Here is a 56727-nt window from a genome sequence, read left to right as displayed (position 1 = left end):
GCCCCGCGCCCACCAGCACCAGCGTCAGCACCGAGGCCCGGGTGACATCCGAGGCCACCTCGGGCGCATGCATGCCGCCCAGCACCCGCAGCGCCGAGCCCAGGCTGTCCGCGCGGAACAGCACCCACCCGAGCACCACCAGGTAGAACGTCCCCGCCCGCTTCACCCACTGGAGCGCCGGGGGCGTGGCCGCTCCGGACCACCGGGGCAGGCGCGCCGCCAGCACATGCGAGGCCACCAGCAGCAGCCCGTGGTACGCGCCCCAGAGCACGAACGTCCAGCTCGCCCCGTGCCACAGCCCGCCCAGCACCATGGTGAGCATCAGGTTGCGGTAGCGCCCGTTCCGGTTGCCGCCCAGCGGAATGTACAGGTAGTCCCGCAGCCACGTGGACAGCGACAGGTGCCAGCGCCTCCAGAAGTCCACCGGCGAGGTGGCCAGGTACGGCAGATCGAAGTTCGGCGGCAGCACGAAGCCCAACAGCAGCGCCACCCCGATGGCGATGTCCGTGTAGCCCGAGAAGTCCGCGTAGATCTGCCCCGTGAAGGCCAACGCGCCCGTCCAGCTCTCCAGCGCGCCCACCGGCCCCGTGGCCCCGAAGAGGCCGTCCGCCACCGGCGCCAGCAGGTCCGCCAGCGTCTTCTTGAAGAGCCCCACCGCGATGAGCAGGTAGCCGCGCTGCACCTGCTCCCACCGGGGTGTCTCCATCCGCTCGAACTGGGGCAGCAGCACCGACGCCCGGATGATGGGCCCGGCCACCAGGTGCGGGAAGAAGGACACCGCCGCGACGAACTCCTCCGGCCGCTCCCGCGCCTTCAGCTCACCCCGGTACACGTCGATGGTGTAGCTCATGCTCTGGAACGTGTAGAAGGAGATGCCCGCGGGCAGCACCAGCGAGAACGTGGGCTCCGGCGCCGCCACCCCGAGCAGTGCCAGCAGCCCGTGCGCCGAGTCCGCGAAGAACCGCGCGTACTTGAAGAGCGCCAGTACTCCCAGGTTGGCGGTCAGGCTCACTACGAGTAACAGCCGCCTGCGCCGCTCGTCCTCCGAGCGGCCGATCTCCCTGGCCAGCCAGAAGTCCAGCAGCGCCGTGCCCAGCAGCAGCGGCACGAAGCGCACGTCCCAGGCCCCGTAGAAGACGAGGCTCCCCCCCGTGACGAGCCACAGCTTCGCCCCGCGCGAGCGGGCCACGAAGTGGAAGGCCACGAAGAAGACCAGGAAGAAGACGCCGAACAGGGCCGTGTTGAAGAGCATCCGCGGGACCCCCATCCTACCTGGGTTGTCCGCTTCCAGCACACCCGGGCGATCCACCCGCCCGCTCCATGCGTATACTCGCCCCCCCTATGGAAGGCCGCCTGGTCCTCAAGAATTGCTCCATCTTCCGCGCCGACGGCCGTGGACGTGCCGGCATGGCCGTCGTCATCGAGGATGGCCTCATCCGCCGCGTCGCCCCCGACGCCGAGGTCCCCGTGCTCCCCGGGGACTGGGAGGTCTCCTGCCGCGGCCGGCTGGTGATGCCGGGCCTCGTGGACTGCCATGCCCACCTCGTGGGGGACCTGCTCGTCCCCACCTCGGGCGAGGTCCTCCTGCACCCGCCCCAGGTCCGGCTGGAGCACGAGCGGCGCCTGGCCGCCCTGCTCACCGCCGCGGACGTGGAGATCCTCTCCCTCTACGCCATGGCCCGCGCGCTGCGCTCGGGCGTCACCCTGGTGGTGGACCACCTCGCCTGCCCGGGGGACGTGACGGGGGCCCTCGATGCCCAGGCCCGTGCCGCGGAGCAGCTCGGCCTGCGGCTGGTGGCGAGCCATGCCACCACGAGCCTCGAGGGGACCACCGAGTCCCAGGCCCAGGCGGAGGCCAATGCCGACTTCGTGCGCCGCCGCGGCTCCCATCCCCTGGTGCGGGGGGCGCTCGGGTTCCACGCCTCGTGGACGTGCGCCAATCCCCTGTTGCAGCGGCTCAGCCGCCTGCGGGAGTCCTCCGGAGCGCCCGTCGTGTTCCACCTCTCCGAGGGGGACCACGACCTGGCCACCACCTGGGAGCAGCACTTCCAGCGGGTGGTGCCCCGGCTGGAGACCTTCGGGCTGCTGGGGCCCCTGTCGGTGGCCGCGTACGCGCGCGCCGTGGACGACACCGAGTCCGTGCGGCTGGCGGAGTCGGGGACGTGCGTGGCGCTCGGCCCCGGGTCGGCGCTCCTCATCGAGCCCAGTGGCCGGGCCCTGGAGACGCTGCATGGGCGCCAGAACCTGATGGGCCTGGGCAGCGCCGGACACGGCAACCTCTGGGACGCCATCACGGCCGCGCTCGTCACGGCGATGGGCGCCGCACGGGGCGCGCGGCTGGTGGACCCCGACGGCGTGCTGGTGCAGCTCTTCGCGGACGGTCCGGCCGAGCTGTGCTCCCGGCTCTACGGCGTGCCCTCCGGCGCGGTGGAGGAGGGGCGGCTGGCGGACGTGGTGGTGTTCGACTTCGTGCCCGCGTTGGATCCCGACAGCGGGCAGGCCCCGTTCCTCCTCGGCCAGCTCGGGCGCTCCCGGGTGGCGTGGAACATCGTGGACGGCCGCGTCACCGTGCGCGAGGGACAGTTGCTCGGCACGGACGAGGTGGCGCTGGCGCGCGAGGCCTCGCTCGTCCTCTCGCGGATGTGGGCGCGGACGCGTATCCCGGAGGCCGCGGCCCACTTCTGGCCGGTGCGCCAGGGATGAGCCCTGGTACCGCCTCCCTGGCGGAGCTGTTGCGCCAGGCCCGCGAGCGCCGTGCCCCGCTGCGCGAGGACCCGCGCACCACGGCCTTCCGGCTCATCAACGGCGAGCCCGATGGTGTCCCAGACGTGACGGTGGACGTCTTCGAGTACCTCCACGTGGTGAGCCTCTACCGCGACTTCTCTCCGGCGGAGGAGCAGGTGCTGCTGGAGGGCGTGGAGGCCGCCTGGGCGCCGCGCAGCGTGTACCTCAAGCGTCGGCCGAAGGAGGCGCGCCACCTGGCCAACGTGGCGAAGGAGCAGCTCGCCCCCGAGCAGGCCGAGCGAGGTGAGCCGGTGGAGTCGCTGGTGGCGCTGGAGAACGGGCTGCGCTTCCTCATCCGTCCGGCGCAGGGGCTCTCGGTGGGCCTCTACCTGGACATGCGCGACACGCGGGCGTGGCTGGCGGGAGAGGTGCGGGGCCTCACCGTGCTCAACCTCTTCTCGTACACGTGTGGTTTCGGCGTGGCGGCCACGGCGGGCGGGGCGAAGCGGGTGCTCAACATCGACGCCAGCCGCCGCGTGCTGGAGTGGGGCGAGGAGAACGCCCGCCTCAACGGCCAGGCGGTGGACCGGTACGACTACGTGGCCGGGGATGTCTTCGACTGGCTCGGCCGGCTGGCGCGCAAGGGGGAGACGTTCGATGTGGTGGTGGCGGATCCGCCCTCGTTCGCCACCACGCGCACCAGCCGCTTCTCCGCCGCGAAGGACTACGCGCAACTGGCCGAGGCCGCCGCCCGGGTGGTGGCGCCCGGAGGCCGGTTGGTGGCGTGCTGCAACCTCGCCACGCTGGAGCCCCGCCGCTTCGAGACGATGGTGACGGAGGGCGTGTCCCGGGCGAAGCGCAAGGGGAGGGGAATGCAGTCCCTGGGCCCCTCGCCGGTGGACTTCCCCACGTCCCCCGCGCACCCGGCCGCGCTCAAGGTGCGGGTGCTCGAGCTGCCGTGAGCGCCTTCAGGACGCCGCCAGGCGCTTGAGCAGCGACTCCAGCACGTCGAGATCCAGCGGCTTGACGAGGTGGGCATCGAAGCCGGCCTCCTTGGATTGCTGCCGGTCCGAGGCCTGGCCGTAACCCGTCACCGCGATGAGCCGGAGGCCCCGGTCCGCGTGCCGCTGACGCAGCAGGCGCGCCAGCTCGTAGCCATCCATGACGGGCAGGCCGATGTCCAGCAAGGCCACCTCGGGCTGGAACGTCTCCGCCATCTTCAAGGCGCTCGGGCCGTCATAGGCCACCTGCGTCTCGCACCCCAGTACCTCGAGCGACTCGGAGAGGATGTCGGCGGCGTCCCGGTTGTCGTCGACGACGAGGATGCGGCCGGGCACGGCGTTGCGCGCGGGCGGTCCCGCTTCGGCCTGGACGGGAGCGGCCGCGGCCTGGACCTCTCCGGCCTCCATCAGCGGCAGCCGGACCGTGAACTCACTGCCTCGCCCCCGTCCCTCGCTGTGCACGTCCACGCTGCCCCCGTGCAGCGAGACCATGCTCTTGACGATGGCGAGCCCGAGCCCGAGCCCCCCCTGCGACCGGTCCAGGGCCTGGCGCTCCTGGACGAAGAGCTCGAACACCCGGGGCAGCGTCTCGGGATCGATCCCCGTGCCGTTGTCGCGCACCCGGACGACGGCCTCACCGCCTTCCCGCACCGCCGTCACCGAGACCCGGCCTCCGGGCTCGGTGTACTTCGCGGCGTTCGTCAGCAGGTTGGAGAAGACCTGCGCGAGCCGTGTCGGGTCCGCGTCCAGCCGCAGGCCCTGCCGGGGCACCTCCACCGTCAGCGTGTGCCCGCGCTGTTCGATCAACGGGCTGGCCTGCTCGATGGCCTTCGCCACCACCGTGGCCAGCTCCACCTTCTCCCGCTTGAGCTCGACCTTGCCTCGCGTCACGCGCGACACGTCGAGCAGGTCATCCACCAGCCGCACGAGGTGCTGGACCTGGCGCTCGATGAGGGTGCGCTCCCGCTCCGTCTCCTCGGTGCCTCGCAGTTGCATGAGCTGCAGCGCCGTCAGGATGGGCGCGAGCGGATTGCGCAGCTCATGGCCCAGCATCGCGAGGAACTCGTCCTTGGCGCGGTTGGCCGACTCCGCTCCCCCCCGGGCGTTCGCCAGCTCGGTGACATCGAAGGCCACGGACACGATGCCTTCCACCCGGCCCGCCTCGTCGAGCATCGGCTGATAGACGAAATCGAAGAAGCACTCCTCCGGCGCTCCTCCGGCGCCGCGGTTGAGCAGCATGCGCACGGACCTGCCGATGAACGGCTCGCCCGACGTGAACACCGTGTCCAGCAGCTCGTAGACGCCCTGGTTGGCCAGCTCGGGGAGGGCCTCGCGAACGCCCTGGCCCAGCACCGGGCGGTTCGAGATGAGCTGGAGGTAGTTCGCGTTCATGTACTCCACGACATGCTCCGGGCCTCGGAGGATCGCGACTCCCACCGGGGCGTGCTGGAAGACCCGGGCGAGCCGCCGGTGGTGCTCCTCCTCCAGGGTTCGCACCCGGGCCCGCGCGAGCTGGGACTCGACCCGCGCCACCAGCTCCCGGGCCGAGAACGGCTTCACCAGGTAGTCATCGGCCCCCGCACGGAGTCCCTCGACATGCGCCTCCTCGCCCGCGCGCGCCGACAGGATGATGACGGGCACGTTCCGGGTGCGCTCCCCGGCCCGCAGCTCCCGCAGCAGGCCGAAGCCGTCCAGGTTGGGCATCATCACATCCGTGAGCACCAGGTCCGGAAGCCGCTCGCGTGCGGCCTCGAGCGCGGCCGCGCCGTCCGCCACCAGCTCCACCGTCCAGCGCTCGGCGAGCAGCCGGCCCACGTACTCCCGCATGTCCGCGTTATCGTCGGCGAGCAGGATGCGGGCACCGGCCACGATGTCCATGACCGGGTGCACCGGAGCGCTCCACCGCGAGGGCTCCACCGACGGCACCTCGGGTGCGCCGGGCAGCCAGCGCAACGCCTCGTTCACGTAGGTGGCGGCTCCGAGCGCCGTGGACTCCCGCGAGCGGCCGGCGGCCACCTGCTCCTTCGGCAGGTGCGCCGTCCCGGCCGGGATGCGGACGGTGAACGCCGTCCCCTGGCCGGGGGTGCTCTCCGCGGTGATGGTGCCGCCATGCAGGCGCACCAGCTCGTGCACCAGGGCCAGGCCGATGCCGGAGCCTTCATGTGTGCGCGAGCGGGCTCCCTGCACGCGGTGGAAGCGCTCGAAGAGGTGGGGCAGCTCGCTCTCGGGAATGCCCGTCCCCGTGTCGCTGATCCGCAGCTCGACGCGATCGCCCAGCCACCGCTGCGACACGTGGATGGCGCCCTCGAACGTGAACTTCAGCGCGTTGGAGAGCAGGTTCAGGACGATCTTCTCCCACAGGTCCTGATCCACGTAGAGCGGCTCCGGGAGCGGAGGACAGCGGACCTCGAACGTGAGTCCCGCGCGCTCGATGGCCGAGCGGAAGGCGCTCGCGAGGCCGGCCGTCAGCTCCGCCAGGTCCACCGGCGCATAGGAAGCCTGGACGCGGCCGGCCTCGATGCGCGCGAAGTCCAGCAGCGAGTTGACGAGCTTCAGCAACCGGAGCGCGTTGCGGTGGACGGTCTCCAGGTTCTCGCCGGTGAGTGCTCGCGTGGGGGAGGCGAGGGCGTCCTCCGCCGGTCCGAGCATCAGCGTCAGGGGCGTGCGGAACTCGTGGCTGACGTTGCTGAAGAAGGCCGTCTTCGCCCGGTCGAGCTCCGCCAGTGCCTCGGCGCGCTGGCGCTCCTCCTCGTAGGCGCGCGCGTTGGCGATCGCGGTCACCACCTGATCCGCCGTCAGCCGGAAGAGTCCCAGGTAGCGGCCGTCCAGCGCGCGGCGAGGGCTGACGCCGGAGACGAGGAACCCGTACGGGTGGGGCTGGCCGGGCCGCGACAAGGGGAGGACCACCGCCCGCTCCGAGGGAATTCCCCAGCGGCCTCCCGGCATGGGCCCGAAGCGCTTCGGGAGCTCCTCGACGACGGCCTCCCGTCCGGTGCGAGCCGCCTCGGCGAACGGCCATCCCCCGGTGTCGCCGGACCTGGCGTCGAACGGCACGCGGGCCGGTCTGCCCGGGCCCTCGTAGCCGTCCAACCCGCTGGCGCTGACGAGCTGGAGCTCCCGGGCGCCCGCATCCAGCAGATAGAGGAGCGAGAAGGGCAGGTCGGCGTCATTCTCCGAGAGGATGTCCATGGCCGTGCGGCACGCCTGCTCCGCGGACTTCGCCTCGGCGGCCCGCGCCGCCAGCGCTCCCAGCATCCGGAGCTGGCGGTCGTCCTGGACCTGCTCGGTCGTCTCGTTCACCGTGACGAGGACGCCGCCCACGTGGCCCCCCTCGGCGGGGACGGGGCTGTACGAGAAGGTGTGGTAGGTCTCCTCGGGGGAACCGCGCCGGTTGATGAGGAGCAGCAGGGACTCGTTCCACGTCCCCTGGCCTCCGTCGAGCACGCTCCGGGCCATGGGCCCGATGACGTCCCAGATCTCGCTCCAGACCTGGAGGGCGGGGGCGCCCAGGGAGGTGGGGTGCTTCTCGCCGAGAATGGGCCGGTAGCCGTCGTTGTAGATCTGGATGAGCTCGGGTCCCCACCACAGCAGCATGGGGAAGCGGTTGCGGAGCACGACGCCCACCATGGTCTTGAGACTCGTGGGCCATCCGGCAACGGGGCCCAGGGGCGTCTTCGACCAGTCCACCGCGCGCACCAGCCTGCCCAGCTCACCGCCTTCCGCGAGACAGCTCTCCTGCGAGTCGGGAACGCGAGGCGGGGAGGGGGAGGGCTGGGTCATTCCGGGTCTCGATACGGCAGGGGGCGCTCTCTGTCCCAGGGGGCCACCGGACGGGAGCGTGTCCAACGTTCCAACGTCCGGTGCCTCGACAGCTTGGGTCCAGGCCGGAGCACTGGCCTGGAGTCCAACCTACCTTCCTCGCCCCGGCACCTTGTTGGAGAGGTCCGGGAACACCTTGCGCCACTCGGGGATGTCGTCCTGGGCCGCCGGCGCGCTGCTCTGCGAGGACCGGGAGCCCTTGGGCGGAGGTGCCGCCGCGGCCTGCCCCTTGGGGCCCTGGCCCGCCGCCCTGGCGGCTTCCCGGAGCTGCTCCACTCCGAACAGGCGCTGGAGGGCGCCAGCGGACCGGCCCAGCTCCTCCATCGTCTCCCTCACGTCCCTCAACTGGTCGGTGCTCGCCTTCAGCCTTCGTTCCAGCAGCTCAAAGGGATGTGCGGCCCCTTCAGCGTTCTTCATGGAATGGTCATCCTCTCGAGAATGCCGCCCCCCCTTCCCGCGGCTCGCGGGTCCGTTCCATGGCAGGGACTTCGGGGGGGCGTCCTACGTGATTTCCCTCAACGTGCTTGTAAATCCCGGCGGGTGCAACAGTTCCGTGCGTCAGAGAGGGCCGCCGGGAGGAGCATGCGGCCTCCATGGCGGCCGGTGTGTTGCCTGCTGGTGAAATCCGCCCGCTTGACTTCGTCAGGCCACGCCCCGGTGATTCCAGGGGTCCGGCGCCGTTGGCCTTGGCCAGGAAGGCCCCCGGGGCGCTATCGTGGCGGCACTGATGTCGCCAGCCGCCCCCCGCGCACCCGTGCAGTTCGGCCAGTACAAGCTCCTGGATCGCCTCGCCGTGGGCGGCATGGCGGAGCTGTTCCTCGCCCAGCAGTCCGGCCCGGATGGCTTCGAGAAGCCCGTCGTCATCAAGCGCATCCGCCCGCACCTGTCGCGGCAGTCGCCCTTCGTGCGCATGTTCCTCAACGAGGCCCGGCTCGCCGCCCAGCTCAACCACCCCAACATCGTGCAGATCCACGACCTGGGGAAGGTGGGCGACAGCTACTACATCGGCATGGAGTACCTCTTCGGCCGGGACATGCGGCGCGTGGTGCCCAAGGCCGAGTCGCTGGGGATTCCCTTCCCCATGGTGTACGCGCTGAAGATCGCCTCGTCCGTGTGCGAGGGCCTCTACTACGCGCACCAGAAGGTGGACCTGTACGGCTCGCCGCTGAACATCGTCCACCGGGACGTGACGCCGGAGAACATCTTCGTGTGCTTCGACGGCACGGTGAAGGTGCTGGACTTCGGCATCGCCAAGGCGGCCAACCGGGTGGAGCAGACGCGCGCCGGTGAGCTGCGCGGCAAGCTCAGCTACCTCAGCCCCGAGCAGTGTCTGGGCAAGCCCCTGGACCACCGCAGCGACATCTTCTCGCTGGGCTCCGTGCTCTACGAGTGGCTCACCGGCTTCAAGCTCTTCACCGGCGAGTCGGACGTGTCCGTCATGCGCAGCATCGTCGATGGCAAGGTGTATGCGCCCTCGTACTTCCGCGCGGACATCCCCGAGCCCGTGGAGACCATCCTCATGAAGGCCCTGGAGCGGGACCGCGACAAGCGCTACCCCACGGCCTGGCACTTCCAGCAGGACCTGGACCGCTTCCTCAACGCGTACGAGTTCACCCCCTCCAACCTCCACCTCTCCAACTTCCTCAAGCAGCTCTTCCTCGACGAGCTGGAGCAGGAGCAGCAGCGCCTGCGGCCCAAGGAAGCGCCGTTCTCCGCGCCCCCGCCCACCACGCAGCCGGAGCTGGAGTCCGTGCTGCCCGTGGAGGAGCCCTCGGGCAGCGAGCGCATCGTCGCGGTGCCCGTCACCGCCGCGCAGCTCGAGTCGCTGGAGTCCCTGGCCCGCAAGCACGGCGTCCCCGTGGGCAGGATGGTGGGCGAGCTCCTCTCGGTCTGGCTCAAGTACCGCTGACATGCCCCGCCTCAAGCTGACGCTCGAATACGACGGCACCCGCTACGTGGGCTGGCAGGTGCAGCCCAATGGCGTCTCCATCCAGGCGCGGATCGTCCAGGCGCTCGAGCAGTTGCTCGGTGAGCGGGTGGACGTGGTGGTGGCCGGCCGGACGGACTCGGGGGTGCATGCCACCGGGCAGGTGGTGTGCTTCGACACGCCGCGCACGCTGCCCCTCAAGGCCTACGCGAGGGGGCTCAACGGGTTGCTGCCCGAGGACATCGCCGTCGTGCGCGCCGAGGAGGTGCCGCCCGAGTTCGATCCGCGCCGCTGGTCCCGCGGCAAGCGCTACCGGTACCGGGTGAGCAACAGGCCCTCGCGCTCGCCCCTGCGCCGCCTCACCCACTGGGAGGTGTTCGCCCCCCTGGACGTGGAGGCCATGCGGCGCGGTGCGGCACACCTGCTGGGCCGGCACGACTTCTCCGCCTTCCGGGCCGCGGACTGCCAGGCCGCCCATGCCCTGCGCGAGGTGCGCCGGGTGGACCTCCAGGGCACCTCGGGCGACGAGCTCTCCATCACGGTGGAGGGCACCGCCTTCCTCAAGCACATGGTGCGCAACCTCGTGGGCACCCTGGTGGAGGTGGGCAAGGGGCGCCGTCCCGACGCCTGGGTGGCCGAGGTCCTCGCCTCGCGCGACCGCAAGCGCGCCGGCCCCACCGCTCCGCCCCAGGGGCTCGTCCTGGAGGAGGTCTTCTATGGAGACGGCCCGCCTGCTCGCACCCCGGGCGTCATGGCGGACGGGGAAGACGACGAGTGAGGACTCCCAGTGCGTGCCGGGGCCGCGCTTGAGCTAGGCTGCCGTTCCCGTGAGCACCCAGAAGAAGACCGTCCTCGAGCCGCTGCGCCTCCGCCTCCGCCGTATCCAGTTCACCGTGGGGCTCGGTTTCCTCGCGTTGGTGGCGGGCACCGTGCTGACCTCGGCCGTGTCCCTGCGGCTGGCCGGCCGTGTCGGGGCGCTGCCTTCGTGGGCCATCGAGTTCCTGCTCGCCCCGGTGCTGCGGCACCTGTGGGTGCTCGCCGCGCTGCCGGTGCTCTGCTACGGCGCCGCCCGCATCATCGAGCTGAGTCCGTGGAGCACCGCGATCGGGGCCGCGGCCACCGGCCTGTGCTTCACCCTCGCCATCGAGTTCACGAGCAATGGCGTCGACGGGTGGATGGCCTCGGGCGGCCTGTCCCTTCTGGCGGAGCTGGCGGTGGTCGCCGGAGGCGTGGTGATCACCAGGCGAGCCGTGGTCCGGGGCCGGGCCGACGCGGGCAAGCAGCAGACGCAGGCGCAGGAGAAGGCCAGCGCGCGCCAGGACGAGTACGCCGAGTTCCTCCGGGATGCCGAGCTTCGCGGGCGAGAAGATCGCCCAGCGCGAGGCCGCGAAGGCCGAGGGGCAGGGGGCTCCCGTGCAGTCGCTGCCGTTGCCGGAGCAGCCCGTGGCGCCGGCCGCGCCCACCGAGGAGGGCGCCGGGCAGAAGCCCCAGGGCGAACCGAAGGCCCCCGCGGCCTGAGGGGGCGTGGCTATCCCGGGTCCAGGGCTCAGGTGCCTTCCTCCCACCGCTTCAGCCGGATTGGTTGGAGGACGTAGCCATGCGTTTCAGAGCGTGCATCGCGCTTCTGCTCTTTATCTCGGCCTGTGCCACGTCAGCGCCGAGCCCAGGAGAGCCAGCGGCCCGGGACCCGAGGCTCGCCCACCTCCAGCGAGCGGCGAAGCTGCCCTGGACGGACGGGGGGCAGTGCGCTGTCCGCGAAGCTTCTGAGCCCTGGCCCGTGCTGGTGGAGCAGTGCTTTCATACCCTCGACCATGACCGGCTCGAGTTTCACGACCCCACGGGACGATGTGCGGTCGCCTCAGCGGATGCCGCTGCCGTGGGAATCGGGTTCTGCGTCCTGGCGGCACCGGAGATCATCGCGGGGGCGGTGATCATCACGGGCATGGTGGTGGTGGGCTTCGCCATCAAAGAGGCCCTGGATGCGTATGAGCTGAAAAGGGGCCGCCCCGAGGTACGACCCGCGCCCGAAACGCGGCCCGTGCCTGAAACAAAGCCCGCTCCGCAGGAACCCTCACCTCAAAAAAGGCCCGAGCCGGAGCCAAAAGGGCCGGATTTCCCCCCTCTGGGGCCCATCGAAGTCACGGAGCGAGACCGCCGCGCCAGGTGCGAGCCCATCCCCGTGCCGCACCGAGGCGGACATGACGAGCACAACAAGTGTGCCGACAGGATTCCGAACAACAGCTTCCCCGGTTGGGATGTGCTCGTGAATGGGAAGAACTTCGACGCGCTGCAACTGGACACGCGTACGCTGTGGGACGTCAAAACGGATGTTTTTGACAAGCACGATTCTCGATCCCAGGATTTCTTTATCAAAGTGAAGCTGCCGGAGATAAGGCGCGAGAAAAAGCTCGCCGAAGCATGCGGATATAAATTTTCCGTCGGCGTGCGTAGCAAAGCACATCTGACCGCTCTGCGCGCGGCGGAACCTTCCCTCACGGTCGTTCTCATGGATTGGTGTTGAGATGTCAGCCACACAAGACTACCTCCGCCTCATTGTCTATGCGCCCGCGCTCGTGGGAGGCGATGGGCGCCCGCTCTCCATTGTTCGCGGAATGGAGCGTGCGCTTCCCGGCTTGCGGCTGGAATGGACGACTTCTGAAAAAGGAGACCTCATTGCATTGCCTGACCGTGATGAATGGGTCGCGGCAGATACGACAGATGGCGGGTTTCCATTCCTTTGCAATGACGATGACGACAACCTCATGACGCTCACCGGTCTGGAAAATCCGGGAGACCCCTGCGATCAGCCACAGTTTGAAGTCTTCGCGAGGCTGCCGCTCAATGCGGCGGCGACCTCGGCGGCAGTGGATGTATTGGAGGCGGTAGCGGAGGGCGCACGCGCTCGGTGGGGGCATCTGACACCTTTCCTCGCGGCGGTAGACATTGCCGAGCAGACGGCGCCTACATTGGCCGGTCCGCCGTCTCCCCCACGGGGATTGCCAGCGCTCAAGCTCTCCAACAAGATCCGCTCTCCTGAGATTCCGCATCGCCTGGGGTGGTTGAACTACTGGTCTGCCGATGCCGCACGGGCCATCGGTTTCCCGGACCCAGCCCGCGACGCGGACTTGCTTTCGCGCTCACGGCGTACCGCGACGGGCGGGTGGGTTGTCTGGCTCACCGATGCGCCGCTCGACTTGGACAACTCCGCGCACCTGGATGCGCTCAAACAGGCCTACGAGCGATTCCCGAAGATTGGCGGGCGCGCCACCCCTTGAGGCCCGGCACGGCTCGCAGTGACCGTGCTCATGGTCCCGTCTTCGGGCTCACCGGGATGGAGACCCCAGGCGTCAACGACCCTGACACATGGGGCGGTGATCCACGCATCCTCGTTAGGAGTGGTTTTAACTCAAGGCGGCGGGCAACCTCTGTTGGAGGCGGCGGGAATCGAACCCGCCGCTGGAGGCTCCCGGCGAACTTGCTCCAGCGGATGTCCAGGCGCGCGGGCGGTACCACACCCGGCCCGAAGCACCATCAACACGGCCGTGCAGCGACCCTCGGCACGCCCCCGCGGGTTCAGAATCCAGCCAGTAGGCTAGCCATGGACCACGCGCTGCACTCCCCGGCGTAGCAGGAGATCCGGCAGCTTGAAGCGCTGATCTTCCCGCAGCACCAGCCGCTCACCCTCCACCGCGCCGGTACACGCCAGCCCCCGCTGCAAGGCCTGGAGCCACTCCTGCAACCCCGCCGCGGGCAGGCTCAGCCCCTCCACCACCGTCACCTCCTGGCCCGCGCGGTCCGTCTCGAGCCGCACCACCACGCGCTCGGGTCCTCCCGGTGGAGGCGTCTCGGGGAAGTCCTCCCGGCGCAACTGGGGCCTGGTGGAAGGCAGGGTGTCTCGCAGCGCCTCGAGCCGGGCGAACGGGTTGTTGAAGCCCTTCTCCTTCGGGTCCTGCTTCGCCATGGTCACCTCCCGCGTGCGTGCTTCAACGTGTCAGGTGGGCAGCTCGAGTGTCCGGGACGAGCCCACGTGCCGGAATCCGAGGCGCTCATAGACCCGCCGTGCCGGGTTGCCGTCGCTCACCACGAGGCTCAGGGCGGGCAACTTCGCCTGGGTCGCGAGCCACAGGGCTCGGCGCAGCAGCGCGGCCCCGGCCCCGGCATACCGGGACGCGCGATGCCGGTACACCTCGATGACCCATGGGCCTCCATGGGGAGGGCTCCCCTCACGAAGGGTGATGAGGCAGACCCCGGCCACCGCTTCTCCATCGAGCGCCAGCCCACTGCACGGCAGGAGTGGACCCAGCACCTCCCCAGCGAGAATCCGGGCGATCTCCTGCCGTGCCTCCTCGGGGGTCCACCCGAAGTGGTCCGGGTGCCCGGGTGGATAGGCCGCGAGCAACAGGGGGGCCAACGCCTCGGCGTTGTTCCGTTCCACACCGGTCAGCCGGAGGCCCGCCGGTACTTCCGGGGTAGCCCAGGAGGAGGGCGCGGGTGCGGCCCGCAGGTCACGGGAGTACCCATGCGCATGCCGCAGGACCCGGGCGCCCCGGCCGATGAGCTCCCGTGCCCAGGGCCTCATCCTCCGTGGCGAGGACCCAGCCTCGCAGGGTGGAGCGCAGCACGTCGGAACACCGGGCCGTGTCCACGTCCGGCATGCGCCAGGCGAGATCCGCACAGGGCCGGCCCTCGCGGGTGACGGGCGTATGGGTGAGGACGATGCTTCCCCTCTCGTCCCGGACGGTCTCGCGTGGGAGTCCCGCGTGGGCCCAGGGGTCTCCGGGCACTGTCCTGTTGTTCGCGCTCGAGGTGCCCGCTGCCGGAGGAGGGTCCGAGCCCTCGCTTCGCTCCACTCCCCGTGCACCTGGCTCGTGACTTCCCGCTTGTGTCTGTCTTGCCATCCGAGTCCCCGCCGAGCGCCATCACAACCGTGCCGATCGTGCTCCTTCCCCATGGACGGTTCAACCTTCAGGGGGCCAGCGTGTCGCGAGGGCGTATCTATTACGGTATCGGTGTCTTCTTCGGGCTGCTGCTCCTGTCCTGGGTGTTCTTCTTCCTGTCCTTCCTCCGCAAGGCCCGCTTCTTCCACCCCACGGGGGTGGTCTATTCGGCCAGGGCCTATCCGGCCCCCGGGCTCGCCTCCGTCGCGGGCGTGGAGGTGGCCGAGCGGCTGTCCGGTTGCGCCCTGGTCCGCTTCTCGGGCGGCATCTTCAAGCAGAAGGGCAAGGACGTGAGGACGGACTCGCTCGGGATGGGGCTGCGCTTCCATGGCCAGCCCGGGCCGTGCTCCACCAATGCTCCCGGCGGGCAGGATCTCTTCCTCGTCTCCTTCCACTCCTTCGGCGCGATGGCTCAGGACATCAAGGCCACCAATCCCCATGACTACCTGGCCAATACCTACTGGGCCATCACTCCCTATGAGGTGAAGGGGCTCGGCCGGGTCTCGCTGCGCATCACCGCTTCCGGCGCGGGCGGGTTGGGCGAGGGGCGGGGCGAGCGGCTCGAGGACGCGGTGCGGGCCGGTGCGGCCAGTCTGCGGCTCGAGATGGCTCCGTGGGGGACCAACGACTACCAGCCGCTCGCGGATGTCCGCCTCGACAGCCGGGTGGAGCTGGAGGACGAGCTGCGCCTCACGCCTCATGCCGCGGGGCGCGGGCTGAGTCCGATCGGCTTCCTGCAGGGGCTGCGGGTGTTCCCCTATGCCGCGAGCCATCTGGCGCGGCGGCTCCGCCAGGGGGCGCCCCGGCGCGCCAGCGCTCCGGACACCCGGATCGCCCTTCCAGACCTGGGGGCGAGCCCACGCGCGAACGTGGACACATCATCTGTCTTCTCGTCCCGGGACGTGCGCCGGGAGCGCCGGGTGAGCTGAGAGGACACGTCGACCCTCCTGCCTGCTTCGTTGCCCGGTGCCCACCGGGTCCATAGCTTTCCAAGGCGGGCAGGCAGGGTGCCGGAGAGGGATCCGTCGAGGGGGGCGCGGGAGAGTGCCATGCAAGGTGGCGATGAAACTGCTGACAGGCCCATCGGCTGGCAGCCGGAGGCGTCCCGGCCCGATGAGTTCCTGAGTGGGCTGTCCGGGGAATCGGACCTGGACGACTCCTTTCTACGGGAAGTGGCCCATGTGCCGGTGCCCCTGCGCAGGCCCATGCCGGGGGAGCGGCTGGGAGGCCAGGACGGCCACCGTTTCAAGCTCCTCGAGGAAGCTGGGGCGGGAGCCATGGGTTGGGTCCTGAGTGCCTGGGACGAGCAGTTGCGGCGGGAGGTGGCCCTCAAGTTCCTCGTGCCGCGCGAGGAGCTGGCGGGCCTGGCGCTGGCGGAGGCCCGGGCCATCGCCCGGCTGGATCACGAGAACATCGTCCGCATCTTCGATGTCGCCGAGTGGGCCGGGCGCCCGGATGAGCCTCGCATCCCCTACCTGGTGATGGAGCGCTTGGAGGGTGAGTCGCTCGCCCTCGTGATGCAGCGGGAGCGGCCCGGGCCGCGGCGCACGCTGGAGATCATGATGGCCGTGGCCGCGGGGCTGGCGCACGCCCACGAGCACCACATCGTCCACCGCGATCTCAAGCCCAGCAACGTCATCATCACCCGCAGGGGCGTGGTGAAGCTGCTCGACTTCGGGCTGGCGTACCTCCTGGACCCGACCACCGCGCTGGCGCCGCGCCTGCCCATGGCGGGCACGCCGCCCTACATGGCGCCGGAGCAGTGGCGGGGCGAAGCGTTGGACGAGCGCACCGACCTCTGGGCCACGGGCGTGTTGCTCTACGAGATGCTCACCGGGGAGCTGCCCTACCTGACGGCGAACCTGGAAGAGCTGCGGGCCCGGGTGCTGTCCCCCGAGCCCGTGCCCCTGTTGCGCGAGCGCCACCCGGAGCTGCCCTGGGAGCTGGAGTCGCTGCTGGCCGTGATGTTGGCGAAGGATCCCTCCCGGCGGCTGCTCTCCGCGGCCGAGCTGCAGGACGAGCTGCGCGAGCTGGAGGAGCACCTGCGTCCCGGGCGCAAGCAACCGCGCCACGTGGCACCCCAGCGGCGTCAGGTGACGCTGGTGGCGTGCAAGCTCCAGGGGCTCGCCAGCCTCGCGGGAGGAATGGACGCCGAGGACTTCGGCGAGTGGGAGGCGGCCTTCCATCGCGGTTTCTCCAAGGTCATCCAGCAGCATGGCGGTTTCGTCACCCTGTGCATGGGCGACGAGGCGTTGGCGTGCTTCGGCTATCCGGTGGCGCGCGAGGGGGACTCGGAGCGCGCCGTGCACGCGGGCATGATGCTGGTGCCCTCCATCCGCGAGGCGCTCGCGGAGCGGATGCCGAGGCAGGAGCGGCTGGAGTTGAATGTGCAGGTGGGCATCCACACCAGCATGGTGATGCTGGACGACCTGCCCCAGGAGCTGCGGGGGCGCACGCCGGGCATCCAGGGTGAAGCGCCGAAGGTGGCCTCCTGGTTGGCGCTCCAGGCCGGGCCCGACGAGGTGGTGCTCAGCCACGAGGCCCACGCGCTGGTGCAGCGCGCCTTCGAGACGCAACCGCTCGGTGCCCGCGTCCACGAGGGCGCACGCAGCCTCCGGGTGTACCGCGTGGCGGGCGTGCGCCGGACGGTGTCCCGGTTCGACCGGACGCTGGCCGTGGGCGGAGCGCTCACCCCGCTGGTGGGGCGGGAGCGGGAGGTGGAGGAATTGCTCGCGCTGTGGACGCGGGCCCGGGCGGGGGAGGGGCGCTTCGTGCTGCTCTCGGGCGAGGCGGGCATGGGCAAGTCCCGGCTCATCCAGGCGCTGCGAGAGCGGCTCGGCCGGGAGCAGGCGCTGACGCTGCGGTTGCAGTGCTGGTCCCAGTTCTCCACCAGCGCCTTCCATCCCCTCATCGAGGCGTTGCAGCGGCTGTGGCTCTCTCCGGAGCGCGCCCCGCGGGAGAACCTGCGCCTGCTGGAGGAGTGGCTGGCCCCCTGGGAGCTGAAGCCCGTGCAGGTGCACCTGCTGGGCTCGCTGCTGTCGCTGCCGGTGGAGGAGATGCCTCCGCACCTGCGGCTCACGCCGGAGCGGCAGATGGAGGAGTTGCTGGATGCGCTGGGCACGCTGCTGCTGCGCGTGGCCGCGGTGCACCCGGTGCTCCTGGTGGTGGAGGATCTGCATTGGGCCGACCCCTCCACGCTGCGGATGCTGGGCTCGCTGATGGAGCGGCTGGGGAAGGCGCGGGTGCTCGGGGTCCTCAGCGCCCGGCCCGAGTTCCGCCCACCCTGGCCCGCGCGGTCGGGGCTCCACCGGCTCTCGCTGGAGCGGATGCCGGCGGAGAGCACGGCGCGGCTGGTGAAGGAGGTGGCGCGGGGCCGGGCGTTGCCCGAGGCGGTGCTGGAGCAGCTCGTGGCCCGCACGGACGGCATTCCCCTCTTCGCCGAGGAGATGACGCGCATGCTGCTGGAGGGCGGGGCGGCGGCCTCCATCCCCGTCACGCTGCAGGAGTTGCTGCTGGCCCGGCTGGACACGCTGCCTCGCCGCCAGAAGGAGCTGGCCTGGTGGTGCGCCGTGCTGGGCCGTGGCTTCACGCGCGAGCTGCTCGTCACCGTGACGGGCCTGCGCGAGGCCGAGCTTCCGCAGGGACCTGGCCGGGCTGGTGGCGGCGGGGTTGTTGCAGCGCTACGACGAGGGCTCCGGGCCCAGCTACCAGTTCCGCCACGCCCTCATCCAGGAGGCGGCGTACCAGTCCCAGACGCGCGGCGTGCGGCGTGAGCACCACCGGCGCATCGCGCTCGCCCTGGTGGAGCACTTCCCCGCGATGGTGGAGGGCCGGCCCGAGCTGCTCGCCCATCATTATATGGAGGCCGGAGAGGTGAAGCCGGCCATCCGCGCCTGGAAGCAGGCGGGGCTCCAGGCCAGCCGGCGCTATGCGAACCAGGAGGCGGTGAGCCACCTCACCCAGGCGCTGAAGCTGCTGCGAGGCCTGCCGGATGCCGCGTCCCTCCTTCCCGAGGAGCTGGAGTTGCTGATCGCCCTGGGCCTACCGTTGGTGCAGTTGCAGGGCTACCACTCGCCCGAGGTGGCGCGGGTGTATGCGCGCGTGCGCGAGCTCTTCCACCAGGTGGGCGAGGGCGTGGCCCGGAGGGAGCTGTCCTACTGGGGCGCCTACTCCTACTTCTTCACCCAGATGAAGTTCCAGGAGGCGCAGGAGATCGCCGAGCTGCTGGTGGACCTGGGCCAGCGCCAGTCCAACCGGGAGCTGCTGGTGATGGGGCACCGGATGATGGCCACCGACTTCTTCACCTGGGGCGACATGCCCAGCGCCCTGGCCCACATCGAGCAGGCCCTGGAGCAGTCCGAGGAGCCCACGCTCGAGCACCACCGGACCCTCGCCCTGAAGCAGGTGATGAACCCGCGGGCGATGGCCCTGGTGTTCAGCTCCGTGATCCACTCGGTGCTCGACGAGCAGGACGTGGCCCGGCGCCATGCACACGAGGCGCTGGTGTTGGCCGGCAAGCTCGCCCATCCCCACACGTGTGCGGGCGTGTTCACCTACGCGGCCGTCGGCGCGCAGATCCGCCGCGAGCCCCGGCGCACCCTGGAGTGGGCGGAGCAGGGCATCGCGCTCGCGGGCGAGCACCGGTTCCGGCTCTGGTTGTGGTGGTCCACCCTCTTGAAGAGCTGGGCCCTGGCCGAGCTGGGGCAGGCCGAGGAAGGACTGGCGCTCATGCACCGGGCCCTCGAGGAGTGGAAGCGCTCGGGCTTCGTGATCGGCACCCTGCACAACTCCGCCATGCTCGCGGACATCTACCTGAAGCTGGGGCGGGCGGAGGAGGGACTGGCCGCCATCGAGCACGCGCTGGCGCCCGAGAAGCTGCGCGCGGGCGAGACGAGCTTCGAGTCCTATGCACACCTGGTCCGCGCCCAGCTCCTGGTCCTGCGCGGCCGGGCGCCGGAAGCCCGCGAGGCGTTCCTCCGGGTCCTCCAGGTGGCGCGCAGGCAGGGCGCGCGCATCTACGCGCGGCGCGTCCTGACGGAGTGGGGAAGGTGGCTCGAGCGGCCGGAGCCGCGGCCCGACGAGTCCCTCCCGTACTCCTGAGCCCCGGCGCTCACGGCACGCGGCGTCCTACCAGCCGCGTGACGATGTCCTGGAACTCATCGGGGCCGATGTCGAGGCGCTCCACCACGTACCCGTAGAGCATGGCCGTCGGCACCGAGCGGCCCCCGCGCTCGCGCTCGAGCTGGTGCAGCGTGTGGAGGATGATGCGCTCGGCCCGGGTGAGGCCGTCTCGCACGTCGGGGATGTGGTCGCGTGGATCTCCAGGCACTCGCGTCGTCTCCGGGCCTCCAGCCTACGTCAGCTCCCCAGGTGGGCGAGCCAGCTCCTTCTCCGCACGGGGCTGGCCCGTCTTCCCCCGTTTCCGGGGTAGCCAATCCTCCACACCTCGGGTGAGAATGCGGGGGCACATAGGGGAAAGCCCATGGCTGACAGCCCGATCGACGACAGCATCTGCCCCGAGGAAGGCTCCGTACGCGAGGCCTTGTCGGGACGGTTCCCCGAGGTGGAGGTGGCGCGGCTGCTCGCGCACGCGGAGAAGTGTCCCTCGTGCAGCCGGCTGCTGGTGCGCAGTGGCACCCTCGCCTCGTCGGAGGATGTGCCCACCAACGTGGTGGCCTCGCCGGCTCCGCTGGCCGAAACCCCTCCCGAGGAGCTGCTCCCGCGCGGCGCCACCGTGGGCCGTTACATGGTGCTCGAGAAGCTCGGCGCCGGCGGCATGGGCGTGGTGTACGCCGCGTATGACCCCGAGCTGGATCGCAAGCTCGCCCTCAAGCTGCTCCACCCGGGCTCGGATCAGGTGGAGAAGAGCGGCGGCCAGGCCCGGCTGATGCGCGAGGCCCAGGCCCTGGCGCGGCTGGCCCACCCCCACGTCATCTCCCTCTTCGACGTGGGGACGTGGGGCGAGCGCGTCTTCCTCGCCATGGAGCTGGTGGAGGGGCCCTCGCTGCGCGACTGGCTCAAGCAGGGGCCGCGTCCCTGGCGCGAGGTGGTCGAGGTCTTCATCGCCGCCGGACGGGGGCTCGCGGCGGCGCACGCGGCGGGACTGGTGCACCGCGACTTCAAGCCGGACAACGTGCTGCTGGGCAAGGACGGGCGGGTGCGCGTGCTGGACTTCGGCCTGGCCCGGCAGGCCTCGGCCACCCTGGAGCCCATGCCACCGCTCCCGGAGCTGCCCCCGGAGATGCCCCTGCCCGAGCGGAGCGGCTCGCCGCTGGACACGCCCCTCACCCGGGTGGGCCTCGTCATCGGCACGCCGGCCTACATGGCGCCGGAGCTCTACAGCGGGGGCATCCTCGACGCGCGCTCGGACCAGTTCAGCTACTGCGTGTCCCTCTACGAGGCCCTCTACGGCGAGCGGCCCCATGGCCGGACTCCAGGCCCGCCTTCCACCTGGCGAACCCCGGAGCCACCCCGAGACGCACGGGTGCCCGCCAGCCTGCGGCGGCTCGTGCTGCGCGGGTTGGACCCCAAGCCCGAGCAGCGCTTCCCCTCCATGGAGGCGCTGCTCGAGGCGCTCGGCCAGACGCTGCCCATGCGCCAGCGCCACTGGCTGGTGGCCGGTGGCCTCCTGTTGCTCTCCCTGGGCGTGGGGCTGCCGCTGCAGATGCACAACGCGGCCGAGCAGCCCTGCCGGGGTGGCGCCCGCCATCTGGAGGGGCTGTGGGACACCTCGCGCAAGGAAGCGCTCGGCCAGGCCTTCCGCGCCACCGGCAAGCCCAACGCGGACGAGTCCTGGACGCGCACGGCGCAGGTGCTGGACACGTACTCCCAGGGCTGGGTGTCCATGCACGCCGAGGCCTGCGAGGCCACCCGCGTCCGCGGCGAGCAGTCCGACGAGGTGCTCTCGCTGCGCATGGCCTGTCTGGAGCGGCGGCTGCACGCGCTCCAGGCCCTCACGGACGTGTACTCCCGCGCCGACGCCCCCCTGGTGGATCAGGCCGCGAAGGCCGCCCACGCGCTGCCCCCGCTGGATGGGTGCGCCAACGTCGAGGCCCTGCGCGCCACCGTCCGCCCGCCGGAGGACCCGGCCACCCGCGAGAAGGTGGCGCGACTGCGGCTGCGGCTCGCCGAGGCGCGGGCCCTCTTCGACAGCGGCCAGTTCAAGCCCGCCCTGGAGCGCATCCGGACGCTCGCCCAGGAGGCCGAGGCCCCGCGCTACCGCCCCCTGCAGGCCGAGGTGCTCGAGCTGCGCGGCGCCCTGGAGGAGAAGGCCGGGGAGTTCGTGGCTTCCGAGGCCTCGCTGCGGCAGGCGGTGTGGGCCGCGGAGGCCGGCCGCCATGACGAGGTCATCGCCTCGGCGTCGGCGCGGCTGGTGCGCTCGGGGATGCTCCAGGCGGAGTTCGAGCAGGGCCGCGAGTGGGCCGAGCACACCCGCGCGGTGCTCGAGCGCATGGGCGGGGATGACCGCATCGAGGCCTTCGTCACCAACGCGCTGGGGGCCATCCTCCTGCGCGAGGACAGGATGGACGACTCCCTGGAGCACTTCCGCCGGGTGGTGGCCCTGCGCCAGAAGGTCTACCCGGCCGAGCACCCGGAGGTGGCGGCGGGCTTCAACAACCTGGGCGCCGCGCTCATCAAGCTGAACCGGTACGAGGAGGCGCGCCAGCAGCTCGTCCAGTCGCAGGCCATCTACGAGAAGGCGCTGGGCCCCACGCATCCGGAGACGGGCAACGCGCTGCACAACCTGGGGCGCCTGTCCCAGAACCTCGCGGAGGACGCGGCGGCGCTGCGCTACTTCCAGGGCGCCCTGACGGCACGCGAGGCGGGCCTGGGGCCGGAGCACCCGGAGGCGGCCTCGACGGTCAATTCCATGGCCGACAGCTACTGCGATCTGCGCCAGTACGCCGAGTGCCTCGCCGCCGCCGAGCGGGGCCTGGCCATCCGCACGAAGGTCTTCGGGCCCAAGCACACGGAGCTTCCGGCCAGCCTGCTGCGGGTAGGGGAGGCGCTGGAGGGCCTGGGCAGGAAGGCCGAGGCCCTGGAACGCTTGCAGCAGTCGCTGAAGTTGGCGGAGTCGCTCCAGCCGCCCTATGTCCCCGACGTCGTCTACGCCCTGACCCACCTCGCCGAGGCCCTGCGGGCGCGAGGCCGCCGCGCCGAGGCCCTTCCGCACCTCCAGCGCGCGCTCGCCCTGGCGGAGAAGGAGATGGGCCCGGAGTCCTTCGAGACCGCTTCCGCGCTGGAGGGACTGGCCGCCTGGCACCTGGAGGGCGGGCAGCACAAGCAGGCCCTCTCGCACTACCAGCGGGCCCTGGCCCTGCGGGAGAAGGACAGCCCGCTGGGGCACCCGGATCTGTTCGAGCCGCTGGCGGGCCTGGGCAGGTGCCACCTGGCGCTGAACGCTCCGGCCCAGGCAGTGGCCGCGCTGGAGCGGGCGGTGGCGCTGGCGGGCTCCCCGCGCATCGCCCCGGAGACGGCGGCGGACGTCCGCTTCCTCCTGGCCCGGGCCCTCTGGGACGCGGGCACGGGCCACGAGCGCGCGCGGGAGCTGGCCACCCAGGCCCACGGCGCCTTCCTCCAGGCGCACAAGGCCCCCGAGGCTTCCCAGGTGACGGCCTGGCTGGCCTCGCACGGCGGCCGCTGAGCGCGGAGGACCCGGGAGGCGCTCCAGGCGCTCGCCAGGCCTGGCTGGCCTCCCGGCGGGGCATGGCATTGACAGGACGTCCGTTAAAACGGATATTGCGTTCGTCCGTTCCTACGGACATGGTTCCGCTATCGGAGAAACCATCTGTCATGAGCTCGGCTGCCGAAGTGATCAATCTCGATGAGTTCCGGAAGCGGCGTGAGTCCAGGCCTTCGTCGACTCGGTCGCCCGCCCCCATGAGCCTCTGGACGCCGGTGTGGGTGTGGGTCATGGTCTGGCCCACGTGAAATCGGTCCGGGAAAACACCCCTCCCACGGCGGAGGACACAGAAGCGACGGCCCCCGCCGCGAAGGGCAGGGGCAAGAAGAAGGAGCAGGGGGCCAGGAAGGTGGAGGCTCCCCCGCCCGAGGCCCCGCCCTCCGAGGAGGAGTGGGCCTACGAGGTGGCGCACGCGGATGCGTCGACGGACCTGGCGCCCATCGTCGGCCGCAACCTGCGCCGGCTGCGCACCCAGCGGGGCCTGTCCCTGGAGCGGCTCGCCAAGGCGTCCGGGGTGAGCCGGGCCATGCTGGGGCAGATCGAGCTGGGCCAGAGCGCGCCCACCATCAACGTCATCTGGAAGATCGCCCGGGCGTTGGGCATCCCGTTCTCGGCGTTGATCAGCACCACGGCCCAGAGCGGCACGCGGTTGATGCGCACCGCGCAGTCCAAGCGGCTGGCGTCCCATGATGGGAGCTTCAGCTCGCGGGCGCTCTTCCCGTTCGACGAGCCCCGGCGCGTGGAGTTCTACGAGCTGCGGCTGGCCGCGCACGCGGAGGAGCGGGCGGACGCGCACCCGCCGGGGACGCTGGAGAACCTGGTGGTGACGGCGGGGACGGTGGAGATCGACCGCGACGACGAGCACCACGTGCTGACCACGGGAGACGCCATCCTCTTCGAGGCGGACGTGGCGCACGTCTACCGCAACCCGGGCAACACGGAAGCGGTGATGTACCTGGTGATGACGTACGCGGAGACGGTCGGCTAGGCGCTTGCGTGCCTAGGCACCGAGCAGTTCCGACAGGGGTCCTGGAGCGATCCGCGTCGGTCCTTCCGCCCCGAAGGTGTTGAAGCCGGTATCGCCCGAGGCGTGGCCCAGGGTGTTGAACAGGTTGGACACCTGGCGATTCCGTGCCTTGCCTTCGGCCGGATACACCACGGTCCGGCCATCCGTCTTCAGCCCCAGCGCATTGCCTCCGAGGACGAGCTTGGGCCACTCCCGCGCCTCCGAGTGGTGCTGCTCGCCGTTGTCGGACATGAAGACGATGACCGTGTGATCCAGCATCGAGCCGGACGCGTGGAAGCTTCCGGCGACGCCGCCAGCGCGCGGGCGAGCTTCGCCACCAGGGCCACGTGCTGACGGGTGACCGCCGCGATGCCGGTCCAGTTGGCCGCGGTGTCGATGCCGTGCTGGAGGTCGTGCCGCCCGGCGTTCGCGATACTCGAGTCATAGGCCACGTCGAAGCCCGAGGTCCCCGCCGCCAGCACCACCAGGTTCGTCAGTCCGCCCAGCAGGGCGGTGGTGGCGATCTCGAATTGCGCCTCGAGCCACTTGAGGGAGTCGGGTGGGGTGCTGCCTCCCACGAGCAACGGGTTCACGGACGGGTGGGGGGGCAGCAGCGGCATCACCTGTGCCGCCATTCCCTGCAACTGCGTCTCCCTGGAACGGAGCGTCTCGAGCGAGGCCAGGTACCGCTCCAGCTTCGTGCGCTCGTGGGAGTTGCCCTTGAAGGTCCCGAGCGCGGCCTTCACGTCCTCGCGTGCGAAATCGAAGAGCATCCGGCGCTCCTGACCCACCGCCGTGCCGGCCGAGAGCGAGCCGAAGATGGTGTTGTACGCGAGCATCGGGTTCACCAGGATGCCGGCGGGCCTGCGCGGACCGTACGCACACGTCTCGTAGACGATCGGCGTGCGCGCGGAGCTGGTGCCGAGCCGGATGGCGTCGAAGGGCGCGGTGCGCTTGAGCTTCGGCGCCAGCACCGCATCCAGGGTGGCGGCCGAGCCATGCACCGCACAGCTCAGTGCCCCCGTTCCCGACGAGTGCCCCCCTCCGGCGATCAGCGACGACAGCCCGAGCAACACCGCCGCCCGGTTCTCGAGGGACAGCTTTCCGCTGCCTCCGGCGAGGGGCCCCAGGCACAGCGCGCTGGAGAGGTCATCGCCCGTGCGCAGCAGGGGCGTCTCCGGATACACGTCGAGGAAGTTGTGCCGCCTGCCGATCCTCGGACCGAGGGCCGTGCGGGTCCCGCTGGACAGGAACGCCTCGGGGTAGATGCCGTTGCACTCCAGCACCAGCACCAGCCGCATGGGCTTCACCGTCTGGGCGAGCGCCTCGCGGTAGAACGGCGCGAACAATCCCGTGGCCACGGCGGACTTGAGCAACGCGCGTCGGGTCAGCATGGTCACTCTCCCTGCGCCGGCTCGCGGCGCGTCGTCCAGGTGTTGCTGGTCATCAGGGCCGACAGCAGCGCCTTGAACGAGCCGTTGTGTTGGTCGTAGGCCTGCTCCATCTTCACCAGCGTGCAGGCGTCGCTCCGGTTCTCGTCGCGGCCCATGTAGTAGCGGAAGACGTGCCGGACGAAGCAGCGCTTCACGTACCCCGAGGTGGCGAGCTTCTCGCTGAGCTCCACCGCATCCCGCACAGGTCCGTTCAAGCCCGGGTCCGGCAGGTTGCTCAACGTCACCTGTCCGGTGGGCGCCATCCATCCCCCGTCGGGCGCGTGGTCCCTCGTCCGCAGGTAGCCGGCATGGTTGTAGATTTCGAACGGGTAGCCGAGAGGGTTCATCAGCGCGTGACAGCCCTGGCACTCGCTCTTGCCGGTGGCGGCCTCGAGCCGTGCCCGCGCGTTCTGGTCCGGCGCGTGAGGCCCCACCTGCGCCATCACCCGCACCTCGCTGAGCGGTGGCACATAGCCGCAGAGCAGGTTCTCCCGCACCCACTTGCCCCGGTGCACCGCCGAGGGGTCGTCCTCGAAGTTTCCGCCATGCGAGGCCAGCCACGCCGGGTGGGTGAGCACTCCGGCGCGCTCCTTGTCCGGGAGCATCCGCCAGCGCGCCTCGGGGGTGGCGGCGATCTCCGCGGTGGTTCCGTAGGGCTGGCCCGTGTAGCGCGTGGCGTTGCCGTCGAAACCCGAGTCCCGGGTCGCGGCGAGGAAGAATTGCCGGGAGGTCAGCAGGGTCTCGAGCACCTCGGTGTCATTCACCACCGCGCGCGCGACGAAGCCGTCCATCTGCTGGATGAGCGTCGACTCGTAGCCGTAGTAGCCGGAGAGCAGATTCTCCCAGGCCGAGGCCTGCGCGCGGTAGCCGCTCAGCTCCCCATCATCGAAGGCGCTGGTCGCCTCCGGACGCTCCTTGAAGATGGCCTCCACCTCCGTGTAGCCCAGCCATTGGCGGAAGAAGTTCGCCGTGCCATCGGAGAGCCAGTACTGGCCCCGGCGGGGACGATCCTCCTCTCCGAAGTCCTGGACCAGATCGAAGCGCGTGGCATCGACGCCGCCGGTGTGCTGCGCGATCAGCGAGCCCACCACCGCTGGCGAGCGAATCCCTCCATCGCGTGCCGCGTTCGCGATGTCTCCGTAGTGGCCGATGGAGGGGGCGGAGGTCTCGGGCCACCTCCAGGTGGGAACCGCGCCCGGGCCACGGTCTCCCAGCGCATAGGCGAGCTGCTGCGCGAGCTCCCAGTCACCCAGTTCGACCCGGCCGTTGCCGGACGGCGTGCCCAGCTCCTCGCGGAACAACGCGCCGCTCATCAATGACGCCGCGGTGACGACGCGCGAGAGGCTGTGGGTGCGTGCGTCCCCGCCTCCATCGCTGGCCTCCTGCGCGAGCACCGACTGGGTGAAAGCGGCCAACCGGTCCAGCTCATCCGCGCGTGCTGGCCGGTACAACACGCCCCGCTCCAGCAGCGTGGCGAGGTAGTTGCGGATGCAGGCGGCGCTCGGCTGGGCCTGCTCCCACATGCAACGCAACGACCGGTCCTCGCGGAGCAGCTCGAGTCTGTTCGAGCCGGTGTAGGGCCCGGCCCACGTCGCGCCGTACTCGTCCACGATGGGGAGGATGATCTCGACCATGGACTCGTCGACCGTGTCGTCGGCGGCGTAGGTGCCGTAGGGAGAGCGCGGATTCGGATCGAGCGGGTTGTCATAGAAGCTGAAGCCGGTCCATCCACGCGTCACGGAGCCGCCGACGTTGCGGGTCCACTGCCACCGGTTGATGCGGCGGAGGCGGGTGGGGGCGTCGGAAAGGGCCCCGCTGCAGGCGAAGAGCTCCTCCTGGGGAATCAGGTTCGGCGAGCGCTCGGTGCCACCGCCACCGCCACCGCCGGAAGAATCTCCACCATCCGCGGCGTCCGGCCCCTTCGGGGAATCCGTGCACGCGCCGAGCACCATCAGGATTCCGGTGACGCACGCTCGCACCAGGTTGCGACGAACACTCATCCCACTGCCCTCCTGGTGACGGAGACTAGCACCAGAATGGCGTGGTTTGCAGCTTAAACTTGTATTGCCCCAGGGCGTCCATGAGCTCGACAAGGGGAACTACGAGCAGGCCACCATCTCCTGTGAGCTGGGACTGGAGTTCGCGCCCCGGTACGCGGACCTGTGGAACAACAAGGGGCTCATCTCCCCCGGGCAAATGGCTCGACATGCGGCGTCCGGCGACGGAATGTGGGGGCCATGAAGTTCCTGTCCTCCGAGCTCGCGTACTTCCTGCGGGATGCGAAGGCGCGGCAGAACGTCCGCGCCCTGTTGCGGCTGCTGCTGGTCCTGCTGCTGCTGGTGGTGGTCTTCACCGTGCTGTTCCACGTGCTGATGGCGCGCGAGGGGCAGCAGCACTCGTGGCTCACCGGGCTGTACTGGACGCTCACGGTGATGAGCACGCTGGGCTTCGGGGACATCACCTTCCAGTCGGACCTGGGCCGGGCCTTCTCCGTCGTCGTCCTGGTCTCCGGCATCATCTTCCTGCTGGTGTTGCTGCCCTTCACCTTCATCCAGTTCTTCTACGCCCCGTGGATGGAGGCGCAGCGGCAGAGCCGGGCGCCCAGGTCGCTGCCGGAGGACGCCGCGGGGCACGTCATCCTCACCCACTACGACGCGGTGACGATGTCCCTCATCCCCCGGCTCGAGTTCTACGGGCGGCCGTACGTGGTCCTGGAGGACGACGTCGCACGGGCGCTCGAGCTGCACGACCGGGGCATTCGGGTGATGGTGGGGCCGCGCGACGACCAGGAGACGTACCGCCGGCTGCGGGTGCGGGAGGCGGCGTTGCTGGTCGCCACCGGCGACGACTTCCTCAACACCAACATCGCCTTCACCGTGCGCGAGCTGACCGAGACGGTCCCCATCGCGAGCCTGGCGCGCAAGCCGGAGTCGGTGGACGTGCTCGAGCTGGCCGGCTCCACCCACGTCATCCAGCTCCCGGACATGCTGGGCCGCTCGCTGGCGCGGCGCACGCTGGCTGGCGAGGTGCGCGCCAACGTCATCGGGCGCTTCGGCCAGCTGGTCATCGCCGAGGCCCCGGTCATCGGCACTCCCTTCGTGGGCAAGACGCTCGCGGAGTCGCGCCTGCGCGAGGTGACGGGAGTGAACGTGGTGGGCGTGTGGCAGCGCGGGCAGTTCTCCATTCCTCATCCCGACACCCGCATCGAGTCCAGCACCGTGCTGGTGCTCGCGGGCACCGACGCGCAGCTGGAGCACTTCGACAGCCTGGTGGTCATCTACAACGTGTTCGACCGCCCGGTGCTCATCCTCGGCGGCGGGCGCGTGGGCCAGGCGGTGGCGGCCTCCCTTCGCGAGCGGGAGGTGCCCTACCGCATCGTCGAGCAGAAGCCGGAGACCGCGCACGGGCTCGAGCACATGGTGGTGGGGTCCGCCGCGGATCTCGAGGTGCTCAAGCGGGCCGGCATTGACGAGGCCCCCACCACGCTCGTCACCACCAGCGACGACGCCATCAACATCTACCTCACCATCTACTGCCGGCGGTTGCGGCCGGACATGCAGATCATCAGCCGCGCCACGCTGGAGCGGAACGTCTCCACGCTGCACCGGGCGGGCGCCGACTTCGTCATGTCCTACGCATCCATGGGGGCCAACACCATCCTCAACGTGCTGGAGAAGGGCGACGTGGTGATGCTGGCCGAGGGACTGGACGTGTTCCGCTACCCCGCTTCGGACAGGGTGCTGGGCCGCTCGCTGCGCGAGACCCGCATCCGCGAGGAGACGGGCTGCAGCGTCATCGCGCTGGAGACGCCCGGCGGCACCGTCGTGAATCCCGACCCTGCCCGGCCCATCGACGACGGAAGCGAGCTCATCCTCATCGGGACCGCGGAGGGAGAGCGGCGCTTCAAGGAGCGCTTCTCCTGATGGCCTGTGCCGGACTAGAACGACAGCCGGAAGTGGATGGACTTCGGCCGGGTGAGCTGGTCGAACCCGAGCGCGCTCAGGCTGTGCCCGCGCCCCGAGTTCTTCACGCCCACCCACGGCAGCGCCGGATCCACCGAGTCGCAGCGGTTCATGTAGACGGTGCCGCACTCGAGCTGGGCCGCGAAGCGGGCAGCGCGCTCGCGGTCCTTCGTCCACACGCTGGCCGTCAAGCCCAGCTCCGAGTCGTTCATCTTCGCGAGCGCCTCCTCGTCCGAATCCACCGGCGCGATGGGCAGCAGGGGCCCGAAGGACTCCTGCTTCATCAGCCGCATCGAGTGGTCCATGTCGGCGAGCAGCGTGGCCTCGAAGAAGCGGCCCCGGCCGTCCACTTGCGTCCGCTTGCCGCCGGCCACCACGCGGGCGCCCTTGCGCCGGGCATCCTCCACCAGTTGCTCCAGCTCGGCCGGGTGGTTCGGTTGGGCGATGGGCCCCAGCGTCGTCTTGTCATTGAGCGGATCGCCCAGCACATGACCCCGCACCAGCACCTCACAGGCCTCGAGGAAGCGCTTGTAGAGGGAGCGGTGCACGTAGACGCGCTCCACCGCGCAGCAGCTCTGCCCGGCGTTGTACATGGCGCCGTCCACCACGTTCTCCACCGTCTTGTCGAAGTCGCAGTCCGGCGCCACGTAGGCCGGGTCATTCCCGCCCAGCTCCAGGCCCATGTGGAGGAAGCGCTGGGAGGCCGCCTGGACGAGCCGCTGGCCGCCGTACACCGAGCCGGTGAACACGACATGGTCCACGCGCGCATCTCCCATCATGCGCTCACTGGTGGGGTGGTCGCAGTGCATCGCCTGGACGAGGTGCGGGGGCGCACCGGCCTCGGCGAAGGCCCGGGCGAAGTGCTCCCCGCACAGCGGCGAGCGCGGCGAGTGCTTCACCACCACCGCGTTGCCCGCCAGCACCGCCGGGACCACCACGTTCACCGCCGTGAGCAGCGGGTAGTTCCAGGCGGGAAGGTCCAGCACCACCCCCAGCGGCTCCTTGACGATGCGCCGCTCGAAGCCCGCCTTGTCCGGCAGCACGAGGTCCGCCAGCGCCGTGTCCGCGATGGAGATCATGTAGCGGGCGCGCTCGGCCATTCCGCGAATCTCGCCGCGTGCCTGCCCGAGCGGCTTGCCCATCATCCGGGAGATATCGAGGGCGATGTCGTTGGCGCGCGCCTCCATGGCGGCGACCATGCGCTCGCACCACACCTTGCGCTCGGAGAGGCGGGTCGCGCGGGCGGCCTTGGCGGCGGCGCGGGCCTGATCGAGGACGGTGTTGACGGTTGCCTCGTCCGCGAGCGGGACGGAGCAGGCGACGTCTCCAGTGTACGGATTGTCGACAGTAAGGGTGGTCATGGCCGCCAAGGTAAGGATGCTGGCAAGGCCCCGCCCAAGCCACGGGACGGCTCTCGTTCGCCGGGTGACGCGCCAACCGGCGGCGGGGGCCGGCCTCTCCCCCGGAGCGCGGCTCCTTCTGTTGACTGGTGAAGAGCCGGCTCGCACGCGATGGCGCCGGGCAGCCGGGCCCTCCCCCCCTCCCTTCGGTCACCCAGCTCAGGGGGGGTCTAACTTCTGGACATGTCCGACGCGTTCACCCACCTGGAGGTCGCGGGTCGTCCCGTGCGCATCAGCCGGCCGGAGAAGGTCTTCTTCTCCGCGCGCGGCGAGACGAAGCTCGACCTCATCGAGTACTACCTGGCCGTTGGTGAAGGCCTGCTTCGCGGCGTCCGCGAGCGCCCGTGTGCCCTCAAGCGCTACCCGGACGGCGCCGAAGGCGCATTCTTCTTCCAGAAGCGGGTACCGGCCGGCGCGCCCGAGTGGCTCCAAACCGCCGAGGTGACTTTTCCCAGCGGCCGGAGCGCGGACGAGCTCTGCCCGGTGGACCTGGCGCACGTCGTCTGGGCGGTGAACCTCGGCTGTCTGGACTTCAACCCGCATCCGGTACGCCGGAGCGATCTCTCGCATCCGGACGAGCTTCGCATCGACCTCGATCCGCAGCCGGGCGTGCGCTTCTCCACCGTGCGCGAGGTCGCCCTGTGCGTGCACGAGGTGCTCGAGGAGCACGGGCTGGTGGGATACCCGAAGACGTCCGGGTCGCGCGGCATGCACGTTTATGTCCGGATCGCCCCGCTCTGGGACTTCACCCAGGTCCGCCACGCCGCGCTCGCGCTCGCGCGGGAGGTGGAGCGGCGCATGCCTCGCCAGGCGACGAGCGCCTGGTGGAAGAAGGAGCGCGGCCGGCGGGTGTTCGTGGACTTCAACCAGAATGCGAAGGACAGGACCATCGCGTTCGTCTATTCCGTGCGGGCCAACCCCGAAGCGCGTGTGTCCTGCCCGCTGCGCTGGGACGAGGTCGCGGACGTGGAGCCCGAGGCGCTCACACTCGCCACGGTGCCCCGGCGCTACAAGAAGCTCGGCGACGTCTGGGAAAAGATGGATGCGCGGGCCTTCACGCTCGACAGCCTTCTCGAGCTCTCCGAGCGGCAGAAGGCCGAGGGGCTCGGTGAAGCCCCATTCCCTCCGCACTTCGAGAAGCAGAAGGACGAACCGCTCCGTGCACCGCCCCGCGAGGGCGCTCTCCGCGCGAAGCCGGCGCTCGCGGCCCGTGCGAAGCGGCAGCCGCGCCGCGGCGGAAGCCGTTGAGCGGACTCGTTGAGCGGACTCAAGGGGCCGTGGCGGCGTCGGACTCGGAGGCGAAGACCTTGGCGAGCTCGGCCGGGACCGAGCGCTCCAATTGCGCGTAGGTGCACGAGCGCGGCGTCCGGTCCGGGCGCCACCTTCGGAAGTGCGTGGCGTGACGGAACCGCATGCCTTGCAGGTGGTCGTACGCCACCTCGACGACGAGCTCTCCGGGCGCACGGGCTCCCAACTCAGGTCGCGCTGCCCGCTCCAGCGGCTCGGGGCCCCCGGCATCCGGACGGCGTCGCCCTCCACCTCCGCCCACTCGCGCCAGGGGTGCGTCTCCATCGCCCGCTTCCGGTACGGCTCGAGCTTCTTGGCGAGCTTCACCCGTTGCTTCGCGGCGAAACTCGTGGCGACGCCCGCGTGCTGCAGTGTGCCCTGCTCATCGTAGAGGCCGAGCACCAACGAGCCGATGCCCTTGCCGTCCTTGTGCCAGCGGAAGCCACCGACGACGCAGTCCGCGGTGCGCTCGTGCTTCACCTTGTACATCTCGCGCTTGCCTTCGAGGTACGGCAGGGCGAGCGGCTTGACGACGACGCCATCGAGCCCGGCGCCCTCGAAACGGCGGAACCAGGCCTCGGCCACCTCGCGGCTGCGCGTGGCGGGCGTGAGGTGAATCGGCGCCCGGACCCCCGCGAAGGCTTTCTGGAGCAACGTCCTGCGCTCGTGGAAGGGCCGTGGCCGCAAGTCCCGCTTGTCGAGCGCGAGCAGGTCGAAAGCCACGAACGAGGCGGGCGTCTCCACGGAGAGCTTCCGGATGCGGGAAGCCGCCGGGTGGATGCGCTGCAACAGCGCGTCGAAATCGAGCCCGCCGTCCTCGCCCACGATGACGATTTCACCGTCGACGACGCAGCGGCGCGGCAGATGCGTGCGGATCGACTCGACGAGTTCGGGGAAGTAGCGCGTCATCGGCCGCTCGTTGCGGCTGCCGAGGATGACCTCGTCCCCGTCGCGATAGACGATGGCGCGGAATCCATCCCATTTCGGCTCGTAGAGCACCTCGCCTTCCCCCGGGAGCTTCTCGTTCCAGCCTGGCGAGCATGGGCGACACCGGAGGCATGACGGGCAGTTCCATGAAGGAAAGCTGGGCCCTACCCAGGGGGTGAGCAACCCGGCACAGGACGTCCCCGCCGCTGATGCCTGCTCGCTCAGCGGCCGGGTCCATCCCACGGCCAGTCCCCGGCCGAGCCAGCGGCTTCACCCCTGACGCGCGAGCTGGATGTCGTTGCGCGCCGCCCAGGCGCCGATGTTCTGCCGTTGGAGGGCCGCCGCCATCAGCTCCGGGAACTGGTCCGGCGTGCAGGCGAAGGTGGGGATGCCCAGGGCCGCGAACTGCGCGGCGTGGTGGCCGTCATAGGACGGTGTTCCCTGGTCGCTCAGGGACAGCAGGCAGATGACCACCACGCCGCTGCGCACCAGCTCCGCGGCCCGCTGGAGCATCCGCTGCGCGTTGCCTCCCTCGTACAGGTCCGTGACGAGCACGAGGATCGTCTGCGCCGGCCGGGTGACGAGCTGCTGGCAGTACGCGAGCGCCCGGTCGATGTCCGTGCCGCCTCCCAATTGCGTGCCGAACAGCAGATCCACCGGATCCGACAGCTCCGCGCTCAGGTCCACCACCGCGGTGTCGAAGAGCACCATCCGCGTGGACACCGCGCGCAGAGACGCCAGCACCGCCCCGAAGATGCTCGAGTAGACGACCGAGGGCGCCATGGAGCCGCTCTGGTCGATGCACAGCACCACGTCTCGCAGGCTCGAGCGTCTGCGCCCGTGCCCCACCAGCTTGTCCACCACCACCGACTTGCGCTCCGGCTGGTAGTTGCCCAGGTTGGCCCGCAGCGTCCGGTTCCAGTCGATCTCCGCGGCCCTCGGCCGGCGCGTGCGCGAGGATCTCGACAGCGCGCCCCTCACGGCCCGCTCCGTCGGGGCCCGCAGGCGCTGCTCCAGCTCCTCGACCACCTTGCGCACCACCTTGCGCGCCGTCTCCTTCGTCTTCTGGGGAATCACCTTGCGCAGCGACAGCAGCGTCGCCACGAGCTGCACGTCCGGCTCCACCGCCTCCAGCATCTCCGGCTGGAGCAGCATCTCCGTGAGCCCGAGCCGCGTCATCGCGTCGCCCTGCATGACGCGCACGACCGAGGCGGGGAAGTACTCGCGGATGTCTCCCAGCCAGCGCGTCACGTGCGGCGACGAGCCTCCCAGGCCCCCCTTGCGCTCGGAGTCGTACAGCGCCGACAGGGCCCGGTCCATGCGCAGCTCGGTCTCCCCGAGTGACACGCCCAGCGCCGGCTGCGCGGGCTCGCCCAGGACGAGCCGCCAGCGCTCCAGCCGCTCCTCTTCAACCGGCTTCGCCAAGTTGCACCCCCAGGATGGTGGACAGCACCGGCAGCACACGCGCCACCCGCTGTGGATCCAGCTCCTCCATGAGCTCCTTCGCGCCTCCTCGCGCCGTGGCGGAGGAGAGGTGCTTCACCCGCTCTCCCATGGCGCGCCGCTCGGAGGTGCTGAAGTCGGCGAACGCCCGCCGCACCAGGGGCAGGTGCTCGACGAAGGACTCCCGCGTGAGGCCCGAGAGCCACCCGTCCAGCGCCGCCCAGAGCTCCTGCCGGTGGAGCAGGAGCAGCGCGCTCCCCGACACGAGCCCCTCCAGCCACGCCGCCGCCTCGGCGGGAGGCACGGCCGGGGACAGCGCCCTCCGGGAGAGGGTGCCCAGCTCCTCGTCCTGGACCTTCCCGAGCTTCCACTCGCAGCCGGAGCGCCGCCCCGCGCACGAGCCCGTGAACGGCATCCCGGTGCACGAGCTGCCCCAGGGCCTCCGCCCATGCCTCGCCGCGCTCCGCACCCTCCAACAGCGCCACCGCGGCATACATGGCTCGCAACTGATCGCGGCGCTGGTGCGCGGCCTCGTCATCCAGCGAGACGCACGCGCCGGGCAGCCCGATGAGGATTCGCTCGAACAGCCCGTCGGCGATGGCGATGATGGGTCCGGTCGGGGTCTCGCGCACGCTGCCGTAGCGGACCGCGTGTGCCAGCGCCGGAAACGCCTCCATCAGCTTCGGAACATCCGCCGAGCGCGTCGAGAGCGCCTGCACGTGGCGCAGCACGGTGTCGATGGCGCCGGGCAGCTCCGCGAGCAGGGACGCATCGAGAAGGGCGGTCAGCGTGCCGAGCTCGGCCGCCTCGGAGGCCCGCGCCACCACACGCCCCGAGGCCGCCGACTCCACGGTGTTCCCGAAGAGACTCGCCTCGACGACGCGCACCGCCAGCTCGGGCTCCCACTTCAGGCGCCACGTCTCCCGGAAGGTGCCCGTCGAGCTTCCGGGGGTCCTCCTCCGGCGTGCCCCAGGCGATGTCCAGCAGCCGCAGGCGGTGCAACAGGCGGCTGCGCTCCCTGTCCAGGTCCTTGCGCAGATCCAACTCCTGGAGCTTGCTCTCGGAGGAGGGCGGCAGGCGCAGCGACTTCTGCCGCGCGGCGAGGTCTCTCGCGAGCGGGACCGAGGGCACCTCGGAGGGGACCTCGCCCAGCCCGGTGCCCACCTCGAGCTTCTGGTGGACGAGCGCCAGCGGGGCCGGGTCTCCCCCACACAGCACGGCCAGCGAGGCGTCGCGCAGCTCCGAGAGTCCCGGGGAGGTCAGGCCCCGCAGGGCCGCGAGCGCCTCGGCGAGCCGCACCGTTTCGATGACGTTGGCAGAGGAGGCGTCCAGCCCCTCGCCGCGGAGCAGGTGCGCGATGCGCGTCGCCCAGGTAGACACGGGGCGATGGGGCGTGAGCCACAGGTGCGCGTACCACCCCGGGGACTCCACGCCCGCGCCGTACCCGCTGCGCCAGCCGAGCCGGTCATACGTCCAGGGAATCCACGTGGCGGCCACCTTCGCCTTCGGCAGTCCGCGCAGCAGGGCGTCGTCCTCGCGCGCGGGCCGCTGTTGCACGAGCGCCGGGGCGTGCCACGCGCCACACACGACGGCGATCCGCTGGAAGCCGTCCTTCTTCGCCTGACGGATGCTCCGCCGCATGTGGGCCTCGCGCCGGGCCTCGTGCGGGGACAGCTCGCCCTCGCCCTCGCGCAGGGCGGTCATGGCTTCCAACACCGCTTCGAACACGCCCTCGGCTTCCCGGCGCCGCTCGATGAGGTGGTCCCACCACAGCTCCCCGTCTTCGTAGCCCGCCGCTTGTGCGAGCGCCCCGAGCGGATCTCCCCGGTGCGGGGGCGCGTCCTCCTGGGCGTCCTCGCCTTCCGGCGCCTCCTCCTTCTCCTCGGGCGCCAGCCGGTGGCTCTGCGGGAGGTCGATGAACCGCACCGGGAGGGTGCGTTGCACGGCGTACTGGATCGCCTGCCACTCCGGAGAGAAGACGGCGAAGGGGTAGAAGACGGCCTGGGCCGGCTTGTCCACGGCGTAGACGAGAAGCGCCACGGGCGGCTTCATCTCCGCATGGGCCGCCAGCGGGAGGAGCCCGTCCGCTTCGGGAGGGCCCTCGATGAGCACGACGTCCGGCCGCAGCCGCTCCAGGGCGTCCCGGACGCTGCGTGCGCTGCCAGGGCCGTGGTGCCGCACACCGAGCACGTGCAACGACGCGCCCATCTCCGCGCTCACAGCACCTCCATGCAGGCGCGGTAGAGGTCCTTCCAGCCCTCGCGCTCCTTCACCACCGTCTTCAGGTACTCCAGCCACACCACCCGGTCCTGCACCGGATCCTTCACGATGGCGCCCGTCAGCCCCGCCGCCATGTCCGGCGCCCGCAGCACGCCGTCACCGTAGTAGCCCGCCATGGCCAGGCCGCCGTTCACCACCGAGATGATCTCCGCCGTGGACAGCGAGCCCGAGGGTGTCTTGAGCTTCGTCGCGCCGTCCACCGTCGCGCCGCCCCGCAGCTCGCGGAAGAGGGTGACCACCCGGCGGATCTCCTCCAGCGCGGGCTTCTCCGCGGGCAGCGCGAGCGTCCGGCCCAGCTCGGCCACGCGCTTCTCGACGATCTCCACCTCCTGCTCCAGCGTGTCGGGCACGGGCAGCACCACCGTGTTGAAGCGGCGCAGCAGGGCGCTCGACAGCTCGTTGACCCCCCGGTCCCGGTTGTTCGCCGTGGCGATGACGTTGAATCCGGCGTGGGCCTGGACCTCGGAGGACAGCTCCGGCACGGGCAGCGTCTTCTCGCTGAGCAGCGTGATGAGGGCGTCCTGCACTTCGCCCGGCATGCGCGTCAGCTCCTCCAGCCGCGCCAGCTTGCCCTCGCGCATGGCGCGCATCACCGGGCTCGGCACCAGCGCCTTCTCCGAGGGGCCCTCGGCCAGCAGCCGCGCGTAGTTCCACCCGTAGCGCAGGGCGGCCTCGTCCGTGCCGGCGGTGCCCTGCACCAGCAGCGTCGAGTCCCCGCAGATGGCCGCCGCGAGGTGCTCGCTCAGCCAGGACTTCGCGGTGCCGGGGACGCCGTAGAGCAGCAGGGCCCGGTCGGTGGCGAGCGTCGCCACGGCGATCTCCACCAGCCGCGCGTTGCCGATGTACTTGGCGCCCACCTTGAAGCCGCTCGGGAGCTGGCCGCCGAGCAGGTAGAGGCGCACGGCCCAGGGCGAGAGCTTCCAACCCTCGGGCTTCGGACGGTCGTCGGCCTTGGCGAGCTCGGCCAGCTCCTCGGCGTATTGCTGTTCGGCGTGCTGGCGGAGAAGGGCAGTGGCGGTCACGGTTTCAGCTCCTCGTACAGGATGCGGCGCAGCGAGACGGTCTGCTGGAAGCGGTGCATCTCCTGGCTCCAGCGGTACAGCGGTGGGGGCAGCTCGTAGGGGTCGGTGGCGTTCGCCAGACACTCGGGGGGCAGGGCGATGGCGGCCTGCCGGAGGGCTCCGAGGAGGGCCGTGGCCCGGGTGCTCGGGTCATACAGCTCGCGGATCGCCTGGAGCCACACGTAGCCGAGCTTCGCGGGCCACGGCGCGGGCACCAGCGGGAGCGCCCGATCGAGCGAGGGCAGGGACTCGGCACGGGCCAGGATGCGCAGGGTGCGTGCGGCGCGCTCGTCGGGCGGGAGCTGCTCGAGCACGGAGACGGCCAGCATCTGGGCCCGCTCGGCGTCGAGCACCTTGGACTCGCAGCGGGACCAGAAGGCGAGCAGGGCCGAGGCCCAGGGCGAGGAGGTGCCCAGCCGGAGCGCGAGGGCCCAGCCCTCGGAGAGCGCCACCCCGTGGTCCGTTCGCGCGGCGGCGGCGAGGAGCTGCTCCGGGGTGGCCTCGAACCAGCCCTCCCAGTCGCGAAGGGGCACGGCCTCCAGGAGCCGGATGAGCCAGTGCTCGCTCTGGCCGACGCCAGCGGGGGGCTTGTCCAGACCGTCGCGCTCGGCTTCGGCGTCCCACTTGTCCGGGAGGTGGACGCGCAGCGTGCCGGGCTTCTCCCAGACGAGCACGGCTCGCGCCCGCTCGGCCATGCGCCGCGCGAAGGCCGAGCCGGGCAGCCGGGCCAACAGGTAGCGAGCCACCTCGCGCACCGCCGCCGCCCGATCCTTCCGGCCGAGCTCCAGCAGGGCCTCGTCCTCCGGGGAAAGCCCCACGTCGAGGCAGGCCAGGAACCGGGCCCGGTGCTCGGCCTTCTCCTGCGCCCAGGTGCTCTGCAACCACGTCCGGGCGCGCGCCGGATCGCCGCTCCGGGCCTGGGTGAGCACCGCGCGCCGCTCCTCGGGGCCTCCCTCGGCCCATACGCGCTCGGCCTCGGCGGTGTCGTCGGCGGCCGGGGCGGTGGCGAGGCCCCACTCGGGATTCTGACGGGCGAGCCATGGGCCCCGCTCACCGAGCACCGGCTCCGCGGCCGCGCGCACCGCCCGGTCCTTGAGTCCGAACACGCGCGGGAGCAGCTCGGGCGGGATGCGGCGGCGGGCGCGGGTCATCCGCTCGAAGGCCTCGCGCAGCACGTCCCCATCGTTGGAAACGAGCAGCTCCGTGAGGACGGCGCTCACGCGGGGCGGGCACACCTCCAGCGTGTCGGCCGGGGCCACGTCACCGCGGAGCCTCGAGCACGGGAAGCATCCGCCCCGCGGCCCGGCCTACCGCGCGCACTCCGGCCGCGAGCAGGAGGCGCTTCTCCGCCGGCATTCCCTCCAGCGCGCGGAGCACCTGGCCCTCGAGACCGGGCAGGGCCTCGGGCTCCGGCGAGCGGGCGGTCCCGAGCGTGGCGAGGCGTGTCAGCGTGTCGAGTTCGTTCACGACGGGCCTCCCAGCGGGTGCAGGCGTCCCTCCACGCGGGCGCTCAGGGGCCGGAGCTCGTCTCCGTCCCACTCACCGAAGAGGTCGATGGGCCGGCCTCCCGAGAGCGCGAGCAGCCGCCACCGGTCGCACGCACCGAGGCGGATCGCCGCGCCCGTGGCATCCCGGAGCCACCAGCGCCGCCCACCGTCCACCACCGGCACCACCGCGCCGAGCATCGCCGCCGTGCGCTCCCGGAAGGGGTTCCGGGCCAGCTCGCCGGCGAACAGTTGGCAGAGCCCCTCGAGGGTGACGGAGGGCAGGGGCTCCACATGGGGGCGGATCTCGCCCTTGCGCTCGTGGACCAGGGCCCGCTGGGGTGCGGCGCTCGGCCAGTACACCAGCTCCGCGGGGAACGCGGTGCCGGGCAGGAAGGACTCGGCGAAGCGCGCGCCCGGGCCGGCCGCGAACTGGAGGACGAGCGCCGTGCGTCCGGAGGTGGCGCCCAGGAGATATGTCCGCTGGGTGCGGACGCGCTCCGTGTCCTCGAGCTCCTGGCCGACGGTGACCCAGGAGTCCGTGACGCGCTCGCCCTGAGCGAGGACGTCCTCCTCGCGCAGGGAGATGCCCACCAGGGAGCGGAGGTCCGCCGCGAGGAGGGGAGGGAGCTCGTCCAGCTTCTTCCAGGCCTCGGTGACGAGCGCGAGCCGCCCGAGCCGGTCCAGCATCCGCCGGGGCCAGTCGGGGCCGCTGCCCGGGAGCGCCGCGAGCTGACGCACCTGGGAGGCGAGCCCCGGGGCCTGTGCGTCCACCAGCCGCGCCGCCTGGGTGTTCCACAGGGCGGTCTCCGCCTCCAGCCCGCCGAGGCCGTTGCGCACGAGGTCCTCCAGCCACAGGGACAGGCCCTCCAGGCCCCGCTGGACGCGGGTGTGGCGCTCGTTGGTGCGCTTCGCCTTGGCCTCCGGGTCGGCGGGAGCGGCGCCCTCGGGACCGGCGGCCTCGCGCTTCGCCTTGCGCTCGGCGGTGGCGGAGCGCTTGCCGAGCCACTCGGCCACCCACTCCGGGGGAGTGCCCGAGGGGAGCCGTTCCGCGGAGACGAGCAGGAGGAGCCCGACGGCGTGTTTGCAGGGGAACTTGCGGCTGGGGCAGGTGCACTTCGTGGCGAGGTCGGAGAGGTCGACGCGCACCTGGTACAGGGCGCTGCCCTTGCACTCGCCCCAGGCCGCGCGCTCGTCCCGGCCGAGTCCCTGCCACGAGCGCTCGGTGGCCAGCTTCTGACCGGCGGACGCCACCGAGGTGTCCGGTGCGAGGGCGAGGGCCTGCTCTGCGGTGAGGGGTGAGGCGGACATGGTGTCGGGGCGTGGGAGCATAGCGTCTCCGTTCCCCAGGTGGAGACGGGAATGCTCCGCGAGCCGTCAGCGCCCTCGACGCGCTACCCCTCGGAAGCGAGCTTCTTGCGCCGGGCAAGCTCCGACGAACGGCCCGAGCTATCGCGCTGCCTCATCGAGGAAGGGGAGCGCGGTGGTGACGATTCGGGGATCCGCGAAGATGTTGTAGTGCGTGAGCCCGGGGAGGATCGCGAGCGCCGATTTCGGCCGGCCCGCGCCGTCCCACCCGCCGTCACGCTTGCCGCCGCCGAGCAGGCCGAACATCTCCACCGCGTGAGAGGGCGGGAAGAGATCCGAGTCCGCCGCCATCACCAGGACCGGCATCTGGAGCTGAGCGAGCTGTTTCGAGAAGTCGAAGTCCTGCTTCATCGCCTCGCCGATCTTGGCCAGCAGCCGCCCGAAGTCCTGCGGACGCGGCGCGCTCTCGACGTAGCTCTGGTACATCGGCGTCTGCTTCATCATCTCGAGAGCGCCCTCGTTGACCTGGGCCTGCTGCGCCAGAATCTCCGGGTGGTACGCGCTTCGCCGGACCGCCGCCGAGATCGCGACGACCTTGTTCACCACCGCCGGGTGACGAATCGCGGTGTGGAGCGCCACTCCGCCCCCGAGCGAGTAGCCCATCAGGTCGACCCGCCCGAGCTTGAGGTGCTTGATGAGCGCGGCGATGTCATCCGCCATCAGCTCCACGCTCAGCGGACGATCGATGTCCGCGGTGCGGCCATGGCCCTGCAGGTCAACGGCGATCACCTGCCGGTGTTTGGCGAGCGCACGGAGGTTCTCTCCGAACATCCCGCTGGAGCCGAGGCCCCCATGCAGCAGGATGAGCGGCCGGCCCGAGCCGTGGATCTCGTAATAGAGCTCGAGGCCGTTCACCTTCGCGTACTGGCCGGGGGCGTTGGGTTTGCCCGCCTTCGGGGCAGCGACGGCACCGGCGGCGACGACGAGCAACAGGGTGGCGATGAGCTTCGCGGACACGGGGTTCCTCCAGGAAACGATGTTTTGCCTCATGGACTGCCCCCGGCCGCGAAACTCATCGGTCGGTCCTTCGAAATCCCGCGGTATGGGGCAGGGGGCGGCGTAAGTGGCCGGAATCCCAGGAGAACTGGCAGGCACTCCTCCGGAGAGCGTCCGTGGCGGCGTTGACGCCGTCCGCTTCACAACGTCGCCGCTGGTGCGTCCCAAGAGGAGTGTGCCGCCTCCCTCACGAGGTCCGCACTTCCAAAAAGGCCCATGCGCCAAGGCAACGAGGTGTTTCACGTCTCACCCGTGAATCCTCTCACAACCCTTGCACGGAAACGTGGGTCTGCTTCCCATCGATTGAGGAGCAGCATGCACAACGGCAAGGTCGCGACACTGAGTCAGGAACTCAAGTGCTTTGATCAACCGAATACAGACTCGGAGGTATGCGGCCTGCTGAAGCCGATGCAGTTCAACGTGCTCGAAGATCGCCAGGGTTTCCCCTCGAACGACACCGATTTCCTGCTCCTGTCTACGCCAGGGATTGGCACCGGACAGGCATGGATCTGCTCACGCTGGAAGAACCAGCGTTATGCTTTGGTGACGGAGAGCTGCCCCCCGGCGTCCGCGGACGCCAGTGTCGCCCGGGACGGAATGACCATCGCCGAGTCCTTCCTCGTGGCGCGGCTGAAGGACTTCCGCGGCTACGGGTACGATTTGACCAAGAACATCAGCTACCCGTGGCCGCTGCCCGGTGTCACCCTGCCCACCGGGCGGACGGAGCCGAAGATCAATTGCTGCACGTTCGTCGAGGCGCTGCTCGTCAAGGCCTGGGAGGATGCCATGCCCGGACGCTTCAAATGGAGCCTGGAGCGCCACGAGCAGATGATGATCCTCGGAAAGGATCTCTTCTCTCCGGTCACGGCGGTCCTCGAGGCGGGCATGGCCACGCCGATCCAGGATTTGAGCGCGCCACCGCCGCCCTGGACGATCGTCCAGGGCTGGAAACGCCTGCAACCCAACGAGGGCGGCCACACCTACCTCATCGTGGCACAGCGCAATGGCGTCGTGCTCACCCTCGAAGCCAATGCGGCTTACGAGCTGAACGGCGTCGGCTTCCGCGGCCTGGGCAATGCCGAGAAGTTCGGCTTCAAGCCGCCTCCGGGCTGGTGGCAGAACCCAGAGCTGTGGAAGGGCAAGAAGATGTGGACCTGGCAGCAGCTCCGCCAGGCCTACTCGGGCATCAAGCTGGCGCGGCTCAAGGTCAGCGACCCGCGGTGGGCCGCGTAAGGGCCTCGCAACGTCCCCGGAAACACGAAGAGCCGGCGGGCCCGTGGGGCTCTCGCCGGCTCTCGTGCTTCAGGCCCTGGGGGCCCGTACTACTTCGCGGTGGCCATCATCATGGGCATGCCGTTGCACATCATCATCATCGGCATTCCCATGGCCATCATGGAGTTCATCGCGTCACAGCACTCCTTCATCATCTCCATCTGGCCGGCGTCCATGGGCATCATCCGGCACATCATGCCGTCCTTGCCCATCTCACAGGTCATCCGGGCCATCATCGGCATGCGCATCATCATGGGCATCATCATCGGCATGCCGCCCATCATCGGGTTCATGCCCATCATCGGGTTCATGCCCATCATCGGCATCTGATTCATGCCCATCATGCCGCCCATCATCGGCATGGGCATGGGCATCATGCCGCCCATCATCATGGGGTTCATCCCGCCCATCATCGGGTTCATGCCCATCATGCCGCCCATCATCGGGTTCATGCCCATCATCGGCATCGGGTTCATGCCCATCATGGGGTTCATTCCGGACTGCATCGGCATCGGCATCTGGGAGGCAGGCGTCATGGTTCGTCCTCGTGCGGGTGTGACTGGGAGTGTTGCTTCGGGTCCGGGAAATTAGAGAGCAGGACCCCTCCGGACAACGCGGTGGGGACTTTTCCTCCAGTGAAACGGAGGCGCCGCTCCAGCGGGCGGAGGAAGCGTGTCCGGCAGCGAGCAGAGCCCGGTGCGGGTGTGCACTCCCGGTCAGCGCTCCCCCCCGAGAAGGCCGCCCCGGAAGTGCGCTAGAACGTCCCCCATGAGCGCAGATCCGCGAGAGGAAGGGCCGGGCTCCTTCCCACCCACGCGCTGGACCCTCATCCGGTCGGCACGGGCCTCGCCGGAGGCCCGCCGCGCGGCGCTCGAGTCGTTGCTGCGCACCTACTGGCGCCCGCTCTACGTCTTCATGCGCCGCCAGGGGCTGGATGCCGAGCCCGCGCGCGACGCCGTGCAGGATCTGCTCGTGCGGCTGCTGGAGCACGACTTCCTCGAGCGGCTGAATCCCGAGAAGGGCCGGCTGCGGGGCTACCTGCTGACGGCGGCGCGCAACCACCTCGTCCACCGGCACGAGCGCGAGAGCGCCGCCCGGCGCGGAGGGGGCGTGGCGCCCATGCCGCTGGATTTCGAGCTGGCCGAGCGAATCGCCTCGGAGGACGCGCAGGGCCCGGACGAGGCCTTCGAGCGGGAGTGGGCGGCGAGCGTGATGGAGCGGGCCCTGGGGCGGCTGAAGGCGGAGTACGACAGCGGAGCACGCAAGGGCCCCTTCGCGCTGGTGCTCCAGTTCTTCCGCCCGGGTGAGCCGCCGAGCTACCGGGAAGCGGCGGAGGCGCACGGCATGTCGCTGCCGCAGCTCAAGACGTTCCTCCACCGGGCGCGGGTGCGCTACCGCGAGCTGGTGCGCGAGGAGGTCTCGGACACGGTGGGGGGGCCCGAGGAGGCGGAAGCCGAGCTCGCCGAGCTGCTCCGGGTGCTGAAGCGATGAGCGCCGAGGCGGTGAGTGCCCGCTGTTCGCGCTGTGGAACGCCCGCGTCGGGTGGGCGCCTGGCCGTGTGCCCGGGCTGCCTGCTGGACGAGGACGTGGAGGATCCGGGGCGGATCGGCTCGCTGGAGTTGGAGGAGGAGATCGGCCGGGGCGGCATGGGCCGGGTCTTCCGCGCGCGCCACGTGCGGCTGGACCGGCAGGTGGCGGTGAAGTTCCTCGCGGGCGAGGTGGCCTCCAACCCCGAGGCGCAGGCCCGCTTCACGCGGGAGGCGCGGGCGCTGGCGCTGTTGGACCATCCGAACATCGTCCGGGTGCACGACTTCGGTGACGAGGAGGGCGAGCGCTTCCTGGTGATGGAGCTGGTGGAGGGCCGGTCCCTGGCGGAGCTGCTGCCCATGGCTCCGGCGCAGGCGGTGCGGGTGGTGCTCCAGGTGTGCGACGCGCTGGCCTACGCGCACGCGCGCGGCGTGGTGCACCGGGACATCAAGCCGGCCAACATCCTCGTGGCGGACGAGGGGCTGGTGAAGGTGACGGACTTCGGGATTGCCCGCATCGTGCGCCAGGACGGGCCGCGCGACACGCTCACCGCCGCGCACGCCGTGGTGGGCACTCCCGAGTACATGGCCCCCGAGGCGCTCGCGGGTGCACCGCCGGACCCGCGCATGGACGTGTACGCGGTGGGCGTGCTGCTGCACGAGCTGGTGACGGGCCAGCCTCCGGTGGCGGGGGCGCCTGCGCTGACAGGGGCCCTGGGGGCGGTGGTGCGGCGGGCGGTGGCACTGGAGCCGTCGCGGCGCTACGCCAGCGCGCGGGTGTTGGGCCTGGACTTGAGGCGGCTCGCGGATGGGGCGGAGGAGGCGGCGCTGCCTCCGGACGAGGCCATCTGGCTGCGAGCGGTGGCGGTGCTCCAGGCGGTGGCGAGCGCCCTGGTGCTCTGGGCGCTCGTGGTGTCGGTGACGCCGCGGGTGGTGGCGCCGCACGAGTTGGATCCACTCACCATGCAGCCCGCGGCCCGGCTGGCGGATGGGAGGTGGGTGACGCGGGCGCGTTTCGAGACGGGCCCCATTCTGGGAGCGGTGGCGGGGCTCGCGGTGGCGCTGGCGGCATACGGGCTGTTGCGCAGACACTGGCGCCACGAGGGCCTGGACGCGCCCGCGCCGGAGGTGCCGTTGCGCGAGGGCCGGCCCTTCCTGGGGGTGGCGTTCGCGTGTTCAGGCCTGTTCGCACTGAGGGGAGTGCTGGAGTGGGGCGCGGGTATCTCCATGCCTCCCTTCATGCCGCTGGTGGGGGGACTGCTGGAGCTGTCGGCGCTGTACCTGTTGTGCGTCTCCACCTTGGAGGCCTGGAGGCGCCAGCGCCCGCTCTCCCGCGAGCCGGTGCTCTGGGCCGGACTGGTGCTGATGCTGACGCCGCCGGTGCTCGAGTTCGGCCTGTATCTGTGGCGCTGGCAGCCCTGAGGGGCCGCATCGACTTCGCAGAGGGCCGGCCCGATGACGCACGGTGGATGGAGGACGGACGTTCCCATGCCTGGACTCGAAAGGCTGCTGGCAGCCTGCGAGAAGTACCCCATCCAAGCCAGGACTCGAAAGCCCTGGGGCGGTGCACCGGCAGCAGGCTCGTTTCTGCTGGGCCGCTCCTTCGACCCGATGCTGGCCGCCCTCTATTCACGAGTGGGCGGGCTCCTCCTCGATTCGGGTCTCTATGTCAATGCATGCGATGAGCAGGTGAACGGCCTCCTCATGGCGAACGAGCACGTTCAACGGCACTGGCCCGAGCCGTTCCGGTCCCTCCTCGTTTTCGGAGGCCAGGAGGCGCTGTCCTATACCTACGCCACGGTCCCGAATCTGGCGGATGCGCAGGGCCTCCAACCCGTCGTCGAGGTCGACCCCTACGAGGATATCTACGCGGTCCCTGTCGCCTCCAATGTGGACCGCTTCTTCGATGCCTACGCCCGCTACCTGGAGCTCATCTACGAGACGCCCGAGTTCAGGGACTGTCCCGATGCGAGGCCACTTTTCCCCAATGAAGTGCCAGAGATCATCGCCGCCGACCGGACGCTGATGAGCATGCTGGTGGACGGCCGCTTCGACTTCCTGATGTTCCGGGAGGGAGTCGATGCCCAACGGACCCACGAGGAAATCCGGGCCTGGATCGCCCGGCTCCAGGCCGCGGGCACGTGAATAAAAGGCAGCCCCGCAACCGCGAATAATTCTTCCGGTACTCCCTGATGGAAGGGGAGGGCGGCGCCAACCCACGAAGGGGCACTGGAGCCCCGGGCGGCCGCGCTCCCCGAGGGAGACGTGTCATGGATCCGATCGCGCTGGCGACCCCCGTACCCCAGTCGAGCCACTTCATGGTGGCGGCCTACCTGCTCTACCTGGTGGTGAGCATCGGGCTGACGGTGTGGGTGGCCAGGACGCTGCAACGCAACGGAGCGCACTTCCTGCACGACGCCTTCCTGGGCAAGGAGCGTCTGGCGGACTCGGTGAACCACCTGCTGGTGGTGGGCTTCTACCTGATGAACATCGGGTACGTGGCCTTGTCGCTGAAGGAGCACCGGACCATCTGGACGGTGCAGGAGGTCATCGAGCTGGTCTGCACCAAGGTGGGCTGGGTGATGGTGGTGCTGGGGGCCATGCACTTCTTCAACCTGTATGTCTTCAACCGCATCCGCCGCTCGAGCCAGGTGCGCCACCAGCCGCCGCCCGTGCTGCCGCGTGAGTTCACCCGGGTGTCCCCGCAGCAGACTCCCGTGACCGAGGGCGTGTGAGGAGAGCCATGCGTGCCCTCAGCGTGCTGTATGACGAGACGTGTGGCTTTTGCGTGAGCTGTGCCCGGTGGCTGGGGGCGCAGCACACGCTGGTGGAGCTCGAATGCCTTCCGGCGGGAGGCGAGGCGGCGGCAAGGCGTTTCCCCGAGCTGCGCCGTTCGGCCTCCAAGGAGGAGCTGGTGGTGGTGGACGACGAGGGAGGCGTCTACCGGGACACCCACGCATGGTTGATGGTGTTGTGGGCGCTGGAGGATTACCGGGCCTGGGCGCAGCGCCTGTCCCGGCCCGCGTTGATGCCGCTGGCGCGCAACGCCTTCGAGTTGCTCTCCAGCAACCGCCGCAAGCTGTCCGGCTGGCTGCACCTGGAGGACGAGGCGGTGCGGCAGCACCTGGAGCGTGAGGCCGGGCCTCCGGGTGCCCCGAAGTGCGCCCCGGGGGACGCGGCCTGCCGCCTGCCGCGCATGATGCGGTGCGAGGGGTGTGACCGGCCCATGGCGGAGGGACGCACCGCCTGCCCCCACTGCCTCGCGGACGTGGTCGGCGGACTGGAGCCGGGCTGAACGTCAGGTGGAGAGGCGGGAGAGGTCCGCGGCCGTGTCCACGTCCTCGCCCCCTCCCGGGAGCGGCACCTCCACCACGCGCGAGGCGTCCCGGACGATCACCTTGCGCGCTCCCTGGTCGGCCTCGAGGGCCTCCAGCTCCGGAAGGAGCGCGCGGGAGAACAGGGCGGGGACACCTCGGGCACCCTCGTAACCCGAGGCCACGATGGGCGCGTGCGTCCGCGCGAAGGTGTCCACCAGCGCCCTCAGGTGCGCGGCGTCGACGCGGAGCTGATCGCACAGCAGCACCAGCACCGCCTCCACCTCGGGCAGCGCCCTCACGCCCACCCGCAGCGAGCGGCCCATTCCCAACTGCCACTCCGGGTTGTCCACCGTCCGTACCGGCAGGCCGGAGAGCTCCGCGGCCACGGCCTCGCCATGCGCTCCGAGCACCACCACCACCGGCTCACAGCCCGCGGCCACGGCGGCCTCGGCCGCGCGGCGCACCAGGGTCCGTCCCTCGTGAACGAGCAACTGCTTGGGGCGCCCCAGCCGCGAGGAACCCCCCGCGGCCAGCACCACCGCGCCCACCCTCACGCGCTCCTCCGAGCCGCCGGCGAGGGCGCGTCCGCGTGGATGGGGGCCTGACGCTCGCGGAGCTTGCCGCCCTCGCGCCGTGCCAGCACGGCCCGCAGCTCGGCCACGATGGAGAGCGCGACCTCCTCGGCGCCCTCCGCGCCCACGTCCAATCCGATGGGCGCGTGCAGCTTGTCGAGCTGCGCGGGAACCGGGGCAGGGGACAGCTCACCCAGCACCCGGTCCGTGCGCGAGCGGGGCCCCAGCACGCCCAGGTACCGCAGCGGTTGCGGCACCAGCCGGGCGAGCAGCTCGCGATCCTGCGGCAGGCTGTGCGTCATCACCACCGCGAGCGTGCGCGGGGAGAGGGGCACCGTGTCGAGCACGTCGCGGGCCTTCGTCGCCACCACGGCATGGGCCCGGGGAAAGCGCTGCCGCAGCAGCTCCGCGGGCTTGTCCGCCACCACCGTCACGTGCCAGCCGAGGTTCGCGGCCTGCACCACCACCGGCGCCACGTCGAAGCCGCCGCCGAACAGCACCACCGGGGGCGGGGGATCCACCACCTCCACCAGCACCTCCGCGCCGCCGCACGGGCCACTCCAGGTGCGCCCCGCCTCGAGCGCCTCGCCGGCCGCGGTCCGCACCGCGTCGCGCAGGGGCCCGGACAGGGTGCTGGCCTCCTCCCCGTCCTCGCGCAGCAGCAGCCGCGCGCCCACCTCGCCGCCCCGGTACACCGTGGCGATCACCGCGCGCTGGGAGCGCTGCCGGGCCTCCTCGGCGAAGGCGAGCGCATCCACCGGCCCGGCCTCGCAGCGCTCGAGCAGGATGTCCACCACGCCGTTGCACCCGAGCGCGAACGTCAGCCCGTCCTCGTCCTCGGTGCTGTCGACGGTGGAGTCGTAGCGCAGCACATGGGGGCCGCCGGACGTCCAGAAGAAGGCCTTGCGGACGACGTCCCTCTCCAGGCACCCGCCGCTCACGCCACCCGCGAGCCGGCCTTCCTCGGCCATGAGCATGCGCGCGCCGGGCCGCCGGTACGCCGAGCCGGACACGGCCACCACGGTGGCCAGCACGAGCGGCCCCCGCGCGCGGGCCCGGGCTCGCAGGATGTCCTCCAACTCTTTCACGGTGTGTCTTCTCCCGCCGCTCCCGAGCGTCGCGGGAGCGAGGGTTGGCACTCTACCACCCGGACTCTGGCGGACGAGGCCCTTCTCCGGCGGAGAGCAGGCTACCCGACAAGGCCTGGGCTCCTGCGCCGGGCGGGGAGCCCGGATGGGCCCCCCGTCATGGCAAGAGGCCCCGGGGCCTCACACGGCTCCCGGGACCTCCTTCACATCACGACCGGACTACCGGACCTGGATGGCGTCCGCGACGACCACGTAGCCCTCGGGGGCCCAGCGGCTGAGCTGCACCTTGTTCCAGCCGGCCGGGAAGCTCCACGTGCCGAGCGTGTTCCACGCGCCGCCGCCCGTCTGCTGGTTCTTGTGCACCGTGGCCAGGGTGGTGCCGCTCGCGTTGACGATGACGTAGGGCGCCGCCGCCGAGCGGTTGGTGCCCGACGTCCAGCGCGCGTCGATCGTCTTGGTGGCCGCCGCCGGCAGGTAGAAGAAGTACGTCGCCGGCTCGGAGACCGGCGCCGTCGCGGCGTACAGGTAGTTGGAGCCGTAGTAGCCCGCCGTGCCCGACGTGGCCGTCCAGGCCCCCGTCAGCGAGATGTAGCCCTTGGTGGAGTCGTTGACGGCGTTGTTGTTGTCGATGACCAGGCCCGTCGTCGGGGGCGGGGTGGTGCCGCCGTCACCGCAGTACCCCTTCACCTTGCTGATGTAGCTGGACCACGGCCAGTTGGGGCCCGGGTCCGTGCGGTTGGCGGGCTGCAGCCGGCCGTGCGCCACGATGTGGTAGCTGTCGCGCACGATGCCCTGGCTCTTGGTGATGTCGCACGTCAGCTTCGCCGAGGCCTCGATCTGCCCGGCCGGGAAGGACGACTGGCTGGCGTAGCCGCCGTGCTCGATGCCCACCGAGAAGTTGTTCACCGACGAGCCGTTGAGGCCGCACATCACGCTGCCGTTGAGGCTGCAGCTATAGCTGGCCGCCACGTGCCAGGCGCGGCTGGCCTCGCGCACCAGCTGGGTGATCTCCGAGCCGCTCTCGTTCACCACGTAGTGCGCGCTCGCACCGGCCGACGAGTTGGCCAGCCAGCTCCAGCAGCCGGAGTAGCCACCCTCGCAGGTGTGGATGACGACCATGGAGATGTCCGTGCCCGCCGGACGCGCGTTGTAGTTGGGCGAGGCACGCCAGATGGCCGGGGCGTAGTCCGTGCTCATCGAGCGCACCACGCCGGGCGAGGCGAACTTCGCCTGCACCTCGGAGGGCATCAGCGACACGGCCAGCTCGCCCATGGGCGTCTGGGCCACCGCGCCCTTGCGGAGGATGTCATACACACCCTGGTGGATGTACTGGGCCTGCGCCTCGGCGTTGTCGATGCCGCTGAACTTCGCGGCGGCCGGGGCCCACGCGCCCAGGTCCGCACCGTCCACCTTCAGCTCGCTGGCGTAGGAGGAGAGCAGCGCCGCGGCGGCCCGGATGTTGGCCTCGGGCTGGGTGCGCACCGCCTCCTCGGACACGCCGGCCAGGCGCGCGCCCTCGGAGAGCTTCTCGCCGCGCAGGGCCATCAGGCCGTACGCCGCCGGCATGCCCTCGAACTCCTCATGGCCCTGCACCATCTCCCACCGGGTCTCGGTGTAGGAGATGGCCTTGAGCAGGTCGGCCGGAACGCCGAAGTCCGCGCCCGCCTTGGCGAAGGCCGCGTCCAGCGCGTACGGGGTGCGATCGGCCTCGGGACGGACGTCCTCGTGCGCGGCCGGGGTCTCGGTGGTGGTGGGCTCCTGGGGACCGCACGCCGCCAGGGCGAGCGCGGCGGCCAGGGTGGCCAACGGCTTGGAAAGGATCTTCATGCACACTCCTTGGGGGGAAAACCGGGGGTGAGGAACGGCGCCACCCCCTACCCGGGGGGGCCGCAGACGGGAGAATGCATACAATTGGTCTTCATAGGAAGACCCTTTTTTCGGGAATATTAAGATTTCAAGATATTGGACGGAATGTTTGGCCCGCTCCGCGAGGGGCTGCCCCGGCGGCTTATTCGAAGAGGGACAGCTCGCTGAGGTGCTCGATGTAGAAGGGACGATCGTCGCTGAGGCTGGTCCCGGCGGCGCGCAGGCGCACCTGGCTCAGCGCGGTGGGGTGGCTCAGCGTGGCCTCGTAGAAGGGGTGCACGATGACGATGGTCCCGCTCCCGATCCCGCCCAGGTTGGCCAGCGGCACCCAGGTGGTGCCATCGGTGCTTCCCTCGAGGACCAGCTCGGTCGTCCTTGTCGCGCCGAAGGACATGTCGAGGTTGCGCACCACGGCCTTGCGCAGCACCTTGGGCTGCGCGAGCTGGACGGTCACCGCGAGGGTGCCCTGCGGGAAGGTCACCGTCGAGGCGAGATCTCCATCCGTCAGCGGGCAGGTGGCGGGCGCCTCGGGGTAGGTGCAGCCCGCGCCACGGCTGAGCGGGACGCGGCCGCGCCTGGGCAGGGCCACGTCGTCTCCCTCGTTGTAGATGTCGAATTTGGTTTCGTTGAGCTCGACGTCGCGCTGGATGGAGACCGTGGCCTGGAGGTCCGCGGCATCCTCGAGGAGGTCATCATTCAACGGCACCGGCGAGCTCACGTTCCGGCTCACCCACACCGGGTTGGAGGACTTTCTGACCACGAGAGTATGCGTGCCGCTGTTCCCCGCCTGCGAGGCGGTGAGGCCCTCATAGGACACGCTCACGCCATCGGCCTGGGTGGCCACCGAGGGCTTGCCGGTCCACTGTTGCAGGAGGGGGACCTGCACGGTGTCCGTCTGGATGACGAAGCTGGCGTAGCCATGGTTTCCCCCCGTCCCGGCCGGCGGAATCCGCAGCTCGAAGCAGCGCGCCAGCCCGCCGGACCGGGTGTCCGCTCCCAGCAGCTCCTCGCTGAAGGACCCATTGGCCTGCGTCTTCGTCGATTTCCAATCCAGACCCCCGAAGAAACTGAAGATGCAGCTCGAGTTCGCGCTGCGATTCATCTTCAAGAGCGTGTCCGCCAGCGGCTGGCCATCCTCCTTGAGCACCTTGCCGCTGAGCAGGATCTCCTGCTCGGGATCCACCTGGCTGCCCGTGCAGCCGGAAGAGGCCACCACCGCCGCGCACGCCGCCATCATCCATCGATTCATCGACATGTCGTTCCCCCAGCTCCGGTGAAGGGTCCGGAGCGCTTCACGTGGATATTGTCAGAAGTTGAACGGGTTGGATCTCGCGGGGCGCGACGCCAGGGTGCTTGACGCTCCGGCGGGAGACACGCATCGTCCCCCCTCCATGGCCGTGCCTCCTCGTGCCACGATAGCCGAGCGCTCGTGGGACACCCTGCGCTCGGGCACCACGGACTTCCTCTCCGTGCTGGATGCGCACCTGGGTGTGCGCGTGCCCGGTTTCCTGCCGCCCTCCGAGTGTGCCGCGCTCGCACGCCGCGTCTACGCGGGCCGGCCCTTCTGGATTTCGGACTTCGACGGCGTGCAGTTCTCCCTGGGCCGGGCCTGGTACACGCACCTCGAGCAGGATCGCGAGGACGAGTACTTCGCCAACGCCCGGACCTCGGACGCGGTGGTGGAGCGGATGCTGCCGGGCCTGCAGGGCCGCCTGTGCGAGGCCATCTCGACGCTGGTGGGGGCTCCCGCCGTCAAGCGCGAGGGCTGGTGCGGCCCCGGCGTCCACATCTTCCCGGCCGGTGAGTGGCTGTCCCGCAACGGGGGGGACGTCCACTTCGACAACGAGGGCCTCTCCGGCGAGCAGTGCGCCCGCCGCTCGCGCGCGCTCACCCTGGTGCTGATGCTGCAGCCGCCGGAGTCGGGCGGAGCGCTGCGCCTGTGGGATGTCACCTTCGCGGGCAGCGACGACGTCTCCGAGCGCGAAGCTCCAGTCCCCGCGCGCCGATGTGGACTACCGGGTGGGGGAGCTGCTCGTGCTCGACAGCTACCGGCTGCATCAGATCCAGCCCTTCACCGGCACGCGCGACCGCATCTCGGCCACGGCACACGCGGCGCTGGATGAAACGGGCTCGCGCTGGGAGGTCTGGTTCTAGTCCCGCGGGCCGTCAGGTGAGCTGGCGCAGGTAGTGGAAGTTCTTGCCGGCCAGGTCCTGATGCGTGAGGCCGCAGGCCGGGTCATCGCCCGGCAGCAGGTACACGACGTCGGACTTCACGTGCAGGAAGTTGAGCAGCGCGGGTCCCTTGAGCAGGTGGTGGAAGGTGCTGCGCCTCCACAGCTTCTCCTCGGCGATGTCGCAGTGCTGGCCCAGCCGCTGGTCGCTCGTGCTGCCGTGCTGCAGCAGCAAGGCCAGGGTGCACGCGAGGTGGCGCGGATGCCCGTCCTCGGGGGCCGGCTGGGTCCGGGCCTCCTTGCCCTGCAACCCGTCCACCCAGTCCTGGAAGTCCCTCGGCGCGCGGGATGGGTCGTCCCAGTAGTCCCACACGCCCATGGTGAAGCGGTCCGACTGCCGGCGCAGCACGTTGCAGATGCGGCCGTAGTAGTCGTGCATCTGCGCGTAGCTGGTGCGCTCCGGCGCGGAGCGGATGAGTTTGTGCAGCTCCCGGTACGTGGAATCGTCCTCGCCCTGGAGCTCCATCACCAGTTGCATCGAGAAGACGGAGTAGTTCATGCGCCGCTCCTTTCACCCGCCGGAGTAGGAGTAGCTCGAGGACCGGCTCCACGAGCTGCGTGAGGAGAACGCCGGCCCGAGGATGGCGCGGCTGTTGCTCGAGGTCCGCATGGCCACCTTGCCGAAGCCGGAGGGGAAGGGCCGGAAGGCCCCGGTCGCGCCTCGGGGGATGGCGGAGAACATCGTGTTGCGTCGCGTCGGCTCGTAGGCGTACCCGCCCGAGACGTTGGCGGGCGTCCGCGTCACGTCCTTCGTGGAGAGGATGCCGGCGGAGGGAATCCCGTGCATCGTGCCGGTGCTCGTGCGGGTACGGCCCCAGGGGTAGAAGAGCCAGAAGGAGTCATGCGCCATGCGCGAGCCTCCGTAGTACCAGTGGCGAGGCCCCGTGCTGCCCGCCGTGGCCACGCGGGTGCCCGCGTCCGCGGGCGTGCCGGCGTCCGCGGTGGCCATGGGCTGGCCCGAGGCCACGCCGGGGGGGGCGGTCTCGGTGGGGTCGGGCCGGAAGTCGCTCGCGGCCACCAGCTTCACGTCCAGGCCCGCGGTGCGCCAGGCCACGAAGTCCTCGTTGAGATCGTCCAACTCCTGCAGCGGCGCTTTCCCACCACCGGGGACGACGTACAGCACGTGCTGGATGCCCAGCTTGCGCAGCTGCTCGGCGGCGGGCATCCGCGCCATGTAGCGGTTGTCGAACTGGCGCTCCTGGTCGGTGTAGGCCGCCAGCCGCTGGCGATCCATCACGAACACCGGAGGCGCGGGGAGCGGGCGGCTCTGCGCGAGCCGCCGGAGGGTGGACTGGTAGTACGCCACCGCGGCGAGCGTGAGGTGCGCGGGGACCGCGCCCACCGGGTGGGGCCAGTTGTCGAAGGTGAAGACGGGCTCGAAGCTTCCGGCCAGGGCCGCGGCGAAGGCGACCGACTCGGGGCCCGGCAGATCCACCAGCACGGCCGTGGCGCGCGCCGCCTCCGGCTGCTCCGCGAAGAGGCTGCCCAGCGCCTGCCCCTGGTTGTACGCCGCCTCCATCTCGGGCGTGAAGATGGGGCGCAGCTCGTTGACCAGCGACCCGGGGGTGGAGACCGACTGGAAGAGTGTCGCCTGGTAGAAGGGCTTGAGCGCGTCCTGCCTGGGCGCCATCTCGGTGGCGAGCGCGCTGAGCTCCCGGGGCCGGAGGGGGACGTTGGCCTGGCCCGTGAAGGTGAGCGTGTCGTCCGTGGCGCCGAAGTTCCACCCTTGCTGGCGCTGCATCTGCAGCGCGTCATGCATCTCCAGGAACTCGTCCTCGCCCGAGGAGGCGAGCGCGATGCCGCCCACGGCCACCACGCCGCCGAACACCGCGAGCGCCTGGAGGGCCTTGCGGCGGGAGACGGGGTCGCTCATCGCCGACAGGCCCTCGTTCCACCACTGCGCGCCGATGAGGCCCGGCTGGCGGGTCATCACCTTGCGCTGGAAGGGGTTCTGGTCGTTGTTGCTCATCGTCTCCTCGTCTTCCTTGTCACGGAGTGACCAGCACCGGGGTGCTCAGGGCGCGCGTGTCGGTGGCACCGCGCTGCACGCGGGTGTAGAGGCCCGCCGCCTCGCCCGCGATCACATACACGCCGTGGTTGATCGTCTCTCCGCCCGCGGTCTCCTCGGCGGCGAAATAGCGCTGCGCCACCCAGCGGCCGGGCACCGCGTGCACCAGCGCCGCGTTCCACTCCTGCTGCGGGGTGAAGCGGCCCACGAGCACCTCGTCCCCCTCGGCGCCGTAGTCCGACTTGAGCACCCACGCCTCCCTGTCCCGGGCCAGCTCCTCGACGGGCAGCGTCTCCATCCGCACGGTGTAGGGGATGTGGGCGCGGATGGTGGCCCGCGCGCGCGGGGAGAAGCGCTCGTGCCGCTCCCACATGAAGGCCAGGGTCCGCTTGTTCTGCGTGAGCACGGCGCCGAACGGATTCACCACCACGCACCGGCCCTCCAGGCACGCCTGGAGCACCACGGAGAGCGGGCCGGCCAGCGGCACCATGTCCTCGAAGGGCTCCTCGTCGTCCCAGACGGGGAGCCGCTCGCCCCACCAGTCCGTCTTGTAATGGCGCAGCAGCACGTCGCACGGCTCGCCGAAGAGGCGCACCCGCCCGTCCGGGCCCGAGGTGAGGTTGAAGGGCGAGCCCAGGTGCACCGTCCACCCGCGCGCCTCGAACCACTGGCGGTAGAGCCGCACCAGGCCCAGGTCCTCGGGCATCTCCGTGGGGTAGAGGATGCCCACCGAGAGCTGCTCGGGCATGGGCACCAGCAGCCGGGCCGCCAGCGACTCCACCATCGAGCACATCCGCTCGCCCAGCTCCGTGTTGGGGTCCACCGTGCCCGGCCACGCGGGCCGCACCAGCGGGTTGAGCAGCACGGCCTCGACCTCGCCCGTGGGCGTGTCGCTGTTGAGCTCGCACACCGCGAGCTGCCCCTCCCGGGTGAGGAAGACGTCCGCCCGGGCGAAGCCGTGCCAGAAGGGCTGCGAGGCCTGCCACATGAGCTTCTGGCCGGGCGTGAGGCAGAAGAAGTCGTCCAGCACCTCGGGAGAGGCGGCGCAGGCCAGCACCAGCTCGTGGTAGGCGGCCGCCACGGCCTCGGCCGCCCGGAAGAGCGCGGCC

General features: G+C 70.7%; 47 protein-coding genes and 2 pseudogenes (2 of these 49 cut by a window edge). 22 read left to right on the top strand and 27 right to left on the bottom strand.

The window, feature by feature from the left end:
• Nucleotides 1-1252: the 5' portion of an MBOAT family O-acyltransferase gene (locus tag ACN28I_RS14575; RefSeq protein ID WP_420942638.1), read on the bottom strand. It extends 149 nt beyond the left edge of the window; the window shows 1252 of its 1401 coding nt (coding positions 1-1252); it begins with the start codon at nt 1250-1252; its stop codon lies off the left edge, out of view.
• Nucleotides 1253-1407: 155 nt separating this feature from the next.
• On the opposite strand from ACN28I_RS14575, the gene ACN28I_RS14570 reads away from it, so the two are divergent.
• Together ACN28I_RS14570 and ACN28I_RS14565 are read left to right on the top strand one after the other, a co-directional pair.
• On the top strand, nt 1408-2703 hold the full coding sequence (locus ACN28I_RS14570; protein ID WP_420942637.1) for an amidohydrolase family protein: 1296 nt from the start codon (nt 1408-1410) through the stop codon (nt 2701-2703).
• A complete protein-coding gene (locus ACN28I_RS14565) occupies nt 2700-3686 on the top strand; it encodes a class I SAM-dependent rRNA methyltransferase (RefSeq protein ID WP_420942636.1) in 987 nt (328 codons plus the stop codon). Before ACN28I_RS14570 ends, ACN28I_RS14565 begins: the two co-directional genes overlap by 4 nt.
• Before the next feature lie 6 nt (nt 3687-3692).
• On the opposite strand, the gene ACN28I_RS14560 is transcribed toward ACN28I_RS14565, so the two are convergent.
• Both ACN28I_RS14560 and ACN28I_RS14555 read right to left on the bottom strand, forming a co-directional pair.
• Nucleotides 3693-7505, bottom strand: a complete 3813-nt coding sequence (locus ACN28I_RS14560) for an ATP-binding protein (protein ID WP_420942635.1) — start codon at nt 7503-7505, stop codon at nt 3693-3695.
• Nucleotides 7506-7634: 129 nt separating this feature from the next.
• Complete coding sequence (locus ACN28I_RS14555; protein WP_420942634.1) at nt 7635-7961, bottom strand: hypothetical protein; 327 nt, start codon at nt 7959-7961, stop codon at nt 7635-7637.
• A 310-nt stretch (nt 7962-8271) separates the two neighbouring features.
• Here ACN28I_RS14555 and ACN28I_RS14550 point away from each other — a divergent pair, with 310 nt between their 5' ends.
• From ACN28I_RS14550 to ACN28I_RS14530, 5 genes are all read left to right on the top strand, one after another.
• On the top strand, nt 8272-9453 hold the full coding sequence (locus ACN28I_RS14550) for a serine/threonine protein kinase (RefSeq protein ID WP_420942633.1): 1182 nt from the start codon (nt 8272-8274) through the stop codon (nt 9451-9453).
• Between the two features lies 1 nt (nt 9454).
• Nucleotides 9455-10249: a tRNA pseudouridine(38-40) synthase TruA gene (gene truA, locus ACN28I_RS14545; RefSeq protein ID WP_420942632.1), complete on the top strand. Its 795-nt coding sequence runs from the start codon at nt 9455-9457 to the stop codon at nt 10247-10249.
• Nucleotides 10250-10298: 49 nt separating this feature from the next.
• A complete protein-coding gene (locus tag ACN28I_RS14540; protein WP_420942631.1) occupies nt 10299-11066 on the top strand; it encodes a hypothetical protein in 768 nt (255 codons plus the stop codon).
• A 182-nt stretch (nt 11067-11248) separates the two neighbouring features.
• Nucleotides 11249-11992: a DUF6310 domain-containing protein gene (locus ACN28I_RS14535; protein WP_420942630.1), complete on the top strand. Its 744-nt coding sequence runs from the start codon at nt 11249-11251 to the stop codon at nt 11990-11992.
• A gap of 1 nt (nt 11993) precedes the next feature.
• Nucleotides 11994-12746 carry a DUF5953 family protein gene (locus ACN28I_RS14530; protein WP_420942629.1) on the top strand — a complete coding sequence of 251 codons (753 nt, stop codon included), beginning with the start codon at nt 11994-11996 and terminating at the stop codon, nt 12744-12746.
• 317 nt (nt 12747-13063) lie between these two features.
• On the opposite strand, the gene ACN28I_RS14525 is transcribed toward ACN28I_RS14530, so the two are convergent.
• Nucleotides 13064-13432, bottom strand: coding sequence for a translation initiation factor (locus ACN28I_RS14525; protein WP_420942628.1), 369 nt, complete (start codon nt 13430-13432; stop codon nt 13064-13066).
• Nucleotides 13433-13462: 30 nt separating this feature from the next.
• Nucleotides 13463-13906, bottom strand: a complete 444-nt coding sequence (locus tag ACN28I_RS14520; protein ID WP_420942627.1) for a GNAT family N-acetyltransferase — start codon at nt 13904-13906, stop codon at nt 13463-13465.
• Between the two features lie 543 nt (nt 13907-14449).
• Between ACN28I_RS14520 and ACN28I_RS14515 the strand changes: the two genes are divergently transcribed.
• The 3 genes from ACN28I_RS14515 (at nt 14450) to ACN28I_RS14505 (ending at nt 19508) form a co-directional block, all read left to right on the top strand.
• Nucleotides 14450-15337 carry a hypothetical protein gene (locus tag ACN28I_RS14515; RefSeq protein WP_420942626.1) on the top strand — a complete coding sequence of 296 codons (888 nt, stop codon included), beginning with the start codon at nt 14450-14452 and terminating at the stop codon, nt 15335-15337.
• Between the two features lie 120 nt (nt 15338-15457).
• Nucleotides 15458-18181, top strand: a complete 2724-nt coding sequence (locus ACN28I_RS14510; protein ID WP_420942625.1) for a protein kinase domain-containing protein — start codon at nt 15458-15460, stop codon at nt 18179-18181.
• Nucleotides 18078-19508: a hypothetical protein gene (locus tag ACN28I_RS14505; RefSeq protein WP_420942624.1), complete on the top strand. Its 1431-nt coding sequence runs from the start codon at nt 18078-18080 to the stop codon at nt 19506-19508. Before ACN28I_RS14510 ends, ACN28I_RS14505 begins: the two co-directional genes overlap by 104 nt.
• Nucleotides 19509-19518: 10 nt before the next feature.
• On the opposite strand, the gene ACN28I_RS14500 is transcribed toward ACN28I_RS14505, so the two are convergent.
• Nucleotides 19519-19737 carry a hypothetical protein gene (locus ACN28I_RS14500; RefSeq protein ID WP_420942623.1) on the bottom strand — a complete coding sequence of 73 codons (219 nt, stop codon included), beginning with the start codon at nt 19735-19737 and terminating at the stop codon, nt 19519-19521.
• Nucleotides 19738-19890: 153 nt separating this feature from the next.
• Here ACN28I_RS14500 and ACN28I_RS14495 point away from each other — a divergent pair, with 153 nt between their 5' ends.
• Both ACN28I_RS14495 and ACN28I_RS14490 read left to right on the top strand, forming a co-directional pair.
• The gene (locus ACN28I_RS14495; protein ID WP_420942622.1) at nt 19891-23052 is read left to right on the top strand and encodes a tetratricopeptide repeat protein; all 3162 of its coding nucleotides are present in this window, start codon (nt 19891-19893) and stop codon (nt 23050-23052) included.
• A 283-nt stretch (nt 23053-23335) separates the two neighbouring features.
• Nucleotides 23336-24079 (top strand): helix-turn-helix domain-containing protein, encoded by a 744-nt coding sequence (locus tag ACN28I_RS14490; RefSeq protein WP_420942621.1) that lies wholly within the window; start codon nt 23336-23338, stop codon nt 24077-24079.
• A 188-nt stretch (nt 24080-24267) separates the two neighbouring features.
• On the opposite strand, the gene ACN28I_RS14485 is transcribed toward ACN28I_RS14490, so the two are convergent.
• Together ACN28I_RS14485 and ACN28I_RS14480 are read right to left on the bottom strand one after the other, a co-directional pair.
• Nucleotides 24268-25491 carry a DUF1552 domain-containing protein gene (locus ACN28I_RS14485; protein WP_420942620.1) on the bottom strand — a complete coding sequence of 408 codons (1224 nt, stop codon included), beginning with the start codon at nt 25489-25491 and terminating at the stop codon, nt 24268-24270.
• Between the two features lie 2 nt (nt 25492-25493).
• Nucleotides 25494-27530 carry a DUF1588 domain-containing protein gene (locus ACN28I_RS14480; RefSeq protein WP_420942619.1) on the bottom strand — a complete coding sequence of 679 codons (2037 nt, stop codon included), beginning with the start codon at nt 27528-27530 and terminating at the stop codon, nt 25494-25496.
• Between the two features lie 46 nt (nt 27531-27576).
• On the opposite strand from ACN28I_RS14480, the gene ACN28I_RS14475 reads away from it, so the two are divergent.
• Together ACN28I_RS14475 and ACN28I_RS14470 are read left to right on the top strand one after the other, a co-directional pair.
• The gene (locus tag ACN28I_RS14475; RefSeq protein ID WP_420942618.1) at nt 27577-27771 is read left to right on the top strand and encodes a hypothetical protein; all 195 of its coding nucleotides are present in this window, start codon (nt 27577-27579) and stop codon (nt 27769-27771) included.
• On the top strand, nt 27768-29453 hold the full coding sequence (locus tag ACN28I_RS14470; RefSeq protein ID WP_420942617.1) for a potassium channel family protein: 1686 nt from the start codon (nt 27768-27770) through the stop codon (nt 29451-29453). The genes ACN28I_RS14475 and ACN28I_RS14470 overlap by 4 nt, the downstream gene beginning before the upstream one ends.
• Nucleotides 29454-29467: 14 nt before the next feature.
• On the opposite strand, the gene ACN28I_RS14465 is transcribed toward ACN28I_RS14470, so the two are convergent.
• The gene (locus ACN28I_RS14465; RefSeq protein ID WP_420942616.1) at nt 29468-30853 is read right to left on the bottom strand and encodes an aldehyde dehydrogenase family protein; all 1386 of its coding nucleotides are present in this window, start codon (nt 30851-30853) and stop codon (nt 29468-29470) included.
• Between the two features lie 222 nt (nt 30854-31075).
• Here ACN28I_RS14465 and ligD point away from each other — a divergent pair, with 222 nt between their 5' ends.
• Complete coding sequence (ligD, locus tag ACN28I_RS14460; protein ID WP_420942615.1) at nt 31076-32140, top strand: non-homologous end-joining DNA ligase; 1065 nt, start codon at nt 31076-31078, stop codon at nt 32138-32140.
• A 19-nt stretch (nt 32141-32159) separates the two neighbouring features.
• Here the strand turns inward: ligD and ACN28I_RS14455 are convergent, their stop codons facing one another.
• The 10 genes and pseudogenes from ACN28I_RS14455 to ACN28I_RS14410 form a co-directional block, all read right to left on the bottom strand.
• Nucleotides 32160-32366: a hypothetical protein gene (locus tag ACN28I_RS14455; RefSeq protein ID WP_420942614.1), complete on the bottom strand. Its 207-nt coding sequence runs from the start codon at nt 32364-32366 to the stop codon at nt 32160-32162.
• 35 nt (nt 32367-32401) lie between these two features.
• Nucleotides 32402-33178, bottom strand: a pseudogene (locus tag ACN28I_RS14450) (ATP-dependent DNA ligase); the annotation flags it as partial.
• 198 nt (nt 33179-33376) lie between these two features.
• Entirely contained in the window at nt 33377-34531 is a 1155-nt protein-coding gene (locus ACN28I_RS14445; protein WP_420942613.1) for a VWA domain-containing protein, read from the bottom strand.
• Nucleotides 34515-34964, bottom strand: coding sequence for a DUF5682 family protein (locus ACN28I_RS14440; protein WP_420942612.1), 450 nt, complete (start codon nt 34962-34964; stop codon nt 34515-34517). The genes ACN28I_RS14445 and ACN28I_RS14440 overlap by 17 nt, the downstream gene beginning before the upstream one ends.
• A gap of 10 nt (nt 34965-34974) precedes the next feature.
• Nucleotides 34975-36757: pseudogene (locus ACN28I_RS14435) on the bottom strand (DUF5682 family protein); the annotation flags it as partial.
• A gap of 8 nt (nt 36758-36765) precedes the next feature.
• Nucleotides 36766-37851: an ATP-binding protein gene (locus tag ACN28I_RS14430; protein WP_420942611.1), complete on the bottom strand. Its 1086-nt coding sequence runs from the start codon at nt 37849-37851 to the stop codon at nt 36766-36768.
• Entirely contained in the window at nt 37848-39149 is a 1302-nt protein-coding gene (locus ACN28I_RS14425; RefSeq protein ID WP_420942610.1) for a DUF5691 domain-containing protein, read from the bottom strand. The genes ACN28I_RS14430 and ACN28I_RS14425 overlap by 4 nt, the downstream gene beginning before the upstream one ends.
• Nucleotide 39150: 1 nt before the next feature.
• Complete coding sequence (locus ACN28I_RS14420) at nt 39151-39357, bottom strand: hypothetical protein (protein ID WP_420942609.1); 207 nt, start codon at nt 39355-39357, stop codon at nt 39151-39153.
• Nucleotides 39354-40706, bottom strand: coding sequence for an SWIM zinc finger family protein (locus ACN28I_RS14415; protein WP_420942608.1), 1353 nt, complete (start codon nt 40704-40706; stop codon nt 39354-39356). The genes ACN28I_RS14420 and ACN28I_RS14415 overlap by 4 nt, the downstream gene beginning before the upstream one ends.
• Before the next feature lie 117 nt (nt 40707-40823).
• The gene (locus ACN28I_RS14410) at nt 40824-41699 is read right to left on the bottom strand and encodes an alpha/beta fold hydrolase (RefSeq protein ID WP_420942607.1); all 876 of its coding nucleotides are present in this window, start codon (nt 41697-41699) and stop codon (nt 40824-40826) included.
• A 354-nt stretch (nt 41700-42053) separates the two neighbouring features.
• Here ACN28I_RS14410 and ACN28I_RS14405 point away from each other — a divergent pair, with 354 nt between their 5' ends.
• Nucleotides 42054-42971 carry a hypothetical protein gene (locus ACN28I_RS14405; protein ID WP_420942606.1) on the top strand — a complete coding sequence of 306 codons (918 nt, stop codon included), beginning with the start codon at nt 42054-42056 and terminating at the stop codon, nt 42969-42971.
• Nucleotides 42972-43060: 89 nt separating this feature from the next.
• Here ACN28I_RS14405 and ACN28I_RS14400 read toward each other — a convergent pair whose 3' ends face one another.
• Entirely contained in the window at nt 43061-43546 is a 486-nt protein-coding gene (locus ACN28I_RS14400; RefSeq protein WP_420942605.1) for a hypothetical protein, read from the bottom strand.
• 232 nt (nt 43547-43778) lie between these two features.
• Between ACN28I_RS14400 and ACN28I_RS14395 the strand changes: the two genes are divergently transcribed.
• From ACN28I_RS14395 to ACN28I_RS14375, 5 genes are all read left to right on the top strand, one after another.
• Nucleotides 43779-44501: an RNA polymerase sigma factor gene (locus tag ACN28I_RS14395; protein ID WP_420942604.1), complete on the top strand. Its 723-nt coding sequence runs from the start codon at nt 43779-43781 to the stop codon at nt 44499-44501.
• Nucleotides 44498-45958, top strand: coding sequence for a serine/threonine-protein kinase (locus tag ACN28I_RS14390; protein ID WP_420942603.1), 1461 nt, complete (start codon nt 44498-44500; stop codon nt 45956-45958). Before ACN28I_RS14395 ends, ACN28I_RS14390 begins: the two co-directional genes overlap by 4 nt.
• Before the next feature lie 66 nt (nt 45959-46024).
• Entirely contained in the window at nt 46025-46681 is a 657-nt protein-coding gene (locus tag ACN28I_RS14385) for a hypothetical protein (RefSeq protein WP_420942602.1), read from the top strand.
• Between the two features lie 125 nt (nt 46682-46806).
• Nucleotides 46807-47271 (top strand): hypothetical protein, encoded by a 465-nt coding sequence (locus tag ACN28I_RS14380; RefSeq protein ID WP_420942601.1) that lies wholly within the window; start codon nt 46807-46809, stop codon nt 47269-47271.
• A gap of 8 nt (nt 47272-47279) precedes the next feature.
• Entirely contained in the window at nt 47280-47831 is a 552-nt protein-coding gene (locus tag ACN28I_RS14375) for a thiol-disulfide oxidoreductase DCC family protein (protein WP_420942600.1), read from the top strand.
• A gap of 3 nt (nt 47832-47834) precedes the next feature.
• On the opposite strand, the gene ACN28I_RS14370 is transcribed toward ACN28I_RS14375, so the two are convergent.
• The 4 genes from ACN28I_RS14370 to ACN28I_RS14355 all read right to left on the bottom strand — a co-directional run bounded on the left by ACN28I_RS14370 (nt 47835) and on the right by ACN28I_RS14355 (nt 52634).
• Nucleotides 47835-48407 (bottom strand): nucleotidyltransferase family protein, encoded by a 573-nt coding sequence (locus ACN28I_RS14370; protein ID WP_420942599.1) that lies wholly within the window; start codon nt 48405-48407, stop codon nt 47835-47837.
• On the bottom strand, nt 48404-49513 hold the full coding sequence (locus ACN28I_RS14365) for an XdhC family protein (protein WP_420942598.1): 1110 nt from the start codon (nt 49511-49513) through the stop codon (nt 48404-48406). Before ACN28I_RS14365 ends, ACN28I_RS14370 begins: the two co-directional genes overlap by 4 nt.
• A gap of 219 nt (nt 49514-49732) precedes the next feature.
• The gene (locus tag ACN28I_RS14360; protein ID WP_420942597.1) at nt 49733-51340 is read right to left on the bottom strand and encodes an N-acetylmuramoyl-L-alanine amidase; all 1608 of its coding nucleotides are present in this window, start codon (nt 51338-51340) and stop codon (nt 49733-49735) included.
• Nucleotides 51341-51521: 181 nt separating this feature from the next.
• Nucleotides 51522-52634, bottom strand: a complete 1113-nt coding sequence (locus ACN28I_RS14355; RefSeq protein WP_420942596.1) for a hypothetical protein — start codon at nt 52632-52634, stop codon at nt 51522-51524.
• Between the two features lie 58 nt (nt 52635-52692).
• Between ACN28I_RS14355 and ACN28I_RS14350 the strand changes: the two genes are divergently transcribed.
• Complete coding sequence (locus ACN28I_RS14350) at nt 52693-53502, top strand: hypothetical protein (protein ID WP_420942595.1); 810 nt, start codon at nt 52693-52695, stop codon at nt 53500-53502.
• A 43-nt stretch (nt 53503-53545) separates the two neighbouring features.
• Here ACN28I_RS14350 and ACN28I_RS14345 read toward each other — a convergent pair whose 3' ends face one another.
• The 3 genes in view from ACN28I_RS14345 to ACN28I_RS14335 are tightly spaced (at most 19 nt apart) and all read right to left on the bottom strand, a layout consistent with a single transcriptional unit that may run on beyond the window.
• Nucleotides 53546-54109, bottom strand: coding sequence for a hypothetical protein (locus ACN28I_RS14345; RefSeq protein WP_420942594.1), 564 nt, complete (start codon nt 54107-54109; stop codon nt 53546-53548).
• A 12-nt stretch (nt 54110-54121) separates the two neighbouring features.
• On the bottom strand, nt 54122-55579 hold the full coding sequence (locus tag ACN28I_RS14340) for a hypothetical protein (RefSeq protein WP_420942593.1): 1458 nt from the start codon (nt 55577-55579) through the stop codon (nt 54122-54124).
• Between the two features lie 19 nt (nt 55580-55598).
• Nucleotides 55599-56727 carry the 3' portion of a glutathionylspermidine synthase family protein gene (locus ACN28I_RS14335; protein WP_420942592.1) on the bottom strand. It continues 131 nt past the right edge of the window, so the window shows 1129 of its 1260 coding nt (coding positions 132-1260); the start codon falls outside the window, past its right edge; the stop codon is at nt 55599-55601.

It is taken from the genome of Archangium gephyra (assembly GCF_049060025.1).
Lineage (GTDB): Bacteria > Myxococcota > Myxococcia > Myxococcales > Myxococcaceae > Archangium > Archangium gephyra_A.
Note: the sequence above shows the minus strand (reverse complement) of the source record. Positions and strands in the feature narration are given on the sequence as shown.

Coding starts and splice junctions, on each gene's coding strand:
- ACN28I_RS14340 (WP_420942593.1), bottom strand. CDS start 55,579: ATGAGCAACAACGACCAGAACCCCTTCCAGCGCAAGGTGATGACCCGC.
- ACN28I_RS14510 (WP_420942625.1), top strand. CDS start 15,458: ATGCAAGGTGGCGATGAAACTGCTGACAGGCCCATCGGCTGGCAGCCG.
- ACN28I_RS14485 (WP_420942620.1), bottom strand. CDS start 25,491: ATGCTGACCCGACGCGCGTTGCTCAAGTCCGCCGTGGCCACGGGATTG.
- truA (WP_420942632.1), top strand. CDS start 9,455: ATGCCCCGCCTCAAGCTGACGCTCGAATACGACGGCACCCGCTACGTG.
- ACN28I_RS14495 (WP_420942622.1), top strand. CDS start 19,891: ATGGCTGACAGCCCGATCGACGACAGCATCTGCCCCGAGGAAGGCTCC.
- ACN28I_RS14465 (WP_420942616.1), bottom strand. CDS start 30,853: ATGACCACCCTTACTGTCGACAATCCGTACACTGGAGACGTCGCCTGC.
- ACN28I_RS14385 (WP_420942602.1), top strand. CDS start 46,025: ATGCCTGGACTCGAAAGGCTGCTGGCAGCCTGCGAGAAGTACCCCATC.
- ACN28I_RS14395 (WP_420942604.1), top strand. CDS start 43,779: ATGAGCGCAGATCCGCGAGAGGAAGGGCCGGGCTCCTTCCCACCCACG.
- ACN28I_RS14565 (WP_420942636.1), top strand. CDS start 2,700: ATGAGCCCTGGTACCGCCTCCCTGGCGGAGCTGTTGCGCCAGGCCCGC.
- ACN28I_RS14400 (WP_420942605.1), bottom strand. CDS start 43,546: ATGACGCCTGCCTCCCAGATGCCGATGCCGATGCAGTCCGGAATGAAC.
- ACN28I_RS14555 (WP_420942634.1), bottom strand. CDS start 7,961: ATGAAGAACGCTGAAGGGGCCGCACATCCCTTTGAGCTGCTGGAACGA.
- ACN28I_RS14560 (WP_420942635.1), bottom strand. CDS start 7,505: ATGACCCAGCCCTCCCCCTCCCCGCCTCGCGTTCCCGACTCGCAGGAG.
- ACN28I_RS14360 (WP_420942597.1), bottom strand. CDS start 51,340: ATGAAGATCCTTTCCAAGCCGTTGGCCACCCTGGCCGCCGCGCTCGCC.
- ligD (WP_420942615.1), top strand. CDS start 31,076: ATGTCCGACGCGTTCACCCACCTGGAGGTCGCGGGTCGTCCCGTGCGC.
- ACN28I_RS14550 (WP_420942633.1), top strand. CDS start 8,272: ATGTCGCCAGCCGCCCCCCGCGCACCCGTGCAGTTCGGCCAGTACAAG.
- ACN28I_RS14345 (WP_420942594.1), bottom strand. CDS start 54,109: ATGAACTACTCCGTCTTCTCGATGCAACTGGTGATGGAGCTCCAGGGC.
- ACN28I_RS14480 (WP_420942619.1), bottom strand. CDS start 27,530: ATGAGTGTTCGTCGCAACCTGGTGCGAGCGTGCGTCACCGGAATCCTG.
- ACN28I_RS14390 (WP_420942603.1), top strand. CDS start 44,498: ATGAGCGCCGAGGCGGTGAGTGCCCGCTGTTCGCGCTGTGGAACGCCC.
- ACN28I_RS14570 (WP_420942637.1), top strand. CDS start 1,408: ATGGCCGTCGTCATCGAGGATGGCCTCATCCGCCGCGTCGCCCCCGAC.
- ACN28I_RS14405 (WP_420942606.1), top strand. CDS start 42,054: ATGCACAACGGCAAGGTCGCGACACTGAGTCAGGAACTCAAGTGCTTT.
- ACN28I_RS14470 (WP_420942617.1), top strand. CDS start 27,768: ATGAAGTTCCTGTCCTCCGAGCTCGCGTACTTCCTGCGGGATGCGAAG.
- ACN28I_RS14415 (WP_420942608.1), bottom strand. CDS start 40,706: ATGCTCCCACGCCCCGACACCATGTCCGCCTCACCCCTCACCGCAGAG.
- ACN28I_RS14355 (WP_420942596.1), bottom strand. CDS start 52,634: ATGTCGATGAATCGATGGATGATGGCGGCGTGCGCGGCGGTGGTGGCC.
- ACN28I_RS14530 (WP_420942629.1), top strand. CDS start 11,994: ATGTCAGCCACACAAGACTACCTCCGCCTCATTGTCTATGCGCCCGCG.
- ACN28I_RS14525 (WP_420942628.1), bottom strand. CDS start 13,432: ATGGCGAAGCAGGACCCGAAGGAGAAGGGCTTCAACAACCCGTTCGCC.
- ACN28I_RS14440 (WP_420942612.1), bottom strand. CDS start 34,964: ATGCCGTTCACGGGCTCGTGCGCGGGGCGGCGCTCCGGCTGCGAGTGG.
- ACN28I_RS14380 (WP_420942601.1), top strand. CDS start 46,807: ATGGATCCGATCGCGCTGGCGACCCCCGTACCCCAGTCGAGCCACTTC.
- ACN28I_RS14375 (WP_420942600.1), top strand. CDS start 47,280: ATGCGTGCCCTCAGCGTGCTGTATGACGAGACGTGTGGCTTTTGCGTG.